52 protein-coding genes (2 of these 52 running past the window's edge) are annotated in these 57,671 nt (G+C 55.8%); 51 read left to right on the top strand and 1 reads right to left on the bottom strand.

The features are described 5' to 3' along the window. From AC50YL_RS00775 to AC50YL_RS00550, 46 genes are all read left to right on the top strand, one after another. On the top strand, positions 1-3,272 hold the 3' portion of the coding sequence (locus AC50YL_RS00775) for a PolC-type DNA polymerase III (protein WP_494828529.1). 1,036 nt of this gene lie to the left of the window's left edge; only the last 3,272 of its 4,308 coding nucleotides appear in the window; its start codon lies off the left edge, out of view; it ends in the stop codon at positions 3,270-3,272. A gap of 401 nt (positions 3,273-3,673) precedes the next feature. Beyond that, complete coding sequence (gene rimP / locus AC50YL_RS00770) at positions 3,674-4,135, top strand: ribosome maturation factor RimP (protein WP_494828527.1); 462 nt, start codon at positions 3,674-3,676, stop codon at positions 4,133-4,135. 65 nt (positions 4,136-4,200) lie between these two features. Next, complete coding sequence (nusA, locus tag AC50YL_RS00765; RefSeq protein WP_161740272.1) at positions 4,201-5,298, top strand: transcription termination factor NusA; 1,098 nt, start codon at positions 4,201-4,203, stop codon at positions 5,296-5,298. Positions 5,299-5,335: 37 nt separating this feature from the next. Then, positions 5,336-5,656, top strand: a complete 321-nt coding sequence (rnpM, locus tag AC50YL_RS00760) for an RNase P modulator RnpM (RefSeq protein WP_494829751.1) — start codon at positions 5,336-5,338, stop codon at positions 5,654-5,656. Beyond that, the gene (locus AC50YL_RS00755; protein ID WP_494828525.1) at positions 5,637-5,972 is read left to right on the top strand and encodes a L7Ae/L30e/S12e/Gadd45 family ribosomal protein; all 336 of its coding nucleotides are present in this window, start codon (positions 5,637-5,639) and stop codon (positions 5,970-5,972) included. Before rnpM ends, AC50YL_RS00755 begins: the two co-directional genes overlap by 20 nt. Continuing rightward, entirely contained in the window at positions 5,965-8,904 is a 2,940-nt protein-coding gene (infB, locus tag AC50YL_RS00750) for a translation initiation factor IF-2 (RefSeq protein ID WP_494828523.1), read from the top strand. Before AC50YL_RS00755 ends, infB begins: the two co-directional genes overlap by 8 nt. 7 nt (positions 8,905-8,911) lie before the next feature. After that, positions 8,912-9,274 carry a 30S ribosome-binding factor RbfA gene (rbfA, locus tag AC50YL_RS00745; RefSeq protein WP_494828521.1) on the top strand — a complete coding sequence of 121 codons (363 nt, stop codon included), beginning with the start codon at positions 8,912-8,914 and terminating at the stop codon, positions 9,272-9,274. Further along, positions 9,271-10,281, top strand: coding sequence for a DHH family phosphoesterase (locus AC50YL_RS00740; RefSeq protein WP_494828519.1), 1,011 nt, complete (start codon positions 9,271-9,273; stop codon positions 10,279-10,281). Before rbfA ends, AC50YL_RS00740 begins: the two co-directional genes overlap by 4 nt. After that, positions 10,278-11,195 (top strand): tRNA pseudouridine(55) synthase TruB, encoded by a 918-nt coding sequence (gene truB, locus AC50YL_RS00735; RefSeq protein WP_494828517.1) that lies wholly within the window; start codon positions 10,278-10,280, stop codon positions 11,193-11,195. The genes AC50YL_RS00740 and truB overlap by 4 nt, the downstream gene beginning before the upstream one ends. Before the next feature lie 27 nt (positions 11,196-11,222). Then, positions 11,223-12,179 carry a bifunctional riboflavin kinase/FAD synthetase gene (locus AC50YL_RS00730; RefSeq protein WP_494828515.1) on the top strand — a complete coding sequence of 319 codons (957 nt, stop codon included), beginning with the start codon at positions 11,223-11,225 and terminating at the stop codon, positions 12,177-12,179. Between the two features lie 165 nt (positions 12,180-12,344). Beyond that, a complete protein-coding gene (gene rpsO / locus AC50YL_RS00725; protein ID WP_161696834.1) occupies positions 12,345-12,614 on the top strand; it encodes a 30S ribosomal protein S15 in 270 nt (89 codons plus the stop codon). 259 nt (positions 12,615-12,873) lie between these two features. Beyond that, positions 12,874-14,979: a polyribonucleotide nucleotidyltransferase gene (gene pnp / locus AC50YL_RS00720; protein WP_494828513.1), complete on the top strand. Its 2,106-nt coding sequence runs from the start codon at positions 12,874-12,876 to the stop codon at positions 14,977-14,979. Between the two features lie 121 nt (positions 14,980-15,100). Next, positions 15,101-16,099: a polysaccharide deacetylase family protein gene (locus tag AC50YL_RS00715; protein ID WP_494828511.1), complete on the top strand. Its 999-nt coding sequence runs from the start codon at positions 15,101-15,103 to the stop codon at positions 16,097-16,099. Between the two features lie 54 nt (positions 16,100-16,153). Beyond that, positions 16,154-17,419, top strand: coding sequence for a M16 family metallopeptidase (locus AC50YL_RS00710; protein WP_161740254.1), 1,266 nt, complete (start codon positions 16,154-16,156; stop codon positions 17,417-17,419). Further along, complete coding sequence (gene dut / locus AC50YL_RS00705; RefSeq protein ID WP_494828509.1) at positions 17,400-17,843, top strand: dUTP diphosphatase; 444 nt, start codon at positions 17,400-17,402, stop codon at positions 17,841-17,843. The genes AC50YL_RS00710 and dut overlap by 20 nt, the downstream gene beginning before the upstream one ends. 261 nt (positions 17,844-18,104) lie before the next feature. Continuing rightward, positions 18,105-19,004, top strand: coding sequence for a dipicolinate synthase subunit DpsA (dpsA, locus tag AC50YL_RS00700; RefSeq protein ID WP_494828508.1), 900 nt, complete (start codon positions 18,105-18,107; stop codon positions 19,002-19,004). Further along, on the top strand, positions 19,001-19,588 hold the full coding sequence (locus tag AC50YL_RS00695; RefSeq protein ID WP_161740250.1) for a dipicolinate synthase subunit B: 588 nt from the start codon (positions 19,001-19,003) through the stop codon (positions 19,586-19,588). Before dpsA ends, AC50YL_RS00695 begins: the two co-directional genes overlap by 4 nt. Before the next feature lie 74 nt (positions 19,589-19,662). Then, positions 19,663-20,703, top strand: coding sequence for an aspartate-semialdehyde dehydrogenase (locus AC50YL_RS00690; protein WP_494828506.1), 1,041 nt, complete (start codon positions 19,663-19,665; stop codon positions 20,701-20,703). A gap of 72 nt (positions 20,704-20,775) precedes the next feature. Then, a complete protein-coding gene (gene dapG, locus AC50YL_RS00685) occupies positions 20,776-22,005 on the top strand; it encodes an aspartate kinase (protein WP_494828504.1) in 1,230 nt (409 codons plus the stop codon). Between the two features lie 142 nt (positions 22,006-22,147). After that, positions 22,148-23,011 carry a 4-hydroxy-tetrahydrodipicolinate synthase gene (gene dapA / locus AC50YL_RS00680; RefSeq protein WP_494828502.1) on the top strand — a complete coding sequence of 288 codons (864 nt, stop codon included), beginning with the start codon at positions 22,148-22,150 and terminating at the stop codon, positions 23,009-23,011. 451 nt (positions 23,012-23,462) lie between these two features. Further along, the gene (locus AC50YL_RS00675; protein WP_494828501.1) at positions 23,463-25,142 is read left to right on the top strand and encodes a ribonuclease J; all 1,680 of its coding nucleotides are present in this window, start codon (positions 23,463-23,465) and stop codon (positions 25,140-25,142) included. A gap of 212 nt (positions 25,143-25,354) precedes the next feature. After that, positions 25,355-26,116, top strand: a complete 762-nt coding sequence (locus AC50YL_RS00670; RefSeq protein ID WP_494828500.1) for a ClpP family protease — start codon at positions 25,355-25,357, stop codon at positions 26,114-26,116. Continuing rightward, positions 26,113-26,337, top strand: coding sequence for a YlzJ-like family protein (locus AC50YL_RS00665; protein ID WP_494828499.1), 225 nt, complete (start codon positions 26,113-26,115; stop codon positions 26,335-26,337). Before AC50YL_RS00670 ends, AC50YL_RS00665 begins: the two co-directional genes overlap by 4 nt. A 76-nt stretch (positions 26,338-26,413) precedes the next feature. Continuing rightward, the gene (locus tag AC50YL_RS00660; RefSeq protein ID WP_494828497.1) at positions 26,414-29,041 is read left to right on the top strand and encodes an FtsK/SpoIIIE family DNA translocase; all 2,628 of its coding nucleotides are present in this window, start codon (positions 26,414-26,416) and stop codon (positions 29,039-29,041) included. A gap of 96 nt (positions 29,042-29,137) precedes the next feature. Next, the gene (sleB, locus tag AC50YL_RS00655) at positions 29,138-29,923 is read left to right on the top strand and encodes a spore cortex-lytic enzyme (protein WP_494828496.1); all 786 of its coding nucleotides are present in this window, start codon (positions 29,138-29,140) and stop codon (positions 29,921-29,923) included. A 129-nt stretch (positions 29,924-30,052) separates the two neighbouring features. Continuing rightward, positions 30,053-31,333 (top strand): EF-P 5-aminopentanol modification-associated protein YfmF, encoded by a 1,281-nt coding sequence (gene yfmF / locus AC50YL_RS00650; RefSeq protein ID WP_494828495.1) that lies wholly within the window; start codon positions 30,053-30,055, stop codon positions 31,331-31,333. Between the two features lie 4 nt (positions 31,334-31,337). Beyond that, entirely contained in the window at positions 31,338-32,624 is a 1,287-nt protein-coding gene (gene yfmH / locus AC50YL_RS00645) for an EF-P 5-aminopentanol modification-associated protein YfmH (RefSeq protein ID WP_494828494.1), read from the top strand. A 14-nt stretch (positions 32,625-32,638) separates the two neighbouring features. Continuing rightward, positions 32,639-33,370 carry an elongation factor P 5-aminopentanone reductase gene (gene ymfI, locus AC50YL_RS00640; RefSeq protein ID WP_494829749.1) on the top strand — a complete coding sequence of 244 codons (732 nt, stop codon included), beginning with the start codon at positions 32,639-32,641 and terminating at the stop codon, positions 33,368-33,370. Between the two features lie 129 nt (positions 33,371-33,499). Continuing rightward, positions 33,500-33,751: a DUF3243 domain-containing protein gene (locus AC50YL_RS00635; RefSeq protein WP_161740227.1), complete on the top strand. Its 252-nt coding sequence runs from the start codon at positions 33,500-33,502 to the stop codon at positions 33,749-33,751. A gap of 145 nt (positions 33,752-33,896) precedes the next feature. After that, positions 33,897-34,661: a DUF3388 domain-containing protein gene (locus AC50YL_RS00630; RefSeq protein WP_090637512.1), complete on the top strand. Its 765-nt coding sequence runs from the start codon at positions 33,897-33,899 to the stop codon at positions 34,659-34,661. Between the two features lie 34 nt (positions 34,662-34,695). After that, entirely contained in the window at positions 34,696-35,667 is a 972-nt protein-coding gene (locus tag AC50YL_RS00625; protein WP_494828492.1) for a helix-turn-helix domain-containing protein, read from the top strand. Between the two features lie 120 nt (positions 35,668-35,787). Then, on the top strand, positions 35,788-36,276 hold the full coding sequence (locus tag AC50YL_RS00620; RefSeq protein WP_494828490.1) for a YajQ family cyclic di-GMP-binding protein: 489 nt from the start codon (positions 35,788-35,790) through the stop codon (positions 36,274-36,276). Between the two features lie 149 nt (positions 36,277-36,425). Then, positions 36,426-37,751: a 30S ribosomal protein S12 methylthiotransferase RimO gene (rimO, locus tag AC50YL_RS00615; protein WP_494828488.1), complete on the top strand. Its 1,326-nt coding sequence runs from the start codon at positions 36,426-36,428 to the stop codon at positions 37,749-37,751. Continuing rightward, entirely contained in the window at positions 37,751-38,335 is a 585-nt protein-coding gene (gene pgsA / locus AC50YL_RS00610; protein ID WP_161740219.1) for a CDP-diacylglycerol--glycerol-3-phosphate 3-phosphatidyltransferase, read from the top strand. Before rimO ends, pgsA begins: the two co-directional genes overlap by 1 nt. 108 nt (positions 38,336-38,443) lie before the next feature. Beyond that, positions 38,444-39,703 (top strand): competence/damage-inducible protein A, encoded by a 1,260-nt coding sequence (locus tag AC50YL_RS00605; RefSeq protein ID WP_494828486.1) that lies wholly within the window; start codon positions 38,444-38,446, stop codon positions 39,701-39,703. Positions 39,704-39,916: 213 nt separating this feature from the next. After that, positions 39,917-40,972 carry a recombinase RecA gene (gene recA, locus AC50YL_RS00600; RefSeq protein ID WP_494828484.1) on the top strand — a complete coding sequence of 352 codons (1,056 nt, stop codon included), beginning with the start codon at positions 39,917-39,919 and terminating at the stop codon, positions 40,970-40,972. Positions 40,973-41,048: 76 nt separating this feature from the next. Further along, entirely contained in the window at positions 41,049-41,714 is a 666-nt protein-coding gene (locus AC50YL_RS00595; protein ID WP_494829747.1) for a RecX family transcriptional regulator, read from the top strand. 172 nt (positions 41,715-41,886) lie between these two features. After that, positions 41,887-43,431: a ribonuclease Y gene (rny, locus tag AC50YL_RS00590; protein WP_161740213.1), complete on the top strand. Its 1,545-nt coding sequence runs from the start codon at positions 41,887-41,889 to the stop codon at positions 43,429-43,431. Positions 43,432-43,508: 77 nt separating this feature from the next. Further along, a complete protein-coding gene (locus AC50YL_RS00585; protein ID WP_494828482.1) occupies positions 43,509-44,303 on the top strand; it encodes a TIGR00282 family metallophosphoesterase in 795 nt (264 codons plus the stop codon). Between the two features lie 240 nt (positions 44,304-44,543). Then, positions 44,544-44,804 carry a stage V sporulation protein S gene (locus tag AC50YL_RS00580; protein ID WP_028597363.1) on the top strand — a complete coding sequence of 87 codons (261 nt, stop codon included), beginning with the start codon at positions 44,544-44,546 and terminating at the stop codon, positions 44,802-44,804. A 104-nt stretch (positions 44,805-44,908) separates the two neighbouring features. After that, the gene (locus AC50YL_RS00575) at positions 44,909-45,859 is read left to right on the top strand and encodes a dipeptidase (protein ID WP_494828479.1); all 951 of its coding nucleotides are present in this window, start codon (positions 44,909-44,911) and stop codon (positions 45,857-45,859) included. 198 nt (positions 45,860-46,057) lie between these two features. After that, complete coding sequence (locus tag AC50YL_RS00570; RefSeq protein WP_494828477.1) at positions 46,058-47,791, top strand: 2-oxoacid:acceptor oxidoreductase subunit alpha; 1,734 nt, start codon at positions 46,058-46,060, stop codon at positions 47,789-47,791. Next, complete coding sequence (locus AC50YL_RS00565) at positions 47,792-48,658, top strand: 2-oxoacid:ferredoxin oxidoreductase subunit beta (RefSeq protein ID WP_161740205.1); 867 nt, start codon at positions 47,792-47,794, stop codon at positions 48,656-48,658. A 132-nt stretch (positions 48,659-48,790) separates the two neighbouring features. Next, positions 48,791-49,360: a phosphate propanoyltransferase gene (locus tag AC50YL_RS00560; RefSeq protein WP_494828475.1), complete on the top strand. Its 570-nt coding sequence runs from the start codon at positions 48,791-48,793 to the stop codon at positions 49,358-49,360. A gap of 150 nt (positions 49,361-49,510) precedes the next feature. Further along, positions 49,511-51,070, top strand: a complete 1,560-nt coding sequence (gene miaB, locus AC50YL_RS00555; protein WP_494828473.1) for a tRNA (N6-isopentenyl adenosine(37)-C2)-methylthiotransferase MiaB — start codon at positions 49,511-49,513, stop codon at positions 51,068-51,070. Positions 51,071-51,091: 21 nt separating this feature from the next. Next, the gene (locus tag AC50YL_RS00550) at positions 51,092-51,568 is read left to right on the top strand and encodes a YlbF/YmcA family competence regulator (protein WP_494828471.1); all 477 of its coding nucleotides are present in this window, start codon (positions 51,092-51,094) and stop codon (positions 51,566-51,568) included. A gap of 60 nt (positions 51,569-51,628) precedes the next feature. Here the strand turns inward: AC50YL_RS00550 and AC50YL_RS00545 are convergent, their stop codons facing one another. Further along, positions 51,629-52,837, bottom strand: a complete 1,209-nt coding sequence (locus AC50YL_RS00545) for an MFS transporter (protein WP_494828469.1) — start codon at positions 52,835-52,837, stop codon at positions 51,629-51,631. A gap of 176 nt (positions 52,838-53,013) precedes the next feature. On the opposite strand from AC50YL_RS00545, the gene lepB reads away from it, so the two are divergent. The 5 genes from lepB to AC50YL_RS00520 form a co-directional block, all read left to right on the top strand. Beyond that, positions 53,014-53,538, top strand: coding sequence for a signal peptidase I (gene lepB / locus AC50YL_RS00540; protein ID WP_494828468.1), 525 nt, complete (start codon positions 53,014-53,016; stop codon positions 53,536-53,538). A gap of 4 nt (positions 53,539-53,542) precedes the next feature. Beyond that, the gene (locus AC50YL_RS00535) at positions 53,543-54,568 is read left to right on the top strand and encodes a DUF4184 family protein (RefSeq protein WP_494828466.1); all 1,026 of its coding nucleotides are present in this window, start codon (positions 53,543-53,545) and stop codon (positions 54,566-54,568) included. Between the two features lie 135 nt (positions 54,569-54,703). Continuing rightward, positions 54,704-55,024: a heavy metal-binding domain-containing protein gene (locus AC50YL_RS00530; protein ID WP_494828464.1), complete on the top strand. Its 321-nt coding sequence runs from the start codon at positions 54,704-54,706 to the stop codon at positions 55,022-55,024. Positions 55,025-55,155: 131 nt separating this feature from the next. After that, positions 55,156-55,464, top strand: coding sequence for a rhodanese-like domain-containing protein (locus AC50YL_RS00525; protein ID WP_201755177.1), 309 nt, complete (start codon positions 55,156-55,158; stop codon positions 55,462-55,464). A 175-nt stretch (positions 55,465-55,639) separates the two neighbouring features. Continuing rightward, on the top strand, positions 55,640-57,671 hold the 5' portion of the coding sequence (locus AC50YL_RS00520) for a heavy metal translocating P-type ATPase (RefSeq protein WP_494828462.1). Its footprint extends 179 nt past the window's final position; the window shows 2,032 of its 2,211 coding nt (coding positions 1-2,032); the start codon lies at positions 55,640-55,642; its stop codon lies beyond the right edge, outside the window.

The raw sequence follows: 57,671 nt of genomic DNA, 5'->3' as shown, positions 1-57,671 counted from the left end.
CGGTCACGTCGGTCGACGCGTACATTAAACAAGCCGCCAAATGGGGGCACAAGGCGATCGCGATTACGGACCACGGGAATGTGCAGTGTTATCCCGAGGCGGCGAAGGCCGCGAAGAAGAACGGTATTCAAGTCCTGTACGGCTTGGAAGCGAATGTCGTGAACGATGCCGTGCCGATGGTGTTGAATTCCCGGGAAGAGCCGATGGCGGCGGCCGTATACGTCGTTTTCGATATCGAGACGACCGGGTTGTCGGTCGTGAACAATAAGATCATCGAGCTTGCAGGCGTCAAGATGCAGGAAGGGAAAGAGATCGGCCGTTTCTCGACTTTTATTAATCCGCACGAGAATATCCCGTACAACATCCAGCAGCTGACGAACATCACGAACGAGATGGTCGCCGATGCGCCGGAGCTGGAGCCGAAGATGCACGAGTTCGTCCAATTTATCGGCGACGCGGTGCTCGTGGCGCATAACGCGCGGTTCGATATGGGCTTTATCCAGGCCGCCTGCAAACGCTACGGCATGCCTGAGGTCAAGAACCCCGTGCTTGATACGCTGGAGCTGGCGCGTTTTCTGCATCCGACGATGAAGAACCACCGGCTGGGCACATTGGCCGATAAATTCAAAATCAGCCTCGAGAACGCCCATCGCGCCATCGACGACTCTCTCGCCCTTGGCGGCGTGCTGTTCGCGCTGATCGGCGACGCGGCTGGCCGGAACATTACCGGCTTGCATATGCTGAACGATTACGTAGGGCTCGATTTATCCAACATGCGGCCGTTCCATTGCTGCATTTACGCGTTGAATGCGGTCGGCAAGAAGAACTTATTCAAATTGATATCCTTATCCCATACGCAATACTTCAAACGCGTCGCGACCATTCCGAAGAGCAAGCTGACCGAGCTTCGCGAAGGGTTATTGATTATTTCGGGCTGCGAGAAAGGCGAATTCTTCGAAGCGGTCCTGAACAAATCGATGGAAGAAGCCGAGGAAACCGCCCGTTACTACGACGTGCTCGAAATCCAGCCGGTCACATTCTACATGCATCTCGTCGAGAAAGGCTTCGTCGCCAGCCGGGCCGAGATCGAACAGGCGCTGCGCCGCGTCTGCGAGATCGGCGATAAGCTGGGTAAGCCGGTTATCGCGACCGGCAACGTTCATTACTTGGTCCAGCGCGACAAAATGTTTCGGGACATTACGATTCACGGCATCACGGGCTTCAGCCCGCTGAAGGATATCACGAAGCCGGACGCGCATTTCCGAACGACCAAAGAGATGCTGGCCGAGTTCGCCTTCCTTGGCGAAGCGCGCGCTTACGAGGTCGTCGTGAAGAACACGAACGAGCTGACCGACCGGTTCGAGCCGTTTGATCTATTTCCATCGAAGCTGTTCGTTCCGATCATGGATGGCGCCGACGAGGAGATGCGCAATACCTGCTACGAAACGGCAAAACGTCTTTACGGGGAACCGATTCCGGAGGTCGTCGTGCAGCGCTTGGAGAAAGAGCTCGTACCGATTACCAAAGCAGGCTTCTCGGCGAACTATCTGATCTCGGAGCGTCTTGTCAAAAAATCCAACGAGGATGGCTACCTCGTCGGTTCGCGGGGGTCGGTCGGGTCTTCCGTAGTCGCGACTTTCCTCGGCATATCCGAGGTTAACCCGCTTCCCGCGCATTACACCTGCTTGAACGAGGCTTGCAAATACAGCGAATGGTTCCTCGACGGCAGCTATCCGAGCGGTTTCGATCTGCCGGACAAGATTTGCCCGGATTGCGGGAAACCGCTGAAGGGAGAAGGACAGGACATTCCGTTCGAGACGTTCCTGGGCTTCAAAGGGGATAAAGTTCCCGATATCGACTTGAACTTTTCCGGCGAATATCAGGCGACGGCGCATAACTTCACGAAAATCATGTTCGGCGAAAAAGCGGTGTACCGCGCAGGGACGATCGGTACGGTCGCGGAGAAGACCGCTTACGGATTCGCCAAGAAATACGAGGAAGACAAAGGCAAGAAATGGCGCGGCGCCGAACTGTCGCGGCTGGCCGGCGGCTGTACAGGCGTCAAGCGAAGCACGGGCCAGCATCCCGGCGGCATCGTCGTCGTTCCCGATTATATCGACGTGGAAGACGTCACGCCCGTGCAGTACCCCGCGGACGACCAGAATGCCGAATGGCAGACGACGCATTTCGATTATCACGCATTCGAAGAAAACCTGCTCAAGCTCGATATTCTCGGGCACGACGATCCGACCATGATGCGGATGCTGCAGGACTTGACCAGCGTCGATCCGACGACGATTCCGATGAACGATCCGAAGGTCATGAGCATGTTCAGCTCGACCGATGCCTTGGGCATTTCGCCGGAGAAGATTCGCTCCTCGGTAGCGACGTACGGCGTTCCGGAGATGGGAACGAAATTCGTGCGCCAGATGCTGGAAGAGACGAAGCCGTCGACGTTCGCGGATTTGCTTCAAATCTCGGGCTTGTCCCACGGAACGGGCGTTTGGCTCGGCAATGCGCAGGAATTGATCAAGAATCGGACCTGCACGATCAAGACGGTTATCGGCTGCCGTGACGATATCATGCTGTTTCTTATTTATAAAGCCGGCATGGATGCGGGACTCGCGTTTAAGATCACGGAAAGCGTCCGTAAGGGACGCGGCTTGACTCCAGAATGGATCGACGAGATGAAGCGATGCAAAGTGCCGCAATGGTACATCGATTCCTGCCTCAAGATCGAATACATGTTCCCGAAGGCCCATGCCGCGGCTTACGTTATTTCCGCGGTGCGGACGGCATTTTTCAAGCTGTATTATCCCATCCATTATTACGCGACGTATTTCTCCATCCGGGCCGAGGATTTCGACCTCGAGCTGCTGTGCCAAGGTTATGATGCGATATTGAAGAAGTTGATCGAAATCGAGCAAAAAGGCTTCAGCGCCACGCCGAAAGAAAAGAACAGCGTCTCGCTGCTCGAAATGTCGCTCGAGATGACCGCCCGCGGCTTCTCGTTCAAGCCGGTCGATCTGTATCGTTCCGAAGCGACGCGCTTTATCGTCGACGGCACTTCATTGATCCCGCCGTTCGGCGCAATCAGCGGAATCGGCGAAAACGCGGCCCGCAACATTGCAGCCGCGCGCGATTTCGGGGAATTCCTGTCCATCGAAGACTTCCAGCAGAAGTCGAAGGCGACGAAGACGATCGTCGAAGTGCTGACAGGCATGGGCTGCTTCCGCGGACTGCCGGAGTCGAATCAGCTGTCGTTGTTTTAGGATCGAGGATGGGTTTGGATTTTTGCGGACGGAACAGATATTCAAGCTCGCCTAAGAGTGCGCTAGTCTATGGATTCGGTTCGCCTCATGCGAACAAGCTTCGCGGGAGCGACAATTCTTTTTGCTGTTCACGGATACCCGCCCGGAGCGACCGCCCGCCACGAGCGCACATTCCGGCGCCCCTTATTGTCACCACTACATGGTTATGATATAATCTTTCTGGTAATGCTGATGATACGACTTTTTCGCAGAAGAGTGGGGAAACCCACTCTTTACGTTTTGTCTGCACCTTTTTACGCTTACGAATGGCAAGAAGCTATACTTCAAGATTGCTTTTCAGCTGAAAATTTACTGACAGCGCGACTATGAGACGACCGGCTGCAGTGGGAGGTACATCGTTTTTGAGCACACCTAAAATCAAAACCGCCGTCGAGGAAATGGTCAAACCGTTTCTCGACGAAAATGGATTTGAACTCGTGGACGTAGAGTATGTCAAAGAAGGAAGCAACTTTTTTCTTCGGGTCTATGTCGACAAAGAAGGCAATATCGATATCGACGAATGCGGACGGATCAGCGAGTATTTGAGCGAGAAGCTCGACGAGAACGATCCGATTACCGATGCTTACTTCCTGGAAGTATCTTCGCCCGGCGCGGAGCGTCCGCTGAAGAAGCCCGAGGATGTCGCCAAAGCCGTGGGCAAGCATGTATTCGTGACCACTTATGAGCCGATCGGCGGCTTGAAAGAATTCGAGGGCGCGCTGCTCTCCTTCGACGGCGAAGAAGCGGTCGTCGAAATCGGCAAAAAGAAGCATGCGATTCCGTATGCGAAAGTAGCAAGCGCCCGTTTGGCCATTGTCTTCTAAAGGGTTGGAAGAGTTGGCTTTATTATAACGTTAGGGAACCAGTCGAAAGGGGGAACTCATTTCCAATGAGCATGGAATTTATCGAAGCATTGACGGAAATCGAAAGAGAGAAAGGGATCAGCAAAGATATTTTGCTGGAAGCGATCGAGGCGGCCCTGATTTCTAGTTACAAACGCAATTTTAACACCGCCCAGAACGTACGGGTGGACATCAACCGGTTTACGGGCGTCATCAAAGTGTATGCGCGCAAAACCGTCGTCGAAGACGTTCTGGACCCGCGCCTTGAAATTTCGGTGGAAGCTTCCCGCGAAATCAATCCGCATTATACGCTCGACGACGTCGCGGAGATCGAAGTGACGCCCCGCGACTTTGGCCGGATCGCGGCGCAAACGGCGAAACAGGTCGTGACGCAGCGCATTCGCGAAGCGGAGCGCGGCTTGATTTACAATGCCTTCATTGACAAGGAAGAAGATATCGTGAACGGCATCGTGCAGCGCCAGGACGTGCGCAATCTGTTTATCGATCTTGGCAAAGTGGAAGCGGTCCTGCCGCTGACGGAGCTGATGCCAACGGATAAATTCAAGCACGGCGACCGGGTCAAGTCCTTCATCACCAAAGTCGAGAACACGACGAAGGGGCCGCAAATCTTCTTGTCCCGTACGCATCCCGGCCTGCTTAAACGCTTATTCGAGCTGGAAGTGCCGGAGATTTACGACGGGGTGGTCGAGATTCGGTCGGTTGCGCGCGAAGCGGGCTTCCGTTCCAAAATCGCCGTGCATTCGCGCAATGCGGAAGTCGATCCGGTCGGATCCTGCGTAGGCCAGAAGGGCATGCGCGTCCAGACGATCGTAACGGAGTTGAAAGGCGAGAAGATCGATATCGTGCGCTGGTCCGAAAGCGTGGAGGAATACGTGGCGAACGCGCTCAGTCCTTCCAAGGTCATCGAGGTCATCGTGTACGAGCAGGAGAAGATGGCGCGCGTGATCGTGCCGGATTACCAGCTCTCGCTGGCGATCGGAATCAAGGGGCAGAACGCGCGGCTGGCGGCGAAGCTGACCGGCTGGAAAATCGATATCAAGAGCGAAACGCAGGCGGAGCAGGAGTTCGGCCGTCCGAAATCGCCCATGAGCACCATGCATCAGGATTCCGTCTCCATCGACTAAGAGCAAACGGGTAAGCGCGTATCAGGAGGGATGAATGGTGAGACCGAGAAAAATTCCGCTGCGCAAGTGCGTGGCTTGTCAAGAAATGAAGCCGAAAAAAGAGCTCATCCGGGTCGTGCGAACGCCGGACGAAGCCGTCCTGATCGATTTAACGGGCAAAAAAGCGGGACGCGGCGCTTATCTTTGCGGCAAGGTGGAATGCTTCAGGCTGGCGAAGAAAAGCCGGGCGCTCGACCGGGCGCTGAAGCAAACGGTCGGACCGGAAATCTACGATCAGCTTGCGCGGGATTTTATCGCCGTCGAGGAAGAGTTTAACGCCGGTAAGGATGCGATGGACGATGAACAAGAAGAAGCATAAAGCGCTCGCCATGCTCGGCATGGCGATGCGGGCAGGCAAACTGGAGACCGGCGATGAAACCGTATTGAAATCCGTCAGGCAAGGAAAGGCGAAACTCGTCATAGTTGCGGCGGATGCATCAGATAATACGAAGAAGAAGTTTCGGGACAAATGCGCGACGTACAATACGAAATGCATGGAAGCTTTCGACCGGATCGCGCTCGGAGAAGCGATCGGCAAATCGGAGCGGGTCATTCTGGGTTTGACGGATGCCGGCTTCGCCAAGAGTATCGTCCAAAGCTTAACTGAACCTACGGAGGTGGCGTATATTGACTAAACAACAAGACAAAGACAATAAAGATAAATTGCGCGTATACGAATACGCGAAATCACTCAGCATGAGCAGCAAAGAAATCATTACCATTCTAAAACGTCTCAATCTGCCCGTGAACAATCATATGAGCGTCATGGAGAATGAGATGGTTTCGAAGGTGGAAGGTTTCTTCCGCGATATCAAAGCGAACGCAGCAGCCAAACGCGCGCAGGAGAACGCGACGATTTCGGCGGCGCAGTCGTCCAACCGCCCAGGGCAGCAAGGCCAGCAGGAGCGCAAGCCTCAGCATACGCTCAACGCATCCGTGCAGCAGGGGCAAGGAAACAAAAATACGAATGAAAAACAGGGGAATACGACTATTTCACATACAACTGAATCAAACACGACCGCGGCATCTTCCGCGAATACGACGACAAGTCAGGCGCCGGCCAGCTCGGCTTCGACCGCGCAATCATCGGGCAGTTCATCGGCAAGCAGTGATAACAACAATCAGCGTCCGCAAGGCCAAAGCGGTCAAGGCAACCGTCCGCAAGGTCAGGGCAGCCGCCCGCAGGGCCAAGGCGGCGGCTATCAAGGGAACCGTCCGCAAGGCCAAGGCAGCGGCTATCAAGGGAACCGTCCGCAAGGTCAAGGCAGCGGTTATCAAGGCAATCGTCCGCAGGGACAGGGCAGCGGCCAAGGCGGAGGCTATCAAGGCAATCGTCCGCAAGGTCAAGGTACCGGTCAAGGCGGTCAAGGCAGCCGTCCGCAAGGTCAAGGCGGCGGTTACCAAGGGAATCGTCCGCAAGGACAGGGCAGCGGCCAAGGCGGCGGTTATCAAGGCAACCGTCCCGCAGGCGGCGGAGGCCAAGGCGGTTATCAAGGCAATCGACCGGCAGGCGGTAGCAGTCAAGGCGGAGGCCAAGGCGGATTCCGTTCGTCCTCCGCACCGGCGCAAAGCCAACCGGCGAGCCGCGGCGGAAGCGGCGGCACCACGAGCGCTCCGGCGCGCACGTTCGATAACAATCGCGGACCTTCTTCGGACGATCGGAGAAGAAACAATCCGAAAGCATCGAATAATTCGTACAACAGCAACAAGCGTTTCGACGATAACAGCCGGTCCGGCAATTTCAAGAACCGCGGGGGCAAGAATAACCGCGGCAAAGGCGGACAACAGCAGGAACGCCGCGAGAAAATCGATAACACGCCGAAGAAAATCATCGTCCGCGGCACGGTAACGGTCGGCGATTTGGCTAAATTGCTGCATAAGGATGCTTCGGAAGTCATCAAGAAGCTCATTACGCTCGGTGTAATGGCGACGATCAACCAAGAGGTCGATCTGGATACGGTTCAATTGATCGCATCCGAATACGGCGTCGAGGTCGAAGTCAAGATCCCGGTCGAAGAAGATCAATTCGAGACGATCGAGGAGAAGGACGACGAGGAATTGCTCGAAGCGCGTCCTCCGGTCGTGACGATCATGGGTCACGTCGACCACGGTAAAACGACCTTGCTGGATGCCATTCGCCAAACGAACGTTACGAGCGGCGAAGCAGGCGGCATCACGCAGCATATCGGCGCATACCAAGTCGAGATTAACCATAAGAAAATCACGTTCCTCGATACCCCGGGTCACGAAGCGTTTACGCTCATGCGCGCCCGCGGCGCTCAAGTAACGGATATTACGATTATCGTCGTTGCGGCAGACGACGGCGTTATGCCGCAAACCGTCGAAGCGATAAACCACGCGAAAGCGGCGAACGTGCCGATCATCGTGGCCGTCAACAAAATCGATAAACCGGGCTCCGATCCGGACAAAATCAAGCAAAGCTTGACCGAGTACGGTCTCGTGCCCGAAGAGTGGGGCGGCGATACGATTTTCGTCAACGTCTCCGCGAAACAGCGCATCGGCCTCGAAGAGCTGCTTGAAATGATTCTGCTCGTCGCCGAAGTGAACGACTACAAAGCGAACCCGAACAAACGGGCGCGCGGTACGGTCATCGAGGCAGAGCTCGACAAAGGCAAAGGGCCGGTCGCGCGTATCCTCGTGCAACATGGTTCGCTTAAGATCGGCGACGCCTTCGTTGCCGGCAATTGCTTCGGCCGCGTCCGCGCCATGGTCAACGACAAAGGCCGCCGTCTGAAGGAAGCGGGACCAAGCACGCCGATCGAGATCACCGGTTTGACGGAAGTGCCGCAAGCGGGCGATCCGTTCCTTGTATTCGAAGACGAGCGCAAAGCGCGCGCGATCGCCGATCGCCGTGCCATCAAGCATCGCCAAACCGAGCTGGGCGCGAATTCGCGCGTAACGCTCGAAGATTTGTACAATCATATTAAAGACGGCGAGATCAAGGATCTCAACGTTATCATCAAAGCCGACGTGCAAGGTTCTTCCGAAGCGCTCAAAGGCTCGCTCGCGAAGATCGACATCGAAGGCGTTCGCGTCAAAATCATTCACAGCGGTGCAGGTGCCATCACGGAATCGGATATCAATCTGGCTGCTGCGTCGAGCGCGATCGTCATCGGCTTCAACGTTCGTCCCGAACCGCAGGCGCTCGCAACGGCAGAGCAGGAGAAAGTGGATATTCGTCTCCACAGCATCATTTACAACGTGATCGACGAGATCGAGCACGCGATGAAAGGCATGCTGGATCCGGTATTCAAAGAAGTGGTTATCGGCCAGGCGGAAGTCCGCAATCTGTTCAAGGTGACTAAAGTCGGCGTTATCGCAGGTTGTATGGTCATTTCCGGCAAAATCGCGCGCAATGCGAAGGCCCGCTTGATCCGCGGCGGCATCGTGGTGTTCGAAGGCGAAATCGAATCGCTCAAACGGTTCAAGGACGACGCCAAGGAAGTGGCCCAAGGCTACGAGTGCGGTATTACGCTCGATAGGTACAATGACCTCAAAGAGGGAGACGTTATCGAAGCCTTCATCATGGAGTCCGTAGAGAGGTGATTGACTGATGGCCAAAGTCCGCGTAGGACGCGTAGGCGAACAAATCAAGAAAGAGCTCAGCACGATCATCCAAACCGAGCTTAAGGATCCGCGTATCGGATTCATTACGGTGACGGGCGTGGAAATCACGAACGACCTGTCGCAGGCGCGCGTATACCTGAGCGTGCTGGGAAGCGACGAGCAGAAGGAAGAGACGCTCAAGGCGCTGGCGCGCGGAACCGGATTTATCCGCTCGGAGCTGGGCAAACGCATTCGATTCCGCCATACGCCGGAGCTGCTGTTCAAGTTCGACAGCAGCATCGAGTACGGCAGCCGAATCGAATCGCTGCTGACGAACATCAATTCCGGCGGCGGGAGAGACGAGCAATGACCGCCGCGAACGCGGCGGCATTTTCAGCCGCTTATCGAGCGCAGCTGCGGGAAGCATTGGATTTTATCCGAGCAGGCAGCAGATTTCTAGTCGTCTCGCATGTTCAGCCTGACGGAGACGCCATCAGCTCGACGCTCGTCGTCGGCTGGCTGCTCCGCCAGCTGGGCAAACCGTCGATGTTGATCAATGAGGGCGCCGTCCCGGTTCGTCTCCATTTCCTGGAAGCGTCAGGGTCCGTCATCCACTACGGCAAGCAGCCGCCGGACGAGAAATTCGACCGCGTCATCGCAGTCGATTGCGCGGATTTTCGCCGGATCGGTACCGTCAAGGACAGTTTCGCGGAACAGGCGCAGCTGCTGAATATCGACCATCATCCTACGAACGATGCCTTCGGCACCCATAATTTAATTCGGGTCGATGCCGCGGCAACGGTTGAAATTTTATATGATCTTATCGAGTATGCAGGCATTCCGTTCGATAAAGAAGCGGCGACGGCGATCTACACCGGTCTCCTGACGGATACCGGCGGATTCCGATATTCCAATACGAGCCCGCGCGTCATGCAGGTCGCCTCGCGAATGCTCGCCGAAGACGTGACGGGGCATTGGATCGCCAACCATCTGCTGGAGCGCATGACCAAGCCGCAATTGCTGCTGCTGCAGCGGGCGCTTAGCAGATTAACGTTTTCCGACGACAATCGGATCGCTTGGCTGTACGTGGCCTTTGTCGATATGGCGGAGACCGGAGCGGTCGGCGACGATTTGGAAGGTCTGGTCAACTACGCGCTCAACGTCGAAGGCGTGGAAGTCGGAATCCTGTTCAAAGAAACGGAGAACGGCGAAGTGAAAGTGAGCATGCGTTCATCGGGAAGAGCCGATGTGGCGGTGATCGCGCAATCCTTCGGCGGCGGCGGACATGTGCGTGCAGCGGGCTGTCGGCTGCAGCATGACATTCAAGCCTCCATCGCATCTGTCGTGCAGGCCGTAAGAGAGGCGCTGAGCGCATGATAGATGGCATTTTGGCGGTTTGGAAGCCGGCGGGCTGGACCTCTCATGACGTCGTCGCGAAAGTCAGAGGGATCCTGAAGGTCAAGCGCATCGGACATACCGGTACGCTGGATCCGCAGGTGACCGGCGTTCTGCCGCTTTGCATCGGACGGGCTACCCGTGTCGTGGAGTATGTGCAAGAACGGCCTAAAGCCTACGAAGCCGTCATGCAGTTCGGACTGGCCACGGATACGGAGGATTTGACCGGCACGATCATCAAGGAGATGCCCGAAGTCCGGATCACCGAAGAGCAGATTCGGGAGGTTTTGGCATCCTTTATCGGCGAGATCGATCAGGTACCCCCGATGTATTCGGCGGTCCGGGTAGACGGCAAACGATTGTACGAACTTGCGCGGGAAGGTCGGGTCATCGAACGGCAGTCCCGTAAAGTGACCATTTACGAGCTGGATTTGTTAGAGCTTGAGCTGGACCAGCCGCATCCAGTCATTCGTTTCTCCGTCGTCTGCTCGAAAGGAACGTATATCCGAACGCTTTGCGTCGATATCGGCGAGAAGCTACGCGTGCCGTCCGTAATGGCCCGACTGACGAGGACGATGTCGGGCGGGTTTACGCAGGAAGATTGCCTGACGCTTGAAGAAATCGCGGCGTTAAAAGGCACGATTGCGGACAGGTTAACCGCTGCGGATGAAGCGCTGGATCATTTCCCGCGTGTTACGGTCAGCGCCTCCGACGTGCAGCGCGCGTTCCAAGGCAAGCGGATTTCGCTTCAAGGCATTGTGAACCAAGAGCCTTTTGGAGTGGACGCGTTGCTTCGAGTATATGGCGAAGACGGATTGTTTGCAGGTATATTTCAGCCGGATGAGGAATCCGGAACGCTTAAGGCCGTCAAAGTATTTACGCCGACGGCAGACTAGCAAGTTGATAAAGCAGGTGTGACTGCAGTGGAAATTATTTCTTTACAGTACCCGATTGCGGAATCGGAAGCCGCCCGGGCTGCTCTGCCAAAGACGTTGGCCATCGGGCATTTCGACGGCGTTCATCGCGGCCATCAAAATGTCATCGCGAAGGCCATTTCATCGGCTCGGGCGTTCGGTCTCCAAGGGGCTGTGATGACGTTTCATCCTCATCCTAAACAAGTTCTCGGCCGGAGTGAGCAGTACGTCGCCTGTTTGACGCCGCTCGACGAGAAGGTCGAGCGGTTTCGCAGGCTGGGGGTCGATGTCGTGTATATCGTTCAATTTGATTTGGATTTTGCCAAGGTTTCGCCGTCCGAATTTGTCGGCAACGTGCTGCGGCCGCTGCAGGTGAAACGGGCCGTCGTCGGCTTCGATTTCACGTTCGGCGCCAAAGGCGCCGGCAAGCCGGAAACGTTATGGGCGCTTGGCGAACCGGATATTGAGGTGGATATTGTGGAACCATTCATGCAAGACGGCGATAAAGTAAGCAGCACGCGCATTCGCGAAGCGCTGATGAACGGACGTCCCGAAGAAGCGGCGGAACTGCTTGGCGAGCCTTACTCCGTTCGCGGCGTTGTCGTGCAAGGCGAAGGCAGAGGCAGGAAGATCGGTTACCCGACGGCGAATATTCAACAGGAAGATGGCTTCTTCATTCCGCGTCAGGGCGTATACGCGATCATGGCGGAGACGGATGGGCAGCGTTATTCGGGCGTATTGAACATCGGCGTCAAACCGACCTTCCACGATAACTTGACCGAACCGGTCATGGAAGCGCATCTGTTCGATTTCGGCGGCGATCTGTACGGCAAGACCGTATCCGTGCAATTCATTGCTTTTTTGAGGACGGAGAAGAAATTCGGATCCATCGATGAACTCATCGCTCAAATCCATTCCGACGCCGATCAGGCGAAGGCGTTGTTAACGGCTTACGACAAGAAATAGGAAGCGCATTTACTTCTTGCTTTCAGGTATGGTATACTCTAAGACGTTGCGTAGTCACAGACTGACATCGGTATGCGCAGCAATTGAACCTTAGCTTGGCCTGTCCGTCATTCACCGGGCGCTGGCGAGGCTAACGGCGATTATGAAACAAGGAGGTGAACACGGATGGCACTTACGCAAGAACGCAAACACCAATTGATCGACGAGCACAAAACCCACGCGAACGATACGGGATCCCCGGAAGTTCAAATCGCTATCCTGACGCAAAACATCGTCAACTTGACAGATCATCTTCGGACGCACAAGAAAGATCACCACTCGCGCCGCGGTCTGCTCAAAATGGTTGGTCAACGCCGTAAGCTGTTGGCTTACCTGAAGAACAAAGACGTACGACGTTACAGCGCATTGATCGAAAAACTCGGCCTTCGCCGATAATAGATGCGGGGATAAAAGCAACCTGGTTGTTACGCCGCCCGGGAATGACGGGCGGCTGCGCTGGGTTGCTTTTTATAAATATCGCTTCGCGTGCATACATACATCGACATGATGAGCTCCGTGCGGAGCTTGAATCTCCAAATGAAAACAGAACCGGCTTGTCTTCTTCAGCCGGGCTTTCATATAAGGACACATAAAAAGTAGACTATTATCGATGGGACGCTCCTGAGGGTGGTCCATTGCAATGAGGAGGAAATATATGCTGCATCGCGTAGAAACAACATTGGGCGGCCGCCCGCTGATTCTTGAAACGGGACGCCTGGCGAAGCAAGCGAACGCCGCGGTGACGGTCAAATACGGCGAAACGGTTATTCTGTGCACCGTCGTTTCGTCAGCCGAGCCGAAGAATCTCGACTTTTTCCCGCTTACGGTCAATTACGAAGAGCGTTTATACGCAGTAGGCAAGATTCCGGGCGGCTTCATCAAACGCGAAGGCCGGCCGAGCGAGAAGGCCATTCTGGCGAGCCGGCTGACGGACCGTCCGATTCGCCCGTTGTTCCCGGAAGGCTTCCGCAACGAAGTCCAAATCGCGAATATCGTCATGAGCGTGGATCAGGATTGCACCCCCGAAATCGCGGCGATGATCGGAACGTCCGCGGCGCTTACGATTTCGGACCTTCCGTTCAACGGACCGATCGGCGGCGTTATCGTAGGTCGAATCGACGGCCAATTCATCATCAACCCGACGGTGGACCAGGAAACGAAGAGCGATGTATATGTCGTCGTCGCGGGAACGAAAGACGCCATCATGATGGTGGAAGCGGAAGCAAACGAAGTGCCGGAAGAAGTGATCCTTGAAGCGATCATGTTCGGTCACGACGAGATCCGCCGTATCGTAGCTTCGCTGGAAGAGCTGCAAGCCCTTGCCGGCAAAGCTAAAATGGAAGTCAAACTGCATGCTGCAGACAGCGCAGTGGATGAAGCGGTTCGCGCAGTCGCCCAAGGGCGTTTGGTCGAAGCGGTCCGAGTCACGGAGAAGCATGCGCGCCAGGAAGCGATCGATGCGGTGAACGCAGACACCATCGCGCATTTCGAAGTGGAGTATGCCGAGACGCCAGAATTGCTTGGCGACGTGAAAGAAGTCCTGTACGATATCGTCAAGGAAGAAGTTCGGCGCTTGATCACGCATGACAAAGTTCGTCCGGATGGACGGGCTCTGAGCGAGATTCGCCCGATCGAATGCGACGTCGCGCTTCTGCCGCGCACGCACGGTTCCGGCTTGTTCACGCGCGGTCAAACGCAGGCCCTCAGCATTTGCACGCTCGGCGCGCTTGGCGACGTTCAAATCCTGGACGGCATCGACCTGACGGAAACGAAACGGTTCATGCATCACTATAATTTCCCGCCGTTCAGCGTCGGCGAAGCCAGACCGCTTCGTCCTCCTGGCCGCCGCGAAATCGGCCACGGCGCACTGGGCGAACGCGCCTTGTCGAAAGTCATTCCGAGCGAAACGGAATTCCCGTATACGATTCGTCTGGTGTCCGAGGTTTTGGAATCCAACGGTTCCACCAGCCAAGCCAGCATCTGCGCGAGCACGCTTGCGATGATGGATGCCGGCGTACCGATCAAAGCGCCTGTCGCGGGCATCGCGATGGGTCTGATCAAGGATGGCGACCATTTCTCCATTTTGTCGGATATTCAAGGCATGGAAGACCATCTCGGCGACATGGACTTTAAAGTAGCCGGAACGGCGGCTGGCGTAACGGCCATCCAAATGGATATCAAAATCGACGGCATCGACCGCGCGATTCTGGCGCAGTCGCTCGAGCAAGCGCGCGAAGGCCGCATGCACATACTCGGCAAGATGAACGAAGTCATGCAGGCGCCGCGTACAGCCTTGTCGCAATACGCGCCGAAGATCGTGATCATGCATATCAATCCGGACAAAATCCGCGACGTTATCGGATCCGGCGGCAAAATCATCAATAAAATCATTGATGAAACCGGCGTTAAAATCGATATCGAGCAGGACGGCACGGTGTTTATCGCGTCTTCCAACGCGGAAGCGAACGAGCGCGCGAAACAAATCATCGAAGGCATCGTTCGCGAAGTCGTGGTCGGCGAGGTTTATCTCGGAACGGTTAAACGCATCGAGAAATTCGGCTGCTTCGTCGAGATTTTGCCGAACAAAGACGGTCTCGTGCATATCTCCCAAGTGTCTACGGAGCGTATCGCGAAGGTCGAGGACGTCCTGAAGATCGGCGATCAAATCACGGTCAAGGTCACGGAAATCGACGCGCAAGGCCGTATCAATTTGTCCCGCAAAGCGGTGCTGGCGCCTGAAGTGCCCGCACAACAATCTTAATCGCGTACGAACCGCAAGGAGGCAGGTGAACCTGTCTCCTTTTTTGTTGCCGCATTCGCTTGTTCTTCTCATATTGTGGGCCGAGCCATAATAAGATGAAGGAGAAGGGTGGGACAACGCGATGAAGCTCAAGAAAGGGATCATCATGCTATTGACCATGTGCGCGGTGCTGATCGCGGTAAGGCTGAACGCGCCGATGTCGGCTTACGTGTCCGCGGTCAAGCAAGGGGATATGGCGGTATTTGCCTCGGCGATACCGGAGCCCTCGGCGCAAGGCAAAGCGTCCCTGCGCGAGATGATCCAATCCGAAGCCGAGAAGAGACGCGTTGCTCCGGTGGATGCACGGGTGGACCGCGTATGGAAAGCCATTCCGGGCTATAACGGCCTTGAAGTCGACGTGGACAAAACGTATCGGCTGATGCTTCATGCGCCGGAGAACGAGCCGATCCGCTTGGTGTACCGGGAAGTGGAACCGAAAGTGACATTGGAAGATCTAGGCCGCGTCCCAATATACAAAGGGAATCCGAGCAAACCGATGGTCGCGCTGATGATTAACGTCGCATGGGGCAATGAGTATATTCCCTCCATGCTCCGGACGCTGAACAAAGAGAACGTCAAGGCGACCTTTTTCTTCGACGGCTCCTGGTTGAAGAAAAATCCCGACATCGCCAAGCAAATTCAAGCGGAAGGGCATGAAATATCGAATCACGCGTACACGCACCCCAATATGAGCCAGTTGGACCGCAATGCGGCGTACAATCAGATCGCGAAGACGGAAGCGCTGCTGCAATCGACGCTCCAAGTGAAGAATCATTGGTTTGCGCCGCCGTCGGGCGATTTCAATCAGATGACCGTCGATGTCGCCGCCGAGCAGGGATTGAAGACGGTGCTGTGGACGCTGGATACGGTAGATTGGACGCATCCGCCCGCGTACTCGATTATTCAGAAAGTCCGCACGCGCGTGGAACCCGGTTCGCTCATCCTCATGCATCCGACGGATTCGTCCAGTCAAGCGCTGCAGGGAATGATCTCGGCCATCAAGGCCAAAGGGCTGATGCTCGGCACGGTCAGCGACACGCTTTCCGCCAAACGGGTATCCTTAGTTGAGGCGGCACCATAATTTTGTTATAGTGAAGTCATTAATTTCATGCTGTTGCCGTAGGAGGAGTAAGGATTGAACAACTATAAGCTTAGCAACGGCCTGAGAGTCGTTGTGGAATACATTCCGACCTGCCGTTCCGTGTCCTTCGGGATATGGGTAAAAACCGGGTCTCGCAACGAGACGCCGGAGAACAATGGTATTTCCCACTTTATCGAGCACATGCTGTTCAAAGGCACGGAGCGGCATAACGCCAAAGACATTGCCGATCTGTTCGACGGACTCGGCGGCAACGTCAACGCCTTTACGGCCAAAGAGTACACCTGTTATTTTGCCAAAGTGCTGGACCAGCATCTGCCGATCGCGGTGGACGCGCTTGCCGACATGTTCTTTAATTCCAAGATGGATGCAACGGAATTAAGCAAAGAGAAGAATGTCATCCTGGAAGAAATTTCGATGTACGAGGACACGCCGGACGACAAAGTGCATGACGAAGCGTCTCGCGCGGCATACGGCGATCATCCGCTGGCTTACTCCATCCTTGGCTTGGAAGAACGGTTGAACGCCATGGACGGCGATGTCTTGCGCGGGTACATGAACAGCCATTACCGGATCGACAATACGGTCGTTTCCGTTGCCGGCAACGTCGAGGAAGCGGCACTGCTCGAGCTGTTGGAGAAGCATTTCGGCGCATTCAAGACGACGGGTTCCGAGCTCGAAGTGACAACGCCGGTCTTTAGCGGCAATTATTTGTTCCATAAGAAGAAAACGGAGCAAAATCATATTTGCATCTCGTTTCCGGGCTGTTCGATCGCGGATCCGCTGCAGTACGCGATGATTCTGCTGAACAATGCGATCGGCGGGGGCATGAGCTCCAGGCTGTTTCAGGAAATCCGGGAGAAGCGCGGACTCGCCTACTCCGTCTACTCGTACCATACCTCGTACGCGGACAGCGGGCTGTTCACCGTCTACGCGGGTACGGCGCCGAAACAGACGAAGGAAGTGCTTGACCTAACGCTTGAACAAATGCACGATTTGGCGACGAAAGGCCTGACGGACGCCGAGCTGCAGCGCGGCAAGGAACAGCTGAAGGGCAGCCTGATCCTCAGTCTCGAGAGCACGAGCAGCCGCATGAACCGGCTGGGCAAGAACGAGTTGATGCTCGGCCGCCACTTTACGCTGGATCAAATGCTGGAACGGATCGACGCGGTGCAAATGGGCGATATTCGGGAAGTGACGAAACGAATCTTGTCCGTGCCTTTCTCGGTTGCGATGGTCGGAAGCAACGACAAGGCGGCTGCCGCCATCGGGAGGGACTCGCTTGTTTCAAGTATTGTTTAAGCGCCTGCCCGGCAACGAAGATATGCAGCTGCCGCGGAAAATGTCCGAATTGGCCGCCGGGTTCGATCTGCATGCCGCCGTTACCGAGCCGGAAACGCTGCATCCCGGGGAGCGCAAACTGATTCCCACCGGATTCGCGATGGCCATGCCCGCCGAGCTCGAGGCGCAAATCCGTCCGCGGAGTGGCCTGGCGTTCAAGCACGGCATTACTTGCTTGAATTCGCCGGGTACGATCGATGCGGATTATCGCGGCGAAGTGAAGGTGCTGCTCGTCAATCTCGGTCAGCAGCCGTTCACCATCGAACGCGGTGAACGCATCGCGCAGATGCTGTTCCAGCTCGTGCCCGAGGTCGCGATCTCCGAGACGGAGGAATTGCCCGATACGGTGCGCGGCTCAGGCGGATTCGGACATACCGGCATTTAGCGGATGACTGTCAAATGAATAACGAAAGTTGATTGCATAAAAGCATCGGAGCCCAGGCTCCGCTGCTTTTTCTTTTTTGCTTAAAAGGGCCTATCGTTCTCACCTCGCTCTGGGCGGGTGCATAAGATGGTCTATAACCAAGAGCGCACACTGTCAACCGTGCAGCCTTTACGCGGGCTGACGGTTTCAGTTTGTACTGCCGACCGAACCGCTGGCAAGAAGCAGCGCGGATCGGTTGCTGTTGAAAGGAGTGATACCTTTATGCTGACAGGAGTTCAGGTCGTGCTGCTCGGCGGCGACGCGCGGGGACTGGAGGTCATCCGAAAGCTGACCGAGCTCGATGCAACGGTAACGGTCGCGGGATTCGATCAACTGCATTCGTCGTTGGACGGCGCGGTTCGGGCGGAGTTGGGCGATGCGTTGTTCGCGAATGCGGATGCGCTCGTGCTGCCCGCGGTAGGAACAGATGACGACGGCAAAATCGTAGCCGTATTCAGCGACCAAGAGTTGGTCCTGACCGATGAATACGTCGCAAAGCTGCCGAAACATTGCAAGGTTTATGCGGGCATGGCCAAACCATATCTTCGCAATCTTTGCGCAAAGCATGATATAACGCTGGTTGAACTGTTCGACCGCGACGACGTGGCGATTTACAATTCGATTCCGACCGCGGAAGGCGCCGTCATGATGGCGATCCAGAACACGGATATTACGATTCACGGTTCCTCCTGCATGGTGCTCGGCATTGGGCGGACAGGGATGACTTTGGCGCGGACGCTGCAAGGACTCGGCGCGAAAGTGAAGGTCGGCGTGCGCCGCGAAGAACATTTCGCGAGGTCGTACGAGATGGGCTTCGAGCCTTTCTACATCAAGGATTTGCAGCAATACGCAGGCAACATCGACTTGCTTTTTAATACAATTCCGACTATGATAGTCACAGCGCAAATTATAGCAAATTTGCCCTCTAGAGCGGTCATTATCGACCTTGCTTCCAAGCCCGGCGGAACGGATTTTCGCTTTGCCGAGAAGCGCGGAATCAAGGCTTTGCTCGCCCCTGGCCTCCCGGGAATCGTCGCACCCAAAACAGCTGGACGCATCATAGCGGATTGTTTAAGTCGATTGATTTTGGAAGATACCAGGTTACGGGGGAATGAGCAATGAAGTGGCAAGGAAAAACGGTGGGCTATGCGCTCTCCGGGTCTCATTGTACGTTCGCGGAGGTTATGCCGGTCATTCAGCGGTTCGTGGACGAAGGCGCGAACGTCGTTCCGATCGTCACGCAGACGCTCATCACGACGGATACCCGCTTCGGCACGGCAGCGGAATGGCAGCGCCAGTTGAAGGGCATTACCGGCAATGAAATCATTTCGACGATTGTCGACGCCGAGCCTCTTGGCCCTTCGAAACTGCTCGACGTGCTTGTGATCGCCCCTTGCACGGGCAATACGACGAGCAAGCTGGCGAACGCGATGACCGACAGTCCGGTCCTGATGGCGGCCAAAGCGCAGATGCGCAATCAGCGCCCGCTCGTACTGGCCATCTCGACCAACGACGGACTCGGTTTGAATGCGGCGAACATAGCCAAACTGCTAGTTTGCAAAAACGTATATTTCGTACCGTTCGGACAGGATAACCCGATCCAAAAACCGAATTCCCTGGTTGCCAAAATGGAACTGGTCCCGGAAGCTTGCGAAGCCGCTTTGAACGGTCAACAGCTTCAGCCGCTGCTGATCGAACGGGCGTGATCTAGCAAGTCAACGACGTATCACACGGAGCAATCCTTGACATAAGTTCTTTCTTGAAGGGGAGACGACAACCAATGTCGCAGCAGAAATTGTTTAACGTCGCCGTAGTCGGGGCGACAGGCGCAGTAGGAGAACAAATTATCAGGTTGCTCGAGAAACGCGATTTCCCGATCGCTGAACTTAAATTGCTGTCATCCGCCCGTTCCGCGGGCACGAAGCTTACGTTTAAAGGCAAGGAATATACGGTCGAAGAAGCGACTCCGGATAGCTTTACGGGCGTTGAAATCGCTTTGTTCAGCGCGGGCGGCGACGTGTCGAAAGCACTTGCCCCCCACGCTGTGGAACATGGCGCCGTTTGCATCGACAACACGAACGCGTACCGCATGGATCCGGATACGCCGCTTGTCGTGCCCGAAGTCAACCTCGATAAAGTGAACGAACATAAGGGCATCATCGCCAATCCGAACTGTTCGACCATTCAATTGGTTGCGGCGCTTAAGCCGCTGCAGGACCGGTACGGCATTTCTCGCATTATCGTATCCACGTACCAAGCGGTATCCGGCGCTGGCAGCCGGGCGATCGACGAGTTGCTTCGCCAAACGCGCGAAGTACTGGACGGCAACGAAGCGAATCCCGATATTTTGCCGGTAGGTTCGCTGCCGGTGAAGCATCAAATCGCGTTCAACGCGATTCCGCAAATCGATAAGTTCCAAGAGAACGGTTATACGCTGGAAGAAATGAAGATGGTTCGCGAGACGAAAAAAATCATGGACGACGAATCCATTGACGTCACGGCCACCTGCGTGCGGGTTCCTGTCGTATACGGTCACTCGGAATCGGTTTATGTAGAACTCAAAAACGATTATGAACTGGAAGACGTCAAGAATCTGCTTGCTGACGCTCCGGGCGTCGTACTGGTCGATGACCCTGCAGGTCAACGTTACCCGCTTGCCACGGATGCAGCCGGGAAGCCTGAAGTGTTCGTTGGTCGTCTTCGCCGTGATTTGGGCCATGCACGCGGCCTCAACTTATGGATCGTATCTGACAACCTGCTTAAAGGCGCAGCATGGAATGCAGTTCAAATCGCGGAATTCATCGCAATCGAGAAAGAATAAATACGCCTAGCAGAGAGGTTGTCACACGGGACGATCCGACGGGCTTCACAGTCGGATAACGGAGGTTTGACCATGCGCATCCTCGTGCAGAAGTTCGGCGGTACTTCATTGTCTTCGCCTGAAGCGAGGGCTCTCGTGATTCAGCATATCCAAAGGGAACGGCAACGACAGTACGGGATCGTCGTTGTCGTCTCTGCCATGGGGCGAAAAGGCGATCCGTACGCAACGGACACGCTGCTCTCCCTGATTGCCCAGCACGGCGATTCTCTGCCGGCCAAGGAACGGGATATGCTTCAGGGCTGCGGCGAAATTATTTCCGCGTCGGTGCTGTGCAGTTTGCTGCGCGCAGCCGGCGTGCCGGCCATTGCGTTGACCGGCGGCGGCGCGGGCATCATAACGGACAATCAGTTCGGCAAAGCGCGGATTTTGCAAATCCGCACGGATCGGATTCATCAGGCGCTTCAATCGGATCACGTCGTTGTCGTGACCGGCTTTCAAGGGGTCACCGAATCCGGAGATTTCACGACACTCGGCAGAGGCGGAAGCGATACGTCGGCGACGGCGCTCGGTGCTGCGCTTCGCGCGGAGCGCGTGGATATTTATACGGACGTCAACGGAATTCTTACGGCGGATCCCCGCATCGTCAAGGATGCACGTGCGTTGTCCGTGATCAGTTATTCGGAAGTGGGCAATATGGCCAGGCAAGGCGCGAAGGTCATTCACCCGAGAGCCGTCGAGATCGCGCAGCAGGCCCGTATCCCGCTTCGCGTGCGGTCGACTTTCTCGGAGGATGAAGGCACGCTGGTCACGGATACGATCGAAGCGCTGCAATCCGGACCTGTCCGCGACCGGCATGTGACCGGAGTTACGCACGTAAGCGGCGTTACGCAAATTACGGTACAAGCGCAAGACGGCCATACCGACGTGCAGTTGCAGGTATTCCAAGCCATGGCCAGGCATCACATCAGCGTGGATTTCATCAATGTCAATCCGGGCGGAGCGGTGTATACCGTATTTGACCATGACGCGGAAAAAGCGGTATCCGTTTTGCGGGATATCGGCTATGGACCGCGCGCGGTGAGCGGTTGCGCCAAAGTCTCGGTCATCGGCGGCGGCATGAACGGCGTTCCCGGCATCATGGCCCGCATCGTGGAAGCATTGACGGAGAAGGGGATTCCCATCCTGCAATCGGCGGATTCCAATACGTCGATCTGGGTGCTGGTACAGGAAAGCGACATGGCCGATGCGCTGCAAGCGCTCCATGCAAAATTCACGCTGCATGACATTAAAGAGTTGAAGTAAGCTCGAAATAGGCTTACAATGGCGAATAGAATCATTTTTTCAAGATTACGCTTACGATGCGAATGTTTGCTTGCGCAAATATTGGAGATTACGCTTACGATGCGAATATTTGCTTGCGCAAATATTCTGAGGAGGAATAGTTTTGGATTTCGGACGTTTGGTTACTGCGATGGTGACTCCTTTTTCGGCGGACGGTTCGATCGACTGGGATGCGACGGGGCGTTTAATGGACTATTTAATTGAAGATCAACTGAGCGACAGCATCGTCGTCTGCGGCACCACGGGGGAGTCTCCGACGGTCAATGACGAAGAGAAGCAGGCATTGTTCGCGTATGCCGTCAAATACGCAGCCGGACGCTGCAAAATCATCGCGGGAACGGGCAGCAACGATACGGCGCATTCCATCCATTTAACGAAAATCGCGGAGCAATGCGGCGTGGACGCGGTTCTGCTGGTCACGCCATATTACAATAAACCTACGCAAGAAGGCCTTTATCAGCATTTTAAAGCCATTGCCGAATCCACGACATTGCCGGTCATGCTGTATAACGTGCCCGGCCGTACGATTATCAGCTTATCGGCGGCGACAACGCTTCGTTTGGCGCAATTGCCGAACGTGGTCGCCACCAAAGAATGCGCGGGCTTGGACCAATTGACGGAGATCGTCATGGGCGCACCCGAACAATTCCGTATCTACAGCGGTGACGACAGCGCCGGGCTGCCGGCGTTATCCGTCGGTGCGCATGGCATTGTCAGCGTAGCGAGCCATGTTATCGGGAAGCCGATGAAAGCGATGATTCAAGCTTATTTTGACGGCGATGTCGCACGGGCCGCGAGGTTGCACGGCGAGAATCTTCCGATTTACAAAGGACTGTTCGATCTTCCGAATCCGATCCTCGTAAAAGCCGCCTTGGCTCTTCGCGGTCTCCCGGTCGGCGGCGTGCGTTTGCCGCTGATAGCGGCGACCGAAGATGAAGTAGCTGTGCTTCGCCGCGTATTGAACTGAAGCTTTAGTCTCGCGGTCCTATTGGTCGTATTTATAATAAACCGATGCGTGTGCATCGGTTTTTTGCTTTTTCGATTTCGATCGCGATACGCTTGAATCGGGCGCGGTTGACGCTTTTTTCGATGTCCGCCATCGAAAGCGTTCCCACTTGAATCGCCTGCGCGAAGGAACAACGCAAGATTACTTGTTTTTCTTATTTTCAATCATGTATAATGAGAGCAAGTGACGGTGTGCGGCAAAATTTTGAAAAAGTGTAACGCCCGAGTGGCGGCGTTCAACAGCACTAGTTATTGATTGCATGCAGCGGCGTTTCCGAGGGAGGGAACGGCTGCCATGTAATTTGAGTACGGACAATAAATAGGATAGATGAGACAGAGTGTCTTCTTTCGCTGTTTTCACTGCGGACGGGGTACACCTTGTTTCGTACTACGATTAGGAGGTATGGATTCACTTGTCTAAGAAGAACATCCAGGATAAGCTGCTTATTTTCGCCCTAGGCGGCGTTGGTGAAATCGGTAAGAATATGTATGTCATTCAATACGCTAATGATATCGTTGTAGTAGATGCGGGGCTTAAGTTCCCCGAAGAAGATATGCTCGGTATCGATATTGTCATCCCCGACATTACGTATTTGACGGAGAACCGCGATAAAGTAAGGGGTATTCTCATTACCCATGGTCACGAGGATCACATCGGCGGACTGCCGTACGTGCTGAAACACCTCAATGTGCCGATCTACAGCACCAAATTGACGCTCGGCCTGATCGAAGGCAAGCTTAAAGAAGCGGGTTTGCTCGGCGATACGAAACGCATCTTGATCAATGCCGACAGCGAAGTACAGCTCGGCTCGATCAAAGCTTCGTTCTTCAAAACGAACCACAGCATTCCGGATTCGGTCGGCGTATGTTTGGACACGCCGGAAGGTACCGTCGTGCATACGGGCGACTTTAAATTCGACCATACGCCGGTAAACAATCAATACGCGGACCTACAGCGGATCGCAGATATCGGCCGCCGCGGCGTGCTGGCGCTGTTGTCGGACAGCACGAACGCGGAGCGCGCGGGCTTCACGCCGTCCGAGAGCATGATCGGTTCGGAGCTGGAAGACATCTTCCGCAAAGCGACGCAACGCGTCGTAGTCGCGACCTTTGCATCCAACGTGCACCGTATTCAGCAAGTCGTCAACGCGGCGATCGCAACCAAACGCAAAATCGCGGTTGTCGGACGCAGCATGGTCAACGTCGTGACGATTGCCTCCGAATTGGGGTACTTGAACATACCGGAAGGCACGATTATCGAGCCTGAGGAAATCAATAAGATGGCTGCTGACCGCGTAGCGGTACTGTCCACGGGCAGCCAAGGCGAGCCCATGTCGGCATTGACGCGGATGGCGCGTTCCACGCACCGCAAGGTGGATATCATGCCTGGCGATACCGTCATTATCGCGGCGACGCCGATCCCGGGCAACGAGCGTTATGTCGGACGCACGGTGGACGAGCTGTTCCGCTTGGGCGCCAACGTCATTTACGGACCGGGTTCCGTATCCGGCGTGCACGTTTCCGGTCACGGCAGTCAAGAAGAGCTGAAGCTGATGCTCAACTTGATTCGTCCGAAGTACTTCATTCCGATCCACGGCGAATACCGGATGCTTCGTCAGCATGCCTTGCTCGGCGAGGCGGTAGGGATCGAACGCGAAAATATTTTCATCGTCGATAACGGCGATACGGTCGAATTCCAAAATGGCTCCGGCCGCAAAGGCAGCAAAGTACCGGCCGGCAACGTATTGATCGACGGTCTTGGCGTCGGCGACGTCGGCAACATCGTGCTTCGCGACCGCAAGCTCCTCTCGCAGGACGGGATCCTCGTCGTCGTGGTCACGCTCAGCAAGCAAGACGGCACGATTCTGTCCGGACCGGACATTATCTCCCGCGGCTTCGTCTACGTGCGCGAATCCGAAGGACTGCTCGAAGAAGCGAATCGTATCGTAACCTCGACGCTGCACAAGTTGATGAACGACAAGGTCAACGAATGGGCATCGCTCAAAACGAACGTGAAGGATGCGCTCGGCCGTTTCTTATACGAGCAGACGCGCCGTCGTCCGATGATTTTGCCGATCATCATGGAAGTGTAATTCATAGATTGCTTGCAAAATGGTCTTTGGCGAAGCGGAAGCTTCTGCCGAAGGCCTTTTTTGTCGTCTAAGTTTGCATAAGCCTAACCGATACCTTCAACCTGGGCAGACTTGACCTTATTTCCAAGCGCTTGCATAAATCCGTTAGCAGATTCCATACTATGCAGAGCCAGCCAAAGCAAAGCTAGCAAGCATACGGAGGAGGATAAACAATGTGGGAGGAAACAGCTTTTACATCCGAACAGCCGGAGCCGCCGGCCGGAGAGCGTAAACCGCCGATCGGCAACCCGATCGTCGAGACGATTCAGCAATTGGGGCAAACGACGACGCCGTCCGCGGAATCCAACGTTTTTTGCATGACGATTATCGGTCAGGTGGAAGGCCATATCGTCTTGCCGCCGCAAAATAAAACAACGAAATACGAGCACCTTATTCCGCAACTGGTCGCCGCTGAACAAAACTCCAAAATCGAAGGCATCATGATCGTTCTCAATACGGTAGGAGGAGACGTGGAAGCGGGACTTGCCATCGCGGAAATGATCTCGTCCTTGACGAAACCGACGGTGACCCTCGTGCTCGGCGGCGGGCATTCGATCGGCGTACCGATCGCGGTTGCCGGAAACACGTCCTTTATCGCCGAAACGGCCACGATGACGATACATCCGATCCGGTTGAACGGCCTAGTTATCGGCGTGCCTCAGACGTTCGAGTACTTGGAGAAGATGCAGGAGCGCGTCGTGCGCTACGTGACTTCTCACTCGAACGTAACCGAAGACGTATTCAAGGAGCTCATGTTCAAAACCGGCGAGTTGACGCGCGATATCGGGACGACGGTCATCGGCACCGACGCGGTCAAGCATGGATTGATCGATAAGGTGGGCGGCATCGGCCAAGCGCTCCGGGAACTGAACCAGCTTATCGAAGCACGGCGGCAATCGGCAGGCGTTCCGGCGGCGGGAGGGCTTACGCAATGACGATCTATTCGATCATGCCGATGGAGCTCGTCTTCGAAGGCATCCACCAGGAACGCGGGCCGTACGTATCCGTTCAAGTCGGCGACGTACGGCTGCAGCTCGAAGCCGTTTCGCCGGGAATCGGCCGGATCGTCAGGCTTTTGGACGGTCCGCTCGATGCCTACTTGAGACCTGAATTAACGCCAGGCACGATGGTCGCATATGGCCCCGTGACACCGTAAACAAGCTCCGTTGCTGGATAATAGTAGCACATCGCACCTTGCTCCTATGGTATAATGGCTACCAGAGGTGACGATTTTGGCTAAGAAAAAGAGGAAGAGAAAACACTCAGTCGGGACGAGCCTTAAGTACGAAGTGTACGGTATATTGCTCATAACCGTTTCCGTCATCGCCCTATCCGGAGAAGCGACTGTCGGCCGCGCATTATCGAAGTTATTCGGACTTGTTCTAGGCAAGTTCTATTTTGTTTTGGCATTGGTTGGCATTTATGTCGGTCTGGCCGTCATGATCAAAAGGGCATGGCCCTCGGGTTGGTCCAGCCGCAAGACGGGCGTGCTGCTGCTCGTGCTTGCCTGCACGCTGTGGAGCTCGATTGCCGTCATGGATCAGAAAACGGAGCCTACGGGCGGACTGGATGCCTCGTATATTCTGTCGCAGCTTGGAAGCGACATTCGGGGAGCGCTCTTTGATTCTCCTGCCGATCCGTCGGCAGACGGCGTCGTCCATTCGGCGAGCGGCGGCTATGCGGGCGCGATTCAGTATACGCTGCTCTACTGGCTGTTCGGCTATTTCGGCGCGAAGTTCATCATGATCGTCATGTTCGCGATCTCGATCATGCTGATGACGGGCAAGTCCTATGTGGACTTGTTGCGCGCGAGCCGCATCCGAGGCGGGCGTCTATGGTCATTGCTCCGAATGAAGTTTGCCTCTAGGCGCCAACCGCTGCCGGCTTCCGCATCCAAAGGAGCGGGCAAGGTCGTGACCCTGGACGACTTGGACGATGACGACGATGACGACGGTTATGCGGCGGCCATGAAGTCGCGCGCCCAGAAAAAACGTTCTCCGATCTTCTCGTGGTTTAACGATGTATCCAAGCCGGAGCATCCGGAACACGGGGAGAACGAGTGGCAGCTTGAAGACGGCCATAACAACGAAGCCTACGGAAGCAAAACCGGGCATCCCGCTGCTTGGCAGGACGAGGAGGACGAGGACGGCGATCAAGAAGCTTGGCGGGCTCCCGTTCTTGAAGACGGCGATAACGCCGGCATGCTGCCTGCGCAAGAGCAGACACGGAAGACGCCGGCGGAGAGCGACCGACAGGTTGAGGAAGAAGCGCAAGAGCTGCCGTTTGATCCGGCGGAGAGCTTCGAGGATACGGATGAACCGGACGAGTTCGAAGAACCGTCGCCCGCGCAGCCGCTCCGCAGTCCGGCGATCGCTTCGCCGGATGAAGAAGAAGGGTTGGACGCGCCGGGAAGCATCATTAAACCGCCGACGGAAAAGCCGTATCTGCTCCCGTCTTTAGCGCTGTTGCAGAAGCCGAGCGGAAGCGGGAAGTCGGGAGATACGGCGGACTCGATAGAATCGCGCCGCAAGCTGGAGGCGACGCTGGAGAGTTTCGGCGTCCGCGCGAAAGTGCTTGACGTCGTTCGCGGTCCGGCGGTAACGCGTTATGAAGTGCAACCGGCCACGGGGGTGAAGGTCAGCCGGATCGTAGGCTTGACGGACGATATCGCGCTAGCTCTCGCGGCAAAGGATATCCGGATGGAAGCGCCGATACCGGGCAAGTCGGCCATCGGCATCGAAGTGCCGAATACGGAAGTATCCGTCGTGACGATGCGCGAGGTTATGGAGACGCCGTCGTTCATGAACGCGACCTCCCGATTGTCCATCGCGTTCGGCCGGGATATCTCGGGTCAACCGATCGTCGGCAACTTGGCCAAAATGCCGCATTTGCTCGTCGCGGGCGCCACGGGCTCGGGTAAATCGGTTTGCATCAACGGGATTATTACGAGCATTTTGTACAAAGCGAGACCCGATGAAGTGAAGCTGCTCATGATCGATCCCAAAATGGTCGAGCTCAACATGTACAACGGCATTCCCCATCTGCTTGCGCCGGTCGTGACGGATCCGCGGCGCGCTTCGCTGGCGCTCAAGAAAATCGTCGTCGAGATGGAAAAGCGCTACGAGTTGTTCTCCAAGTCCGGCACGCGGAATATCGAAGGCTACAACACGCTGATGGCCGACAACCCGGCTGCCGTATTGCCGTATATCGTCGTCATCGTCGACGAGCTTGCCGATCTTATGATGGTCGCGGCCAACGACGTGGAGGATGCGATCTGCCGGTTGGCCCAGATGGCCCGCGCATCTGGCATCCATCTGATCATCGCGACGCAGCGCCCGTCGGTCGACGTCATTACGGGCGTGATCAAAGCGAACATCCCTTCCCGGATTGCGTTCGGCGTATCCTCGCAGGTCGATTCGCGCACGATTCTCGATATGGCCGGCGCCGAGAAGCTGCTGGGACGAGGCGATATGCTGTTCCTCCCGGTAGGCATGTCCAAACCGATTCGCGTTCAAGGAGCATTCCTCTCCGACCATGAGGTTGAGGCTATCGTTGCCTATGCGCGCGGTCAAGGCGAAGCGGAGTACAAGGAGGATCTGGTTCCGGAAATCGATGATTCGACGGCCGAGAACGAAGAGATCCTGGACGAGCTGTACGAGCAAGCCGTCCGTATCGTGCTGGAGGCGAAGCAGGCGTCGGTATCCCTGCTGCAGCGGCGCATGCGTATCGGTTATACGCGCGCGGCCAGGCTCATCGATCAGATGGAGGCGCGGAGCATCGTCGGTCCTTACGAAGGCAGCAAGCCGCGCGAGGTTCTGCTGTCGGCCGACCAATACGATGCCGGGCGAATAAGTTCATAATTCGGCATCATGCATAGTTATTACCTCGATTTCTCATAATAGGAATATGCTTCGCTTGCTTGGCACACCATTTGCAAGAGAAAGGCAGATTCCAAGATGAGAAATCGTTTAATTGCGGTGACCATCGTCATCGTCCTTCTGTTGTTTGGGGCGTTCACCCTCAAAAACGCGTATTTCGGCAAGACGGCCGAGACGTTCAGCAGCGCCACCCTGAAGGTAGGTTCGTCCGGCAAAGACGTGACCGAGCTGCAGGGGCGACTGAAGTTCCTGGGCTTTTTTGACGGCAAAGTCGACGGTCAGTTCGGCACCACAACGAAAAACGCAGTCACTTGGTTCCAATGGAAATTCGGCTTGAAATCCGACGGCGTCGTAGGCGCCAAGACGAAGCTGAAACTCTGGGAAGCGACCAAAAGCTGGGCTCCCTCGGCCGCGGACTCGGCCGGTTCCGGATCGGGAGGCGGCGGTGGCAGCGGATCGAATCAAGGCAATGCGGCATCGGACGTGACCAAGTCCAACAAGCTCGGTTTATCCGCGAACGATCTGAAACTGATGGCCAATGCCGTTTACGGCGAATCCCGCGGTGAGCCTTATATCGGCCAAGTGGCGGTAGCGGCGGTCATCCTGAATCGGGTAAAATCGCCGAGCTTCCCGAACACGGTATCCGGCGTTATTTTTCAGCCTGGCGCGTTCACGGCGGTAGCCGACGGCCAGATTTGGTTAACGCCGAACGAGAAGGCCTCGCAGGCGGTCCAAGACGCATTGAACGGGATGGATCCTACCGGCGGTTGCCTCTATTACTTCAATCCGGAGACGGCGACGTCCAAGTGGATTTGGACGCGGCCGCAGGTGAAGACAATCGGAAAACATATTTTCTGCATGTAGATTCGGCTGAAGCAGCCCGCATTTGGACGCGGGTTGCTTCTTCCTTTTCCGATCGGGTAGAATGGAATAGATCCTTGTAAATTGGAATAGATTGACTTTATATTACTGGAGCGGAAGGGGACGTGAGGCGTGAGCAACTCGCCATTTCAACGAGGTCAGCTGAACCGGATTCGACTGCATGTGCTGCCGACGCAGCGTTTCAAAACCTTTTCAATATCACTGTACGCGGGATTGCCGCTTCATGAATCGACCGTGACTTCTGCCGCTTTGATCCCGTTCGTCCTGCGAAGAGGGACCGCTTCCACGCCGGAAACGATCGCGTTTCGCGAACGGTTGGATGAGCTATACGGCGCGGGTTTCGGTTTCGACGTATACAAACGCGGAGATGCGCAAATCGTGCAGTTCCGCATGGATGTCATCAACGATCGGTTCGTTTCGTCCGACCAGCCGCTATTGGCGGCTTCGCTTAAGCTGCTTGGCGAAGTGGTGACGGATCCGGTGCTGGAGAATGGCCAGTTAAGGTCCAAATACGTGGAAGCGGAGAAAGACACGCTGCGCAAACGACTCGAAGCGATCATCAACGATAAAATCAGGTATGCGGCCGAGCGCTGCCTGGAAGTCATGTGCGCGGATGAGCCCTACAGGCTTCATCCGCTCGGAAGAATGGAAGATATCGACGGCATCACGCCGGCATCCGTCACCGGCGCTTATCGGGACTGGCTGTCGAAAGCAGCGTTCGACTTGTACGTGGTCGGGGATACGTCGCTCGATGAAGTGAAATCCCTGGTGGCGGAGGCGTTCAAGCACAATCAAGGCGAACCGGCCGATTACGGCCTTCCGCGAGCCGGCAAGCCCGTCCAGGAAGTCCGGACCGTCGAGGAACGCATGGACGTCACCCAAGGCAAGCTCAATTTGGGACTTCGCATCAATGCGGCTTACGGCGACGACGATTATCCGGCGGCCTTGATGTATAACGGCATTCTCGGCGGCTATCCGCATTCCAAGCTGTTTCTGAACGTTCGCGAGAAGGCTAGCTTGGCTTATTACGCGGCGTCCCGTCTTGACGGGCACAAGGGAATTTGCACGATACAATCAGGCATCGAATTCGGCAACTACGATAAAGCGAAGACGATCATCCAAGAGCAGCTGGAGCAAATGCGCAGCGGTTCTTACAGCGAGCTGGAAATGAACCAGACGAAGGCGATGATCGCCAATCACCTGCGGGAGCTCCAGGACTCCGCGAACGAGATGATCGGCTTCGATTTCAATGCCGTGCTGTCGAAGCGGGAGCGCTCGGCCATGCAGCTGCTGGAGCAGGTCCAAGCCGTAACGGCCGAACAAATCGCCGCGATCGCGCGCAAAACCGAGTTGGACACGATTTACTTCCTGCGCGACAGAAAGGAGGGCTGAGCCTATGGAAACGTTAGCTTACCCCGGCGTTCAAGAGACGTTATACCGCGAAGTCATGCCGAACGGCCTCGAAGTCGTCGTATTGCCCAAAGAAGGTTTCAGCAAAACCTACGCTACCTTCTCGACTAAATACGGTTCCGTCGATAACCGTTTCGCGATCGGCGACCAGCAGCCGATCTCGGTTCCTGACGGCATCGCGCATTTCCTGGAGCACAAAATGTTCGAAGAGCCGACCGGCGATATTTTCGCCACCTTTGCCTCGCAAGGCGCGTCTGCTAATGCTTTCACCAGCTTCGACCGCACCGTGTATTTGTTTTCGGCAACGGAGCAGATCGAGGCGAATTTGGCGACCTTGATCGATTTCGTTCAACACCCGTATTTTACGGACGAGAACGTCGAGAAGGAGAAAGGCATCATCGAGCAGGAAATCAATATGTACCGGGACAACGCCGATTGGCGCGTGTATTTCGGGCTGATCGACGCGCTGTATCACAAGCATCCGATCCATATCGATATCGCGGGCACGGTGGAATCCATTCGCCAAATCGACAAAGAGACGCTTTACCGTTGCTACGAAACGTTCTACCATCCCTCGAACATGTTTCTGTTCGTTGTCGGCGGCGTGCAGCCCGAAGCCGTCATGAAGCTGGTTCGCGACAATCAAGCGCGCAAGGCGTATGAACCGCAGGACGTCATTTCCCGTTTTTTCGAACCGGAGCCGGATACCGTCAAGGAACCGTTTAAACGAACGGCGTTGCCGGTTTCCATGCCGAAGTGCATGATCGGTTTCAAGGAAAGCCGCGGTTCGGCCGATCCGACGGAGCTGCTCCGCACGGAGCTGACCACGAAGCTGATGCTGGAAGCGCTGTTGGGATCCAGCTCGCCTATCTATCATGAGTTGTATGATGACACGCTCATAACGGATTCGTTCGGACATGAATTCAACAGCAGCGAAGATTACGCCTTCTCCGTCGTCGGCGGCGAGACCCGAGATCCCGAGGAATTGCTTCGGAGACTGCGCGCAGCGATCGAGGGCGTCCAAGCGAAAGGCTTGGACAAGGAATCGTTCGAACGCACGAAGCGTAAAAAAATCGGCGGCTACCTCCGCATGCTCAATTCCCCCGAGGCGATCGCGAGCGAGTTTACGCGCTACCGGTTCCGCGGCGCGGATCTGTTCAAGCTGCTGCCGGTTTACGAGGACATTACGCTCGAAGAAGCGAATGCCCGTCTGCGCAGCCACTTTGATTGGAATCGGATGGCCGTATCCATCGTGGCGAAGGACGAGAAGTGAAAACCTTGAAGGAAATGACGGTACTGGTTACCGGTGGAAGCCGGGGGATCGGCGCGGCCATCGCGCGCCGATTCGCCGTGGAGAACATGAACGTCGTCATTCATTACAACCAGGCGCACGAGGCCGCGAACGAAACCGCTCGCGGCTGCATGCGGCTCGGCGCGGCGAACGTGCTTACCGTAACGGCGGATATCCGGTCGCGGGATCAGCTGATGCGAATGCGCGAGAAGCTGGAGCAGCGAGGCATGATTCCGGATATTGTCGTCAATAACGCGGGCATTGCGCATTACGGCATGCTCGCGGACGTGACGGACGAGGTGTGGGACGAAGTCATGAACGTGAACTTGAAGGGCATGTTCCTTTGCACGCAGCTTTTCATGCCGGCTATGATCCAACAACGCTTCGGACGGATCATCAACGTCTCGTCGATTTGGGGCATATCCGGCGCATCCTGCGAAGTGCTGTACTCCACGAGCAAGGGCGGCATGAATGCTTTTACCAAAGCGCTGGCCAAGGAGCTTGCGCCATCCGGCGTAACCGTGAACGCGGTCGCTCCCGGAGCCGTCGATACCGTCATGCTGGACAACCTGAACGCCGACGAGAAAGTGGCGCTCGAATCTGAAATTCCGATCGGACGCTTCGCGCAGCCGGAAGAAATCGCGTCGCTCGTGTATTTTCTGGCACTTCCGGAATCGGCCTACATTACCGGTCAAATCATCAGTCCGAACGGCGGATGGCTGACTTGAATAGGGTGAAATCATAACATACCTCAAATGTTGGACGGGACCTTGGCCGGAGGAATAAGATTCGTCTCTTGCGCGAACAATACGGTTGTTGCTGATCAACAGCCAACACGCAAAGGAGGAACAACACTAATGGCAACAGTCCTTTCTAACTTCGGTACATGGAAAGAGTTTTTGTCTGACCGCGTTGAGCAAGCAAAAAGCATGGGGTTAAACGAAGATACCATTGCGAACCTCGCTTTCGAGATCGGCTCCTTCCTTGATGAGAAGGTCGATCCCAAAAACGAAGAACAGCGCACGCTCAAAGAACTGTGGGATGCCGGCGACGAGTCGGAACGCAAAACGATTGCTGGCCTGATGGTCAAGCTAGTGCAACATTCGTAAACCTTCCACGAGAAAAGCCTCCCCAGCGGAGGCTTTTCTGTAATGTTCGTTTATTGTTGCAGGAATTTGACGAATATTGTAGAATAAACTTTTTAAAGCTTCAAAACGATCTTAACGTCAATTATTCCTCAAGCAGAGGTGTCATATGGAATTTAAACAATGGTACATGGAATACAAAATACATAAAAACCGTCCCGGGTTGCTCGGAGACATCGCATCGCTGCTCGGGATGCTCGAGGTCAACATTCTTACCATCAACGGAGTAGAGAACCGTACGCGGGGCATGCTCCTGCAAACGAACGACGACGAGAAGATCGAGATTCTCGGACGAATGTTGCAAAAGGTGGACAATATCACGGTGCTGAAGCTTCGCGAGCCCAAGCTGGTCGATATATTGGCCGTTCGTCACGGCCGCTACATCGAGCGGGATTCCGACGACCGCAAGACGTTCCGTTTTACGCGCGACGAGCTCGGCATGCTGGTTGATTTTCTGGGCGAAGTGTTTAAAAGAGAAGGAAATCAGGTCATTGGCCTGCGCGGCATGCCGCGCGTCGGCAAGACGGAATCGATCATCGCGGGAAGCGTATGCTCCAATAAACGATGGACCTTCGTATCCTCGACGCTCCTTCGCCAGACGGTGCGCAGCCAACTGTCCGAAGAGGAAATGACGCCGAACAATATTTTTATTATTGACGGAATCGTCAGCACCATCCGCTCCAATGAGAAACATCATGCGCTGCTCCAGGAAATCATGGCGATGCCTTCGACCAAAGTCATCGAGCATCCAGATATTTTCGTGAAGGAGTCCGCTTTCGAATACAGCGATTTCGATTATATTATCGAATTGCGCAATACCCCGGACGAGGAGATATCGTATGAATCGTTCACGATGGGGTTCAATGATTTCTAACGGCCAATTGTTAAAATGATGAGGAGGTGTGGTCATGTCGGATTTGGGCGCTTTGCTCAAGAAAGCGAGGGAGCAGCGAGAACTGTCCTTGGACGATATTCAGGACTTGACGAAGATCCGCAAACGTTATCTTGAAGCCATCGAAGAAGGCAATTACAGCGTGCTGCCCGGCTCGTTTTATGTACGCGCATTCGTGAAGAATTACGCCGAAGCCGTTGGACTTGACGCGGAGGAAGTGCTTCGGCTCTACAATAAAGAAATTCCTTCGAGCGTACCTGAGCAGCAAGTCATCGAGCCCGTTCAGCGACCGCGCCGCGCGACGCAATCGCAAACGTCCGACCGCATCAGCAGATGGGGCTTCCGTGCGTTAATGTGGTCTTTTCTGCTGCTCATCATCGTGCTCGTGTACATATTCGCGATTAAACAGCCGGCCAAGGACAAAGTGGATTCGGCCGATCAAACGAAAATGACCGATGATACGAAGCCGCCGGAGACGTCCCCGGACAAGGATACGGTGAAAAACGGCAATCAAGGGCAAAATACGCCAACGAACGGCGGAATGACGGGCGGGGGCGATACGGGGACGGACGATGCGAATCCGCCGGCCGATCCGCCTCAGGATCCAACGCCTCCTCCTCCGACCACGACGCTTACGCTGGACCGCACGTCCGGCTCGACCGATTATTACAATGTTTCCCCGGGCGGCGCGCATAAGATTGAAATGAAGTCGACCGGTCATGCTTGGGTAGGGATTTATCAGAAGAGCCGGTCCGGGAAAATGGTTCTCAGCAAAACGATGGAAAACGGAGATACCGCAACTTACGATGCGGACGGTCCCGTTTATATATCGGTCGGACGGGCCGATTTTGTAGAGGTTACCGTCGACGGCGTCGCGATCGACGACGGCAACGGTTCCGGCAAGCCGCGCAAAATGCAGCTTACACCCGTAGAGGATACGGCGGGCGCGGGCGGCGCGACGGGCACGGATACGGCGACGACGCAATGATTCTCCCGGCAGGCCCGAGGCATTCAGACTGGAATTTTCGGTCCTGGATGCCTTTTCCTATGAAGCGGGATGCGTTATAATACATGTTTAGAATAAGTATAAATAAAGGAGCTGCATCACATGGCGGAACATTCATTCGATATTGTCTCGAAAGTCGATATGCAGGAATTAAGCAACGCGATCACGCAGGCGGAGCGCGAGATCGAAACGCGGTTTGATTTCAAGGGAACGAAGAGCAGCTTTACGCTCGAGAAGAGCGATCTTGTCGTCGTTTCGGACGACGAGTACAAGCTGAAGAGCGTCGTCGACATTTTGCAGTCCAAAATGATCAAGCGCGGCGTACCGATTAAAAACATGGAATTCGGCAAAGTCGAAGGGGCGTCCCTCGGAACGGTTCGACAACGAATCAAGCTGAAACAGGGCATCGAGCAAGACAGCTCGAAGAAAATCAACGTTCTGATCCGCGATTCCAAGATCAAGGTCAAGAGTCAAATTCAAGGCGATTCCATCCGGGTAACCGGCAAAAGCCTCGACGAGCTGCAAGCCGTCATGGCGCTGCTGCGAGGCGCGGATCTGCAAATAGATCTGCAATTCACGAATTATAAATAAGGCGCCGGACGTTTTTTGCCTGCATAGAACGGAGTCCCAGAAGCTGCGAAAAATGCGGCCGAATGGGACTTTTTCCGGTTTTGACACTGCATAGGCCATGTATTATACTTGTTAGGATAGCTTTTCGGAGGGGTTTGGGGGATACATCGATGACTGAAAGAGTGAAAGTCGTAACATTAGGATGCGAGAAAAACCTCGTCGATTCGGAAATCATGTCGGGGTTGATCGATGCGCGCGGTTACCAACTGGTGGACCAGGCTGACGAGGCTACGGTCATTATCGTCAATACGTGCGGATTCATCGACGCCGCGAAGGAAGAATCCGTCAATACGATTTTGGACATGGCCGATTTTAAGCAAACCGGCCGATTGAAGGCGCTTATCGTATCGGGCTGTTTGACGCAGCGCTACAAGAAACAATTGATGGAGGAAATGCCGGAAATCGACGGTATCGTCGGAACGGGCGACTTCCATCATATCACGGACATCGTCGACGAGGCGCTTCGAGGCAAACGCCCGGTGAAGGTCGGCAATCCGGCGTTCGATTACGATCAGAAACTGCCGAGGCTCGTGACGACGCCGCGTTACACCGCGTTCGTGAAGATCGCGGAAGGTTGCGATAACGCTTGCACGTTCTGCTCGATCCCGATCATGCGGGGCAAATTCCGCAGTCGTTCCATGGAGTCGATCGTTGCCGAAGTACGGCAGCTAGCCGACCAAGGCGTGCGGGAAGTCAGCTTGATCGCGCAGGATTCCACGAATTACGGCACGGATTTGTACGACAAATTCATGCTGCCTGAATTGCTCAACCGCGTCAGCGAGGTAGAAGGCATCTCATGGGTTCGCCTGCATTATGCGTACCCGGGCTTCTTCTCGGACGAATTGATTGAGACGATCGCGACCAATTCGAAGGTGTGCAACTATATCGACATGCCGCTGCAGCACAGCGAGGATTCCATTCTGAAGCGGATGCGGCGTCCGGGCCGCCAGCGAGACACGCGCGAGCTTGTTTCCCGCATCCGCGCGCGTATTCCCGACGTGGCGCTTCGCACCTCGATTATCGTCGGGTTTCCGGGCGAGACGGACGAAGATTTCGAACGCCTATGCGATTTCGTCCGCGAGATGAAATTCGACCGTCTCGGCGTCTTCACGTATTCCCCGGAAGAGGACACGCCTGCCGTTCGCTTGCCGGACGCGGTGCCGGACGACGTGAAGGAATGGCGTTCCAATACGTTGATGGAGATCCAGCGCGAGGTGTCCAAAGCTTTGAGCGGCAAGCATATCGGCAAAGAAATCGAAGTTCTTGTCGAACGCTATGACGGCCGCAGCGACGTTTACGTGGGCCGTTCGCCTTACGATGCTCCGGAAATCGACGGCGAAGTGTTCATTTCCAACTGCAAGGCCGCGATCGGCGAAATTCAAAAGGTGCGGATCACGCACGCTTACGAATTCGACATGTCCGGGGAGGGGCTATAGTGAATTTAGCCAACCGCATCACGCTCGCACGCATCTTTTTGGTTCCGATCATCATGGTGCTGCTGCTCATCAACGTGGATCTGAAGCCGCTCTCGTTCGACGGCTCCGATTTTTCCATTACGTGGAATCAAATTTTGGCTGCGCTCGTATTTATAGTAGCGGCGAGCACGGATGGCCTTGACGGCTATATCGCGCGCAAGAACAAGATCGTCACCAACCTGGGCAAGCTGCTTGATCCGCTTGCGGATAAGCTGCTTGTCGCGGCCGTGCTCATTTCCCTCGTGGAAATGGAAAAGCTGCACGCATGGATCGCCATCGTGATCATCAGCCGCGAGTTTGCGGTTACGGGCTTGCGTCAGATCGCCTTGCTGGAAGGCACGGTCATGGCGGCGAGCAAATGGGGCAAATGGAAGACGGCCGTGCAGATCACGATGATCATCGATCTGTTGCTGAACAATTTCCCGTTCGCGTTCTTGGACTTTCCGTTCGATCAAATCTCGATTTACGCGGCGGCGCTTATCACGGTATACTCGGGGATCGACTACTTCGTCAAGAACAAAAATCTCATTCCGCTTACGGCATAGCACGACAGATACGGCATCACTCCTTCGCCTTTTATGGAAAGAGTGGTGCTTTGCTTTTCCTTGCTCGGGTATCGCCAAATCCTATACATAAGAAGTGGAGATGTTCAGATGCGTGCAGAAATCATAGCGGTCGGGACGGAGCTGCTGCTCGGCCAAACCGTCAACACGAATGCGACCTACTTGTCGCAAGGATTGGCCGAACTCGGAATCGACGTGTATTTTCAAACCGTTGTCGGCGATAATGCAGGCCGTATTCGGCAAGCGATCGAACTGGCCCGCACCCGTGCGGACTTGATTATGTTTACCGGCGGGTTGGGTCCAACGATGGACGATTTGACGAAGGATGCCCTGGCGGAATATCTGGGCCTTTCCATCTCCGAGCACGAACCGAGCATGGCCAAGATCGAAGCCATGTTCACGTCGCGCGGAATTCATATGGTGGAGAGCAATCGCAGGCAAGCGAACCTGATCGAAGGCAGCGATCCGCTGCATAATGAAGCGGGGCTTGCCGTCGGCAACGCGCTCACGGTCGACGGCACCCATTACGTGCTGCTGCCGGGCCCTCCGCGCGAGATGAAGCCGATGTTCGACGGACCGGGGAAGGCTTGGCTGCGGACCGTCATGAACGAGGAACGCCGATTGTACTCGCGGCTGCTGAAGTTCGCGGGAATCGGAGAATCGAGCCTGGAGCAGGCATTGATCGATTTGATCGAGACGCAGACCGATCCTTCCATCGCGCCGTATGCAAAGGAGGGCGAGGTAGCGATCAGGCTGTCCACCAAAGCGCTCAGCGAACTGGAGGCGAACGGCAGGCTGGACACGGCGGAACGGCAGATTACGGACCGCGTCGGCCAATATCTGTACGCGCGCGAGGACATCACGCTGGAGGAAGCGGTCATCAGGCTTCTAAGGGCCTCCAGAAGAACGCTGGCGAGCGCGGAAAGCCTAACGGGGGGATTGCTCGCCCAGCTGATTACCCGCATCCCAGGCAGCAGCGGGGAGTTCACTGGCGGCGTGGTGACGTATACGAATCTGATGAAGCATCGCTTGCTGAGCATCCCGCTGTCCCAGCTGGAAGGAACGGGCGCGCCTGGCGCGATCAGCGAATCGACGGCGGCGCTGATGGCGGAGCGGGTTCGGGAGCTGGCCGAGAGCGATTTCGGGGTCTCGCTGACCGGCGTCGCGGGTCCGTCGGAGTCCGAAGGGAAGCCCGTGGGGCTCGTCTATTTCGGATTAGCCGAGCGAGGGAAGCAGACGAAAGTATTCACAGCCACATTGAACGGAAACCGCGAAATGATCCGCGTCCGCGCCGCGAAATCGCTTCTTTACAGGCTGTGGCAGGCTTTGTCCGGCAAGGATGTAAACTAGCGTTTCGTGTAAAAATATAGCTTGCCAACGTATGGATGATCGACTATAATCGACCTTAGACGGAAGAACCGTGGCGAAGATTACTTTGCTGCGGTTTTTTTTATGCTCTCTGTTGGCCAATGGAGAAATAAGAATATATGTTCGTAAAAAGTCTTGTCAAAGCATTCGAAACAAGGTATCATGAGAGTATAAATCATGAAGGATGTGAGTTCGTTGGCAGATCGTAAGGCTGCGCTCGAAATGGCTCTACGTCAAATAGAGAAACAATTCGGTAAAGGTTCCATAATGAAGCTTGGCGAATCGACACATATGCAAGTCGAGACCGTTTCCAGCGGTGCGCTTGCGTTAGATATTGCTCTTGGCATTGGCGGTTTTCCAAGAGGACGGATTATCGAAGTATACGGTCCGGAATCTTCCGGTAAAACAACGGTAGCGTTGCACGCAATCGCGTCAGTTCAGCGCTCGGGCGGACAAGCTGCTTTCATCGATGCGGAGCATGCGCTGGATCCTTCCTACGCCAGCAAATTAGGCGTTAACATCGACGAACTGCTCCTCTCGCAGCCGGATACGGGCGAGCAGGCACTTGAAATCGCCGAGGCGCTCGTACGCAGCGGCGCTGTCGATATCGTCGTTGTCGACTCCGTGGCGGCGCTCGTGCCTAAGGCGGAAATCGAAGGCGACATGGGAGATTCCCACGTAGGTCTACAGGCGCGTTTGATGTCCCAAGCGCTTCGTAAACTTTCGGGTGCGATCAGCAAATCAAAGACCATTACGATCTTCATTAACCAATTGCGGGAGAAAGTCGGCGTAATGTTCGGTAACCCGGAGACGACGCCTGGCGGACGTGCGCTGAAATTCTATTCCTCTGTTCGCCTTGACGTACGCCGTATCGAATCGATTAAGCAGGGCAATGACGTGGTGGGTAACCGCACGCGGATTAAAGTCGTGAAGAATAAGGTTGCGCCTCCGTTCAAACAAGCAGAGGTCGATATCATGTACGGCGAGGGCATCTCGAAGGAAGGCAGCATTGTCGATATCGGCGTCGAGCACGATATTATCCAAAAGAGCGGCGCATGGTTCTCCTTTAACGGCGAACGTCTGGGCCAAGGCCGGGAGAATGCGAAGCAGTTCTTGAAAGACCGTGCTGACATCTCTTCCGTAATCGAGAAACAAATTCGTGAGGCTAGCAACGTGGCTGCGAACGCGAACGCTGCCGCATTCAGCGAAGATGAAGAGTCCGAGGACGAATTGGAACTCGGATTGGAATAAATCGGCAACACGTATACGTTATATCAGAAGCACCTTTAACAAGGTGCTTCTTTGTTTATAAGAGAGGTGAAGACATATCCTTACGATTACAAGCGTAGAGCAGGATAAGAAGAAAAAACAACGGTATTATTTGTATGTCAATGATGCAAAAGAACCATTCACCAGCGTGCACGAAGATCTATTAATCAAGTTTCGGCTTTTGAAAGGGCGGGAAATCGAGGCGGATGAGCTGAAGCAAATTATACTCGAGGACAGCCACCATCGCGCTTATATATTGGCGCTTGCCCATCTGGGGGCCAGGCCGAGAACCGAGAAGGAAATTTTGCGTTATTTAGCCCGTAAGGAGTTGGATGAACAGGCGGCGCAAATAGCGATCGAGCGACTGAAACATGAGGGACTGGTGAATGATCCCGCGTATGCAGAACTTTATGCAGCGCAGCGGATGCGTTCGCAATTGAAGGGCAGGCGTCTGCTGCAGCAGGAATTGCAGCAGCGCGGAATCAAGCGGGATACGGCGAAGGAGGCGGCGGCGAAGCTGAACGAAGAATCCGAGACGGAGATCGCCATCCGCGCGGCGTTGAAGAAATGGCCCCATATTAAAGGAGAAGAGCGCGAGAGAAAACAGAAGCTGGCGGTGTTTTTGCTGCGCAGGGGATTTCCCGCATCGACGGTTAGAGAAGCCGTAAAAACGGCTGCGCAAGGGGAACTCGAGGATGAAGATGGGCTCATGCTTGACAATTGATTTTCACAAAAGATAAAATGAGTTTGTATTCTATCTTCCAGAATCGATTTTCCTTCCAAAAATTGATTCAAAACGATTATTTTCGCCAATTAAGAATGTACGTTAAAAACCGGCTGGAAAACCAAATACTGTCCCAAGCGTTTGCTTAGGTGAACAACGAGGAGGTGAGATAATGCTGCCAGTATGGGCAACTATCCTGATCGCTCTCGTTGTTGGTGCAATTTTCTTTGGTGTCGGTTATTTTATTCGAAAATCGATCGCCGAGGCCAAAATTTCAAGTGCCGAGCAAGCCGCAAGTCAGATCGTAGAGAATGCGAGAAAAGACGCGGAGGCGCTGAAGAAAGAAACGGTTCTCGAAGCGAAAGATGAAGTCCACAAGCTCCGTACCGAGGCTGAGAGAGATATTCGCGAACGTCGTAATGAGGTACAGCGTCTTGAAAGACGACTGATTCAGAAAGAAGAGTCGTTGGATAAAAAAATAGAAGCGCTGGAACGCAAAGAAGAACAAGTAGCCAACAAAGAGAAGCGGATCGAGGAAACGCAAGAGCAGATCGATTCACTCTACAAGCAGCAGCTTCATGAACTGGAACGGATTTCCAACTTGACGATGGAAGACGCGAAACAAGTCATCCTGACCAACGTTGAACAAGAGGTTCGTCATGAAACGGCTCAAATGATCAAAGAAATCGAGCAGCAAGCGAAAGAAGAAGCAGATAAGAAAGCACGCGATATTATCTCGCTTGCTATCCAACGCTGCGCAGCGGATCATGTTGCAGAAACTACGGTATCCGTTGTTGCATTGCCGAACGAAGAAATGAAGGGCCGTATCATCGGCCGCGAAGGCCGCAACATCCGTGCACTGGAAACGTTGACCGGTATCGATCTCATCATCGACGATACACCGGAAGCGGTCATATTGTCCGGTTTCGATCCAATTCGCCGCGAAATCGCCCGGACATCCCTCGAGAAGCTCGTTGCAGATGGACGTATCCATCCTGCCCGCATCGAGGAAATGGTCGAGAAATCGCGTAAGGAAGTGGACGAGCGCATCCGTGAATACGGAGAGCAGGCGACGTATGAAGTGGGCGTTCACGGTTTGCACCCAGATCTGATCAAAATATTGGGCCGCTTGAAATACCGTACGAGCTATGGTCAGAATGTGCTTAAGCATTCCATGGAAGTCGCGTATTTGACCGGTTTGATGGCAGCAGAGCTGGGAGAGGACATCACATTGGCGAGAAGAGCGGGTTTGCTGCATGACATCGGCAAAGCGCTTGATCACGAAGTGGAAGGCTCTCACGTCGAGATTGGCGTCGAGCTGGCGAAGAAGTACAAAGAGCATCCGGTTGTCATCAACAGTATCGCGTCGCATCATGGCGATTGCGAGGCAACTTCCGTCATCGCCATGCTGGTCGGCGCTGCGGATGCACTATCTGCGGCAAGACCGGGGGCAAGAAGAGAGACGCTCGAAACGTACATCAAGCGCCTCGAAAAACTGGAAGGCATCTCGGAATCGTTCGAGGGCGTCGAGAAATCGTACGCCATTCAAGCCGGACGCGAAGTTCGCGTCATGGTGCAACCGGATAAAATCGACGATACGGAAGCATTCCGTTTGGCTCGCGACATTACGAAAAAAATCGAGAGCGAGCTCGATTATCCAGGGCATATTAAAGTCACTGTTATCCGCGAAACGCGCGCAGTCGAATATGCCAAGTAACCACATAGCATGAAACCGGGAAAAGTGGCTGCTTGTCAGCCACTTTTCTCGGTTTATAACAGAAAGGTTTGACGAACATGAACGTATTGTTTATCGGGGATATCGTAGGTAACGTTGGCCGCGCCGCAGTGAAAAAAGTACTGCCCGCCTTGAAAACTAAGTACAACCCGCATATCATCATTGCCAACGGCGAGAATGCGGCGGCAGGCAGAGGGATTACCGCCGCGATCGTAAAGGAATTGCTGGAGGCAGGCGTTCACGGGATTACGATGGGCAATCATACGTGGGACAACAAAGATATTTTCGAATGGATCGACGATCAACCACGGCTCGTGCGTCCGGCGAACTTCGCGCCGGAGGCGCCAGGCCAGGGAGCCGCGATCATCAAGGCCAACGGGAAAGAGCTGGCGATCATTAATCTGCAGGGCCGGGCGTTTCTGCCGCCGATCGATTGTCCTTTCCGGAAAGCCGACGAGCTCATCGAACAATCGAGACAGAAAACGAAGAACATTCTCGTCGATTTTCACGCAGAGGCGACTTCGGAGAAAATCGCGATGGGCTGGCATCTGGACGGAAAGGCTTCGCTCGTCGTCGGAACGCATACCCATGTGCAAACGAACGATGACCGGGTTTTGCCCAATGGGACGGCTTATATTACGGATGTCGGCATGGTCGGTTCCATGGAGGGCGTGCTCGGCATGGAGCGGGAAGCGGTTCTGCATAAGTTCCTGACCCAGCTGCCGGCGCGTTTCGTGGTCGATGAAGGCGCTTGGCATTTGCACGGGGTTTCGGTAGAAATCGACGATGCGACGGGCAAAGCGAAAAAAATTCAAAAAATTCGGTTGACGGAAACGGAATGGCTGCTCATGTAGCAGCCTTTTTCTATTCTACGGCGTCAGATAGCTTTAAAGCTCGCTAACTGGCGTCTGAAGCTGGGAGAGGAAACTCGCTTCGGTACGCAGGACGTCAAGCGGGGTGTTCCTGCTCTATGAAAATTCTCGCAATTCAGAAGATTTCGCTAACATAACGCAAGAAAGAAGGAATTTTTTCGCCTCTCTCGAATACTATCTTAATAGCGGTATTCATCCATCATTCCCGAGGAGGTCACTTTCATGGATGTCTTAAAAGTTTCAGCAAAGTCTAATCCAAATTCTGTTGCAGGAGCGCTTGCCGGCGTGTTGCGTGAACGCGGAGCGGCTGAATTGCAAGCTATCGGGGCTGGTGCGTTGAATCAAGCGGTAAAGGCGGTCGCGATCGCGCGAGGCTTCGTAGCCCCGAGCGGAGTTGACTTGATCTGCATTCCGGCATTTACGGACATTGTAATCGATGGCGAAGACCGTACGGCAATCAAGCTGATCGTCGAACCCAGATAGAACCGGAATCCAGGCGAGACATGTAAATCGACTAGACCTGTTTACGACGTAGGCAGGTTTTTTTGCATTGCGCGGACAAATCGATTTCAGGAAGGATGATGGTCGTGGGGAAGGTTCGGAAGGTCGATTTTCACTGTGACGTGCTGTCGAAACTGCTGGAGGACCCGACGCTGTCCTTCATCCAGGACGATCAACGGAAACTCGACGTGACGCTGCCGAGGTTGAAGCAGGCGGAATCGGTCTTTCAGACCTTCGCCGTCTACGTGCCGGAGCGAACGGACAAAACGATGGTACCGATCCTGCAGAGCATCGATCTTTTCTACTGCAAGGTACTGTGCGCGCCCGGGATGGCGTTTATCCGCACGGCAGAGGATGTTAAGGCTTTGCAAAGGAATCCGGGTACAATCGGTGCCATGTTATCGCTCGAGGGCGCAGACGGCCTTCAGGGCGACCTGGCGATGCTTCGCATCTTGTTCGCGCTCGGCGTCAGGGCGGCGGGGCTGACGTGGAACCATGCGAATTGGGGGGCGGACGGCGTCCTCGAGCACCGCGGCGGCGGCTTGACAAAAAAAGGCCGCGCCTTCGTAGAAGAATGTAATAGATTGGGTATACTATTGGATGTATCGCATTTGAGCGACCGCGCTTTCTGGGATATGCTCCAGGCGTCGGGAAAACCGGTCATTGCCTCGCATTCCAACAGCCGCAGCCTATGCCCGCATCCGCGCAATTTGACGGACGAGCAAATCAAGGCGCTTCTTGCCGCAGGGGGACTGATCGGGGTGACCTTCGTGCCGCAGTTCGTTTCTTCGCGCGTTCCTGCCGAGATTGCTGACGTGCTGCGTCACGTAGAACGGATTTGCGAGTTTGGCGGCGAGCGGCAGCTCATGTTCGGATCGGATTTCGACGGGATTGACCGTCACGTGAAGGATTTGACCCATCCGGGAGAGGTGTATCGATTGCAGGATGCGCTGCTCGCGAAGTACCCGGAAGCCACGGTAAAGTCGTTTTTCGAAGAAAACGCATTGTCGTTTTTGTCGATGCATCTTCCGCGATGAACGATGATTTTATTCCGATCTCGCTGCGATATGGATATAATCGAAAAGAACTATTCGAGAAATACGTTGGAACTGCTTGCATTTTAGTACTTAGAGACATAAAATTTATTTGATTATGAGATAGAATGGGTCAACCCTTTACGATTCGTTAACGCAGCAGAAAATATGCAGGTTTATTCAAAAGAGGAGATGGGCATTTTGATCAGTCAATTGTCTTGGAAAATCGGGGGACAGCAGGGGGAGGGCGTCGAAAGTACCGACCGTATTTTCTCGACAGCGCTTAACCGCCTTGGCTATTATTTGTACGGGTACCGCCACTTTTCATCGCGGATCAAGGGCGGTCATACGAACAATAAGATCAGAATCAGCACGAAGCCGAAGCTTGCCATTTCGGACGATCTTGATATTTTGGTCGCGTTCGACCAAGAGAGCATCGATTTGAACGCGCACGAATTGCGTGCCGGCGGCGTGGTCGTGGCTGACGCCAAGTTTAACCCGGTTCTTCCGGAAGGCATCAATGCCCGTCTGTTTCCGGTGCCGATCACGTCGATCGCGGAGGACTTGGGCACGTCGCTCATGAAAAACATGGTCGCGTCCGGCGCATCCTGGGCGCTTCTTGGTCTGCCCGTCGACGTGTTCAACAAAGCGGTCGAAGAGGAATTCGGACGCAAAGGTCCGGCAATCGTGGAGAAGAACATCGAAGCGGTCAAACGCGGCTCGGATTTCGTGCTGGAGCTGGCCGGCGGACCGTTGGAAGAATTTCAGCTTGAACCGGCCGACGGCAACCAAAAGCTGTTCATGATCGGGAACGAGGCGATCGGTCTCGGAGCTGTCGCGGGCGGCTGCAGGCTGATGTCGGCTTACCCGATTACGCCGGCTTCCGAGATCATGGAATATCTGATCAAGAAGCTTCCGAAATTCGGCGGCACCGTCGTTCAAACGGAAGACGAAATCGCGGCCGTGACGATGGCGATCGGCGCCAATTATGCCGGCGTTCGCACGATGACCGCTTCCGCCGGACCCGGATTGTCGCTCATGATGGAGGCGATCGGCTTGGCGGGCATGACGGAGACTCCGCTCGTCATCGTGGATACGCAGCGCGGCGGTCCGTCGACGGGGTTGCCGACCAAGCAAGAACAGTCCGACCTGAACGCGATGGTATACGGCACGCACGGCGAAATTCCGAAGATCGTCATCGCGCCCGCATCGTTGGAAGACTGCTTCTACGACACGATCGAATCTTTCAACCTCTCGGAGCAGTATCAGGTTCCGGTCATTCTCATGACAGACCTCCAGCTCTCGCTTGGCAAGCAATCCTGCGAGCCGCTGGATCTTCATAAAATGCCGATTAACCGCGGCAAGCTCGTGCGCGAACTTCCCGAGCTGGAAACGAACGAATTGTTCAAACGGTACCAGCTGACGGAGGACGGCGTATCGCCGCGCGTCATCCCCGGCGACAAATTCGGCTTGCATCACGTCACTGGCGTGGAGCACGACGAGACCGGGCGCCCTTCGGAAAGCTCGGTTAACCGCAAGAAGATGATGGATAAACGCTTATCGAAGCTCGACGGCATGTACATCCGCGACGCCGTTCGCGCGGACGCGCCGCATGCGGAAGCGGACCTGCTGATCATCGGCATGGGCTCGACGGGCGGAACGATCGACGAAGCGCGCGCCCGCATGGAAAGCGACGGCTTGAAAACGAACCATATCACGATCCGCCAGATTCATCCGTTCCCTGCGGAATTGGTCGAGCCTTACCTGAAGAGCGCCGCCAAAGTCGTCGTGCTGGAAAACAACGCGACCGGCCAGTTGGCCGACCAAGTGAAGCTGCATGCCGGCCATGCCGACAAAATCAAAAGCGTCCTGAAATACGACGGCAATCCGTTCTTGCCTTCCGAAGTGCACAAAGCATGCAAGGAGTTGGTGTAGATGGCGACATTCAAAGAGTTTCGCAATAACGTAAAACCGAACTGGTGCCCGGGCTGCGGAGACTTCTCCGTACAGGCCGCGATTCAGCGCGCCGCCGCAAACGTCGGACTCGAGCCGGAAAGCCTCGCCGTGGTGTCGGGCATCGGCTGTTCCGGCCGGATCTCCGGGTACATTAACGCCTACGGGCTTCACGGCATTCACGGCCGCGCGCTGCCGATCGCCCAAGGCGTGAAGCTGGCGAACCGCGAGCTGACGGTTATCGCCTCCGGCGGCGACGGCGACGGCTTCGCGATCGGCATGGGCCATACGGTTCACGCGATTCGCCGCAATATCGACCTTACGTACATCGTCATGGACAACCAGATCTACGGGTTGACGAAAGGTCAAACGTCTCCGCGCAGCGCGGAAGGTTTCAAAACGAAATCGACGCCGGAAGGCTCCATCGAATCGACGCTGTCCCCGCTCGAAATCGCCATGTCGGCCGGCGCGACGTTCATCGCGCAGTCTTTCTCCAGCGATCTGAAGCAGCTGACGGCTTTGATCGAAGCGGGCTTGAACCACAAGGGCTTCTCGCTCATCAACGTATTCAGCCCGTGCGTCACGTTCAATAAAGTGAACACCTACGACTGGTTCAAGGAGAACATCGTCAATCTGGATCAATTCCCGGACTACGATCCGTCCAACCGCATCGCGGCCATGAACAAAATCATGGAGACGAACGGCATGCTGACCGGTCTCATCTATCAAAACAAAGAGCGCCAAGCGTACGAGTCCATGATCACGGGCTTCCAGCCGGAAGGTCTGGCGAACCAAGACCTGTCGCTCTCCCAAGACCAGTTCGACAAGCTCTTGGCGGAGTTCAAATAAGCAAGCTTCCCATCGCAGCAGGACATGAAGGCATACCGCTTCCGTGTGGGGCAGTATGCCTTCTTGAAATCGCAGCAATACTAGCAGGGTACCGGTCGTAACGACCGGGTTCGGAAAGAAGGTTTGGGCAGCATGAAGAAAGTACCCGTGGGCGTCTCCGCCCGGCATATACATCTGGAACAACGGCATGTCGAGCAATTATTCGGACCGGGCGCCGAGCTATCGGTGTTCAAGCCGCTCTCGCAGCCGGGACAGTACGCGGCGAACGAGACGGTCGAGGTAATCGGGCCGAAAGGCAGCTTCGGCAAGGTCAGAATTCTTGGCCCAGTCCGCAAGCGTACGCAGCTGGAAGTGTCGCGCACGGATGCGTTCTCGCTTGGTATCAACCCGCCGGTTCGGGAGTCGGGCGACATCGTCGGATCCGTAGGCATCACGATCAAAGGGCCGGCCGGCCAAGTAACCATCGAAGAAGGCGTCATCGTGGCCGCGCGCCATATCCATTTCCACACGAGCGACGCGGAGCGCTGGGGCATATCGGACAAGCAGAAGCTGTCGGTACGTCTCCACGGCGAACGCGGCGTCGTGCTGGAAAACGTCATCGCGCGGGTATCGCCGGATTTTGCGTTAGATCTGCACATCGATACCGACGAAGCCAATGCCGCCGGCGCCAAAACGGGCGACGAGGCCGAAATCATCGGGTAACGAGTCGAAGGGATGTTTGCCGCCATGCGGCGAACGTCCCTTTTTTGCATTGGCGGCGGGGTGGAAAGGGAGGAGCATTTTTCTTTCTAATCGCGGCGGATTTTGCTATAATGCGGAGATGGACACGTATAGAGAGGGGACGTGAATGCTGTGGCCAGCACGGAGAAGGACTTCTCCAAGTACTTTGATTTTTCGAACGCGAAAGTGCTGAACGAATCGGACGGAAAAACAACCTACCGCATCAACGGTAGAGATATAACGATAAACGCGGCGCCGAATTACAAAGACGAGAAGCGCAGGGGCAAGGAAGAGATTCAGGTTCACTACGAATCCGCGATCCCGCCGGAGCTCAAGGAGCTCGGCAAAGGAAAAACCTACAACATCACGACGTACGGGTGCCAGATGAACGAGCATGACACCGAGGTGATGAAAGGGATATTCGAGCAGATGGGCTATGTGTCGACCGACGACCGCAACCAAGCGGACGTCATCCTGCTCAATACCTGCGCCGTTCGCGAGAATGCGGAAGATAAAGTATTCGGCGAGCTGGGGCATCTGAAGCATCTCAAGATCGAGAAGCCGGGGCTCATCCTCGGCGTGTGCGGCTGCATGTCGCAGGAGGAGTCGGTCGTCGGTCGCATCATGCAGAAGCACGGCTTCGTCGACCTGATCTTCGGCACGCACAACATCCATCGTCTGCCGTATTTGCTGCAGGATGCGCTGTTCGGCAAAGAGATGGTCGTGGAAGTGTGGTCCAAGGAAGGCGACATCATCGAGAATCTGCCGAAGAAACGCGAGGGCATGCGCGGCTGGGTGAACATCATGTACGGCTGCGACAAGTTCTGCACGTACTGCATCGTGCCGTATACGCGCGGCAAAGAACGGAGCAGGCGTCCGGAGGACGTCATCGCCGAAGTGCGCGAGCTGGCGCGCCAAGGCTTCAAGGAGATCACGCTCCTGGGACAGAACGTCAATGCCTACGGCAAGGACTTCGAGGACCGCGATTACCGGTTCGGCGATCTGATGGCGGACATGGCCAAGATCGACCTGCCGCGCATCCGGTTCACGACAAGCCATCCGCGGGACTTCGACGATCGTTTGATCGACGTCCTGGCCGCGCGCGGGAATCTCGTCGAACATATCCATTTGCCGGTGCAATCCGGCAGCACGGAAGTCTTGAAGCGAATGAGCCGCAAATATTCGCGGGAGCTTTACCTGGACCTGGTCGGCAAGATCAAGCGGGCGATTCCGGATGCCGTGCTGACGACCGATATCATCGTCGGTTTCCCCGGCGAGACGGAGGAGCAATTCGAGGAGACGCTGTCGCTGATGAAGGAAGTCGGGTTTGCTTCGGCATACACGTTCATCTATTCGCCGCGCGCCGGCACGCCTGCCGCGGACATGGAAGACAATATTCCCGAGGCCGTGAAGAAAGCGCGCTTGGCGCGGTTGAACGCGGTCGTCGGCGAGCTCAGCCTTCAAAGCAACAAGCTGATGCTGGGCCAAACCGTCGAGGTCTTGATCGAGGGGCAGAGCAAAAACAATCCGGACGTGCTCGCCGGACGCACGCGCACGAACAAGCTGGTTCATATGAAGGGACCGGCGTCCTGGATCGGACAATTCATCGAAGCGCGCGTAACGGACGTTCAGACGTGGTATGTCAAGGCAGAGCCGATCCTGGAAGAATTGAAGCAGGAAGCCGTATCTTAACGACTAGAGGAGCTGGAAACGATGGCAAACGAACAAACGGCAAAACACGAGCATGATCACGACCACGAAGCGGGCTGCGGCGTGCCGAAATTCAATACGGAGGACATTATCGTCCGCGCGGACATCATGGCGAAAACGAAGGAATTGGCGAACATGCTGTTCACGTCCGAGGAAGTGCAGCAGTTCCAGCGCGCCGAGAAGCAGATTCAAGGCAATGATCGCATCCAAGGCTTGATCGCGCAGATCAAGAAGAAACAGAAGGAAATCGTCGCGTTCGAGACGACGTTCAAAAATGCCGACATGGTGGCGAAGATCGAGAGCGAGATCGCCACGCTGCAAGACGAGCTCGACGGAATTCCGATCATCACGGAGTTCCAGCAGAGCCAAGCGGATATCAACTATCTGCTGCAAACGGTCGTGTCCGTCATTCGGGATACGGTCGCGGAGAAAATCACGATCGAGGATGCGCAGACGGAAGATCCGGAAGAGTGCATGTAAGCAGGCAATAAAAACACCAGCCGATTCGACGAGCGTCGAACCGGCTGGTGTTTTTGTTCATTAGGCGGAGGCGGCCGCTCCGGAACGCTTCCAGATCAGCGTCAGCAGCAGCGCGGCCGCGGCGAACCCGCCGCCGAGCCAGAAGCCGTAATCCCGGCCGAACCTATCGTTCACGAAGCCGGCCAGGAACGGTCCCGCGAACATGCCGACGGAATACACGGCTTGGTAGAATCCCATCGCCGTCGCGCGTTTGGCCGATTCGAACGGCTGGATGGCAAGACCGAGCAGGATGGGCAGGTGCATGCCCTGAGCGAAGCCGTTCAGCACCTGGGTCATGGCGAGCTGGCCGAGATTCGGAGCGAAGGCGATCGCGACGGTGAAGATGCCGCTCAGCAGATAGGCGGTTCCGATGACGTTCCAGGTGCCGAAGCGCGGAACGAGCCAGCGTCCGGTAATGAGCGAGGCGAGGCCGTGCGGCACCTTGAAGGCGATGACGATCAACGTCAGCTGGCCGTTCGAAGCGCCGAGCGACGTCGCCTTGAGCGGGGTGAACCCGAACATCGTAATGAACAGAACGCAGTGCGCGAGGATCGATAACGTCGATACCTGCCGCAGGGAAGGCGTTCGCACGACTTCCCGCAAGTGCCGAAGCGAGATCGGCGACCGCGCGATGCCTTCCCGGGGCTCCTTGACGGCGAAGGCGAGCCCGAGACCGCCGATGCCGAGGAAGATGCCGGCCATGAAAGCCGCGTTCCAACCGAACGCATCGGCCAGCCAGCCGCTCAGGATCATGCCGATCAGTTGCCCGGATACGGTCATGAAGCTGATGTTGCTCATCGCCTTCGTCGCTTCCGACGAGGCGAAGTAGGCGGCGTAAAGCACCGTGAACGCGACCCAAGCCGAGGCGCACACGCCCGACATCATGCGGCCCGCAAGCGGCCAGAGCCAGGAGCCGGGGACCATGAACAAGAGGCAGCTGAGCGTGCCGGTGACCATGCCGAGCATGAGGAAGGGCTTGCGTTTATGAAGCTTATCCGACAGCAGGCCGAGCGGAAACCGGACGAGCATCTGGATGAACCCGTAACTGCCGAGCACGAAGCCGATCAAGACGTCCGCGTAGCCGCCGCTTTTCATGAACGGGGAAAGAATCGGCACGTAGACGTACAGCGTGGACCAATACAGCAGCGTCACGATGACGAATACGATATGGTCCGAACGGGTCGTGCGGATCGCGGCCGCCTGCTCGCGGGTATTTTCTAGTGCGGGCAAAGGAACTTTCATTCCTTCGGCATTTATGAATGTCAGCTTTTTAAATGTATAATAGGACCTGTGGAAGAGCAATCCTTTTTAAGCAATATGTCCCTTGGAAAGAAACTTATTTGGCGGTACTGTCGTATTAGTTACAGACATTCGGACAAGCGAACCCGGAAAGGAGTCAGAAGCAGATGAAGAAAACATGGATTCGAGAGGTGCGGGACTGGTGCGTCACGCTGGGCATTGCGATTGCCGCGGCGCTCCTTATTCAGAACTACGCTTTTGCCCAAACCGAGGTTAAAAACATCTCCATGCAGAAAACGCTCGTGGACGGGCAACGGCTCATCGAGGACAAAATCAGCTATCGTTTCGAAACGCCGCACCGCGGGGACATCGTCATCATCGACGGGCCCGAGAGCGATAAGCGTCTTATTAAACGGGTCGTCGGGCTGCCGGGCGACGTGATTGATTTTACGAGCGACGGCCATGTGCTGGTGAATCAAAAAAAACTTCAAGAGCCTTACGTGAAAGGGCTCACGTATTCCAACGGCATGAAGGTACCGTATACCGTCCCCGCAAAATCCGTGTTCGTGATGGGCGATAACCGCGAGAACAGCCAAGACAGCCGGATGCTGGGACCGATCGCGCTGTCGAGTCTCGAAGGAAGGGCCGTGTTCCGGCTGTGGCCGCTGAGCAAGTTCGGTCAATTGGAGTAAGGGCATGCCATTTACCTTCTCGCATCCTTTGTTCGCGGTGCCGCTCCGGCGGATTGCGCCTGGCTGGCTGAGCGTAACGGGGCTCGTGCTGGGCAGCATGATTCCGGATATGGAATATTTCATGGCCATGGAATCCTATCAAACGATCGGACATTCGCTGCGCGGTTTTCTGGTGCAGGGGGTTCCGCTCAGCATCGCGCTCGCGCTCGCATTCCATAAGGTCGTGAAGCCGGCGATTCCGAAGTTTCTCCCGTCGGCCGGCCATGTGGACCAGTTCGCGAAAAGCCTGTCGTCGGAGGAATGGAAGCTGAATTCCGTTCGGGCCTGGATCGTATTTCTCGCGTCGTTGTATATCGGGTATTTGACGCATCTCTTCATGGATTCGTGGTCGCACGGGACCGGCGAATTCGTAAGATGGTTCCCTGTTTTGCGCGAACATATCGGCGGTCGCCCGGCCTATCAGCAGCTGCAGTACCTGTTGTCGCTGATCGGCTTGTTTATCCCGGCGCTGCTGCTGTTAATCCGTTATCGAAGCTGGTACGCGCATGCGAAAAGCTTGCGTCCGCCGAAGATTTCTAGACCGGGCACGATGCTGCTGCTGTGGGCGACGGCCGTTGTTTTCGGATTCGGCTTGTTCGCCGCCAAGATGACGTTCTCGGTGGATCGCTACAATTGGGTCAGCCCGCTGATCGTGGCGCCTTTGTCCTCGGCGTTGTTCGGCGTATTCGTGGCTTCCTTGTTATACCGGGCCGTCAAGAACCGCAAAATCCCCGGGGGCACCACCGCCGTCGCGTTGCTGCTGTTCGCGCTTGTCCTGTTTCGAACCAGCGAATACCTGCTCGCGCCCTATCAGCTGCATCATTCTTCGGCGCATGCGTTCCGGGCGTTCAAAGGGGATTTTCAATCGGTATGGAACGCCTATATTTGGTGCTGGTCCGCCATGCTGCTGCTGAGCTGCTGGCTGACCGCGAACGATCGGCGGCGCGCGAGCGCGCGGGTCGGCAAGCGCGAACGGACGAAAACCTTATAGCGTATTGCATAAAAAAATCGTCGGCGGGTCATTCTAGCAACGCCTGAAACGGGTATATCCTTTATGAAGCGCAAAGATGAAACCTTTTGGAAAGAGCAGCCGTATGACGCAATATACCGAGTGGGAGGGATTACGATGATTTATTCGACAACACCTACGATTGAGGGGCATCCGATCGAGCAGTACCTGGGCGTCGTGACGGGAGAAGCGATCATGGGCGCGAATATCATGCGCGACTTGTTCGCTTCGATCACCGACATCGTTGGCGGACGTTCGGGCGCGTACGAGACGAAGCTGAAGGAAGCGCGCGACGTCGCGTTCGGCGAAATGTCCAGCCAGGCTTCGCGGCTGGGCGCGAACGCGATCGTCGGCATCGACATCGATTACGAGGTCGTCCGCGAAGGCATGCTGATGGTCGCGGTAAGCGGCACGGCGGTCCGCATTAGGCCCGAATAAACGACGAAGACGGCATCCGCGACAATCGCGGATGCCGTCTTCATGTCCATGAAGCTGGACAGGACGATGAGCTTAACGGTAAAATGCCTATATAGCAGGGCAACATGAAGCTTGAAGGAGTGCATGCAGCAATGGGAGAAATCACGGCCAGCGAACTGGAAACCCGGCTTCGGGAAGGCGAGAAGCTGAGCGTTATCGATGTCAGGGAACCGGACGAATGGGAATCCGGCCATATTAAAGAGGCGGTCAGCATTCCGTTGTCCGTCTTCGTCGAACGGGTAGGCGAACTGAACGGCATGGAAGAGCCGCTGTACATGGTGTGCAGAAGCGGGAACCGGAGCGGCAAAGCCTGCGATTATTTATCCGCGCAGGGCTACGAGGTCGTCAACGTCCTCGGCGGCATGCTCAGCTGGCCGGGCGAAGTCGAAACAGGCAACTAACCGGCGTGAAGAGGCACTTTCGCATTTCGATGCGGAAGTGCTTTTTATTTTGTATCATGCGCCATGCGTTCCTGCCATATAGTGGAGAGTAGGACAGCTTGGGTTTGTCTGCACGGCAGGAGATTGACACGCGAATTCCATGCATCGCGAACGACGAATCGAAGGAGGGCGGGCCATGCAGCCGCTGGACGAGGAAGAAGTGCTGGATTTGCGCATCCACGGCATGAGCTGCACGGCTTGCGCGACCCGGATCGAACGGGCGGTCGGCAAGCTGGCCGGCGTGTCCGGCGTGTCGGTGCATTATGCGGCGAAGTCCGCTTTTATTACGTATGCTTCGGGGGCCGTTTCGCCGGCCGGCATCATCGAACGGATCGGGCAAATCGGCTTTCAGGCTTTTCCGCACGGGCGCGACGAGGACGGCGGCTCGGAGATCGACGCGCTGAAGCTTCGCGTCATCGCGGGTTCGCTGCTGACGCTGCCTTTATTATGGACGATGGTTCATCACTATGACCTCTTGCGCGGCATTCCGGTGCCTGCTTTCATCGAAGAGCCGATCCTGCAGCTGCTGCTCGCGTCGGTCGTGCAGTTTTTTATCGGCATGCCGTTTTACTTCGGCGCGTACTATGCGCTGCGGGAGCGAACGGCCAACATGGACGTGCTGGTCGCGATCGGCACGACGGCGGCGTATGTCTACAGCTATATATCGATGATGACGGGCGGCGCCTTGTATTTCGAGACGTCGGCCGTCGTCATCACCGCCGTGCTGGGCGGCAAGCTGCTGGAGGCCGCCGCCTCGGAGCGGGTCATGAAAGAAGGCGACGGCTACGCGTCGCTGCAGGCGAAGGAAGCGATCGTCGTGCGCGGCGGCAAAACCGAACGGATTCCGCTCGACCGGCTGCGCGTCGGGGATCAGCTCATCGTTGAAGCGAACGGGCATTTGCCCGCGGACGGCATCGTCGCGGATGGCGAAGCGACGCTCGATGAATCGTTTCTAACGGGGGAGAGCGGCATGGTCAAACGGCTCGCGGGGGACCGCGTCTTTGCCGGCACGACCGTCATCGGCCATCCGCTGCGCATGCAGGTGCTTGCCACGGGACGCGGGACCTTACTGAGCCGCATCGCGGCGATCACGAGGCAGGCGCAGGCGACGAAGTCGTCGATCGGGCGCAAGGTGGACCGCATGGCGGCCGTATTCGTCCCCGTCATGATGGCGCTGTCGCTCGCCACGCTGGCGCTGTGGCTGGTGTGGCTCAATCCGGGCGACTGGAAAACGGCTTCGATTCATGCGCTGGCCGTGCTGCTCGCGGCATGCCCGTGCGCGCTCGGGCTGGCCGCGCCGATATCGCTCGTATTGGCGACGGGCAAGCTCGCCAGAAGGGGCATCGTGCTGAAGGAAGCGAGCGCGCTTGAACGGCTGGCGCAGCTGAACTTGATCGTGCTGGACAAGACCGGCACGCTGACGGAAGGCAAGCCGGCCGTGACGGGCGTATCCGCGCTGAACGGCGCGCCGAACGCGCTGCTGCGGCTTGCGGCGGCGGCGGAGGAGCGGTCGCAGCATCCGTTCGCGGAAGCGATCCGGGAGTCGGCCCGGCGTGCGGGGCTGGTCGTTCCGTCTTCGGCATCGCATGCCGCTTACCCGGGCAAAGGGATCGAGGCGCTCGTCGAGGGCAAAACGGTCGCGGTGGGGAACGCGGGCTTCGCCGCGGAGCGGTCCTGGGTAATTCACCGCTCGCTGCAAGGATTTGCCGGACGGAAGGAGGAAGCTGGCGAGACCGTCGTCTACGCTTTCGTCGACGGCGTCTGCGCAGGGGCTTTCGCGCTGGCCGATTCCGTGAAGCGCACGTCCAAGGAAGCGGTGGAGGGCTTGAAGCGAGAGGGCATCCGCGTGCTGCTCGCGACCGGCGATCATCCGTCCGCAGCCAAGAAGGCCGCGGGGCTGACGGGGATCCGGGACGTGCATGCCTCCATGCTGCCGGACCAGAAGGCCGCGTTGATCCGCAGGCTGCAAGGAGACGGGCTGGTCGTGGCGATGGCCGGGGACGGGTGGAACGATGCGCCGGCGCTCGCCGCGGCGGACGTGGGCATCGCCATGGGAGGCGGCACGGAAGCGGCACTCGACGCGGGAGACATGACCTTGCTTAGATCGCGGCTGACGGGGATCTCGGAGGCGCTGCAGATCAGCCGGTTGACCGTTCGCAACATCCGAC

It is taken from the genome of Paenibacillus sp. J22P277 (assembly GCF_059383675.1).
This window is presented reverse-complemented; position numbering and strand designations above follow the sequence as displayed.

What these genes read in the sequence shown, in the direction of transcription:
- nusA (WP_161740272.1), top strand. Translation starts at nt 4,201, where the DNA reads ATGAGCATGGAATTTATCGAAGCATTGACGGAAATCGAAAGAGAGAAA.
- AC50YL_RS00755 (WP_494828525.1), top strand. Translation starts at nt 5,637, where the DNA reads ATGAACAAGAAGAAGCATAAAGCGCTCGCCATGCTCGGCATGGCGATG.
- rbfA (WP_494828521.1), top strand. Translation starts at nt 8,912, where the DNA reads ATGGCCAAAGTCCGCGTAGGACGCGTAGGCGAACAAATCAAGAAAGAG.
- AC50YL_RS00740 (WP_494828519.1), top strand. Translation starts at nt 9,271, where the DNA reads ATGACCGCCGCGAACGCGGCGGCATTTTCAGCCGCTTATCGAGCGCAG.
- truB (WP_494828517.1), top strand. Translation starts at nt 10,278, where the DNA reads ATGATAGATGGCATTTTGGCGGTTTGGAAGCCGGCGGGCTGGACCTCT.
- rpsO (WP_161696834.1), top strand. Translation starts at nt 12,345, where the DNA reads ATGGCACTTACGCAAGAACGCAAACACCAATTGATCGACGAGCACAAA.
- pnp (WP_494828513.1), top strand. Translation starts at nt 12,874, where the DNA reads ATGCTGCATCGCGTAGAAACAACATTGGGCGGCCGCCCGCTGATTCTT.
- AC50YL_RS00715 (WP_494828511.1), top strand. Translation starts at nt 15,101, where the DNA reads ATGAAGCTCAAGAAAGGGATCATCATGCTATTGACCATGTGCGCGGTG.
- dpsA (WP_494828508.1), top strand. Translation starts at nt 18,105, where the DNA reads ATGCTGACAGGAGTTCAGGTCGTGCTGCTCGGCGGCGACGCGCGGGGA.
- AC50YL_RS00695 (WP_161740250.1), top strand. Translation starts at nt 19,001, where the DNA reads ATGAAGTGGCAAGGAAAAACGGTGGGCTATGCGCTCTCCGGGTCTCAT.
- AC50YL_RS00690 (WP_494828506.1), top strand. Translation starts at nt 19,663, where the DNA reads ATGTCGCAGCAGAAATTGTTTAACGTCGCCGTAGTCGGGGCGACAGGC.
- dapG (WP_494828504.1), top strand. Translation starts at nt 20,776, where the DNA reads ATGCGCATCCTCGTGCAGAAGTTCGGCGGTACTTCATTGTCTTCGCCT.
- AC50YL_RS00670 (WP_494828500.1), top strand. Translation starts at nt 25,355, where the DNA reads ATGTGGGAGGAAACAGCTTTTACATCCGAACAGCCGGAGCCGCCGGCC.
- AC50YL_RS00665 (WP_494828499.1), top strand. Translation starts at nt 26,113, where the DNA reads ATGACGATCTATTCGATCATGCCGATGGAGCTCGTCTTCGAAGGCATC.
- sleB (WP_494828496.1), top strand. Translation starts at nt 29,138, where the DNA reads ATGAGAAATCGTTTAATTGCGGTGACCATCGTCATCGTCCTTCTGTTG.
- yfmH (WP_494828494.1), top strand. Translation starts at nt 31,338, where the DNA reads ATGGAAACGTTAGCTTACCCCGGCGTTCAAGAGACGTTATACCGCGAA.
- ymfI (WP_494829749.1), top strand. Translation starts at nt 32,639, where the DNA reads ATGACGGTACTGGTTACCGGTGGAAGCCGGGGGATCGGCGCGGCCATC.
- AC50YL_RS00635 (WP_161740227.1), top strand. Translation starts at nt 33,500, where the DNA reads ATGGCAACAGTCCTTTCTAACTTCGGTACATGGAAAGAGTTTTTGTCT.
- AC50YL_RS00630 (WP_090637512.1), top strand. Translation starts at nt 33,897, where the DNA reads ATGGAATTTAAACAATGGTACATGGAATACAAAATACATAAAAACCGT.
- AC50YL_RS00625 (WP_494828492.1), top strand. Translation starts at nt 34,696, where the DNA reads ATGTCGGATTTGGGCGCTTTGCTCAAGAAAGCGAGGGAGCAGCGAGAA.
- AC50YL_RS00620 (WP_494828490.1), top strand. Translation starts at nt 35,788, where the DNA reads ATGGCGGAACATTCATTCGATATTGTCTCGAAAGTCGATATGCAGGAA.
- rimO (WP_494828488.1), top strand. Translation starts at nt 36,426, where the DNA reads ATGACTGAAAGAGTGAAAGTCGTAACATTAGGATGCGAGAAAAACCTC.
- AC50YL_RS00605 (WP_494828486.1), top strand. Translation starts at nt 38,444, where the DNA reads ATGCGTGCAGAAATCATAGCGGTCGGGACGGAGCTGCTGCTCGGCCAA.
- rny (WP_161740213.1), top strand. Translation starts at nt 41,887, where the DNA reads ATGCTGCCAGTATGGGCAACTATCCTGATCGCTCTCGTTGTTGGTGCA.
- AC50YL_RS00585 (WP_494828482.1), top strand. Translation starts at nt 43,509, where the DNA reads ATGAACGTATTGTTTATCGGGGATATCGTAGGTAACGTTGGCCGCGCC.
- AC50YL_RS00580 (WP_028597363.1), top strand. Translation starts at nt 44,544, where the DNA reads ATGGATGTCTTAAAAGTTTCAGCAAAGTCTAATCCAAATTCTGTTGCA.
- AC50YL_RS00565 (WP_161740205.1), top strand. Translation starts at nt 47,792, where the DNA reads ATGGCGACATTCAAAGAGTTTCGCAATAACGTAAAACCGAACTGGTGC.
- AC50YL_RS00560 (WP_494828475.1), top strand. Translation starts at nt 48,791, where the DNA reads ATGAAGAAAGTACCCGTGGGCGTCTCCGCCCGGCATATACATCTGGAA.
- AC50YL_RS00550 (WP_494828471.1), top strand. Translation starts at nt 51,092, where the DNA reads ATGGCAAACGAACAAACGGCAAAACACGAGCATGATCACGACCACGAA.
- lepB (WP_494828468.1), top strand. Translation starts at nt 53,014, where the DNA reads ATGAAGAAAACATGGATTCGAGAGGTGCGGGACTGGTGCGTCACGCTG.
- AC50YL_RS00535 (WP_494828466.1), top strand. Translation starts at nt 53,543, where the DNA reads ATGCCATTTACCTTCTCGCATCCTTTGTTCGCGGTGCCGCTCCGGCGG.
- AC50YL_RS00530 (WP_494828464.1), top strand. Translation starts at nt 54,704, where the DNA reads ATGATTTATTCGACAACACCTACGATTGAGGGGCATCCGATCGAGCAG.
- AC50YL_RS00525 (WP_201755177.1), top strand. Translation starts at nt 55,156, where the DNA reads ATGGGAGAAATCACGGCCAGCGAACTGGAAACCCGGCTTCGGGAAGGC.